The sequence below is a fragment of the Clostridium uliginosum genome, assembly GCF_900112485.1.
GTDB lineage: Bacteria > Bacillota > Clostridia > Clostridiales > Clostridiaceae > Clostridium > Clostridium uliginosum.
Genome location: NZ_FOMG01000005.1, coordinates 57,672 through 115,342 on the forward strand (window position 1 = coordinate 57,672; position 57,671 = coordinate 115,342).

The window sequence follows — 57,671 nt, forward strand, 5'->3', positions numbered from 1 at the left end:
CTTAGGTTTTTCTCCTATGTGTTTTTCAATAATTTCATCAGTTTTTTTTAATTCTTCTTCTATTCTTGTTTCGCTTATTTGTGAAAAGTTTGGATGAATATAACTATGGCTACCTATTTCATTTCCTCCCTCCTTTATAGCCTTTAATTTATCAACATTTTCATCACTATAGTTAACCCAACCTCCCATTATAAAAAATGTTCCTTTTACATTGTATTTATTTAATATTTCTAATATGCTTTTAAGATTATCATTTTCTGCCCAATTTACATCAAATGTCAAACTAACAGCTTTATCTTTAGAATCTACAGAATATATAGGATGCTCCTCTTCTATATTTGCAGATATAACTTGATTATTTTTATTAATACCTACTGACATAAATATTAAACAAGAGATCAATAATAAATCTAAAAATATCCTACATTTTTTCCATTTCAATACTCATCGCTCCCCCTATAAGGCACGTTCTCATAATAGATAAGCTATAAGTCAAAAATACCTCCTTGCTTGACGCCAAAAATATGCATCGCATCTTTAACTCTCTATTTTCTTTTATATGCCTAATTTTTTAAACGCATTAATTATTATTAATTCTAAATATATTCACTAAACAATATTTTATGATATAATAGAAGTATTATTTCAATAATTATGGGGGTAGTTTATGTACGAAAGTTCATCAGAATTAGCAGAAAATAAGTTATTAATGTTATATGTATTAAAGTCAATAAAAGATCCAATATCTAACACTCAACTTACCGAAATAGTTCTTGAAAATAACTTCATTAATTACTTCACGCTTCAACAATATCTGTGTGAGTTAGAGGGTTCAGATTTCGTTAAATACAAAGAAATTAATGATAAAAATTTATTGTATTTAACAAAAAAAGGAGATACTGTCCTATCATTATTTAAAGATAGAATATCCCCTTCAAAAATTTCTATTATTGATAAATATCTAAAAGATAAATTAGAACTTATAAAAAAAGAACTTACTATACATAGTGATTATACATTAGATGGTGATGATACTTTTATAGTAGATTTAAAAGCTTTAGAAAATCAAAGCTTACTTATGGAACTTAAATTAACAGTCCCATCAAAAAAGCAAGCTGTTCTCCTTTGTAATAAATGGAAAGAGAACCCATCAGATATATATACTAATATTATAAATATGTTATTTAGTGAGAATCTTTAATCAGGATCATGGCATTAGGCTCAATTCCTATTGCTATGGTCTTTATATTTTTTTCTTTTAAATTTACTACCTTTAATTGTCCATTTAAATAATCTCCAACAAAAACACTCTCGTCAACTTTAATTATTCCACGAGGCATGCCACCAACAAAAATCTTACTTTCCTCTTTTAGTTTATTTAAATTAACAATACTTATACATCCTTCTACTAAATTAGACACATAAAGGTACTCACTATCTTCCCATAAATCTACAGGTGAAATACCTACATTAATTTTTCCTTGTAAAGTTAGATTTTCTAATGAAATTATAGATATACTTCCATTTACATCATGTCCTACATAACTTTCACAAACATATAAATATTTTTTATTTTGGGAAACAATTATTTTAGTAGGATATTCTTCACATCTAATTCTTTTTATTTCTTTATTATCTATACAATCAATTACCGATATGCTATTCTCACACATGTTACTTATAAATGCATTATTACCTTCATTAAATATTGCAATGCTATGCGGAAACGCTCCTGTTGGCAACTCAAAATTAACCTTCCTATTAAGTAAATCATATATAATTAATGAATTAGATTCTCCACATAAAACATATGCTTTATCATTATAAACTGCTAAATCATTAGGATGTGCTCCAATATAAAAACTATTTTCTTCTTTAAAAGTTTCTATATTTATTGAAGATATCGTGTTGTTGTAATTATTTGCCACCAAAAGTTTTTCTCCATATAGGGATAATCCATGAGGACCAAATGCTGATTCTCCAAGAGATAAACTCAAAGTTTTAATATTTAAAGTTTTAACATCCATTTTATTTAAAGTATCTGATCCAGTATTACATAAAATAATTGACTTCATTTGACCTCTTCCCCCTTGGATAATCATCTTTGTATTTATAATATATTCTAAAAACATATTATTGCGACAACTTATTTTCTCTAATATCTTTATTTATTGACAAATTACTACTATAATTAAATATACTAATATATTATTTAGGTATTTAAAATTTAGGCTCTGTTTTAATATAGTGTTGATATTGTTACTTTTTTGTTCAATGAGCATTAGAATTTGACTTTTAGAACTCTTAATGAGTCTTGTCACATTAATTGCTTGTCCGAAGCTTGTCTTTGGAGCAAGCTGAAATGGTACTATACCTCATTTAGATGTTCTTAAGTCCAATTCTTTAGCGCACTGAACAATATATAACAATATCAACACGGTTTTAAAATAGAGCCAAAATTTAATAATGCCTTATAGATAGGGGGAAACTTAGAATATGTTTTCATATAAAACTCACGGTGTATGCTCATCTTCTATTAACATTGAAATTGAAAATAATAAAATATTATCAGTTGATTTTGTAGGTGGATGTCCTGGAAATCTTCTCGGTATTGGGGAATTAGTAAAAGGAATGGACATTGATTTAGCAATCAGTAAACTGCAAGGTATTAAATGCAAGAGCAAAGATACATCTTGCCCAGATCAATTAGCTAATGCCTTAATTGAGTGGAAATCAAAGTAATTACTATATTAGATATCTCATTGCAAATAAAATATCTTCAAAAAAAGAGTGGCTTGAATATAGAACTTAGGTATTTTCAAAGTTCTATATTCAAGCTACTCTTTTATTAAGGCACATTCAAAAAAATAATAGATCAATATTTTTGTCTATTTTAATCATACTGCGTCATCAAATTCAGCTAATAGCTCGCTATTAACTGAACTTGCCTCCTTGTTTGAAACCAAATATACGACACATCTTTGATCTATTATTTCCTTTCATATGCATAAATTATTGTATATAGTTGTCTTCTTTTCCTGTCAATAATGATAATGTTGTTGTTATTTCATTTATTACATCTTTATAGCTTAAATAAATCATAATTACAATATATTCATAGTCATCACTTATTTTCTCTATTATTCCATAAAAATATTTTCCTTTATCCATCAAATTTTTCAGAATCAAATTGTTTGTTCTTGGTATATATCCTAATATATAGCCTGTTTCAAATACTATTTGAATTGCATTTTCATCATACGGATTATTATATTCTCTGTTTAAGTACAATATTTCTCCTTCTGCTAAAAGATCATCTACCTCAGACATATCTACATATTGTGTACCAGCAACTTCAGTAGACATTATATAAATATCTTTAACATGTGGAATTACTTCTATATCTTTTACATCTACATACTCTTTTTTCTTAGCATTAGATTTACTTAATAAAGATGTTAATGAAACTTTCACACTTGCTACTTTCTCTGTTTTAATTGCAGATTCTATAACCTTCGTATCTGTTAAATCAAACTTATCTTTAATTTTATTTAAATTTTTAATAGCTTGAATACGAGTTTCTACCAATTTAGCTTTCAGTGCACTTAAATTTGTTTCTTTATATTCATCGGGGAAATCCTCATATTTCATGCCTTTAATTAAGAAATAAAAACAAACATGTTCTAAATCTTCTATATCTAAATCTTCTATCTTAATATCATCTTGGCCTTTTAAAATATCAACAATTGACAATTTCTCTAATACAGTTTTAAACACAACTTTTTTTATTGCCCTACTTCCATACTCAAATGCGTATCTATATAATGCTGGATTAGTAAAATCTCTTCTTATAATAAGTTCAAATTCACTTTTTTTAAGTTTAAATGAAGTTTTCTCCACTGAACTTATTATTATCTCAGTATCAATTTCTATATTACCAAGTTCCGTTAAAATAATATCCTGCCAAATATCCTTTTTATATATTTTTTCTGAAAGACTTATTATTTTACTATATTCTGTTTCTAGATATGATAGTTTATTAGTATTTTCTAAATTACTCTCTTCTACTATTAATGCTTCGATTGAATATATCATTGATATTACTCCATATAAAGAGTATATATCTTTTCCATATTTATCAACTAAATTTAAGAACTCAAAACACACTTTTAATCCATCATCAATATCATCTATTGTATACTCAGAAAATAATATGCTAAATGACTTTGATGTAGCTTTAATATTTTCGTTATTAAATTTTTTAGTTTTTAAGTAACTTAAAATATCTAAAGGTAGAATAGTATAAGATAAGCATTCTATATCACCTAAGTTGTCTTCCATTCCTTCCTCTATCAACCATTCTTTTATCTCATAACTTATAGGTTGTAGTGCTTGTATACACAGTGCCTTACCATATCCTTTTGATTTTTTAGCTAAATTAAATATTTTATTGTTAGCATTTTTCATAGACTCATATACTTTAATAACATAAAAAATATATTCGTTGCTAATAGATAGTGTTTCTAAAATAGATTCTATTTCATCAGGCTTAATAACGCATGACATCATTAGTGCAAGCTTAATTTCCTCACTTGAATTTCCTTGATGAAGTAATATGTTAACCATATTACTTAAATCTACAATGTATTCAGGATATTCCTCAATAATTGCTTTAAAGATCTTTAAAAATACCTCATAATAATCAATTATTGGATTTAATGTTATATGTCCTCTAAGATCACTTAAAACATCTTTTGTATTATTATAATTTAATAAAATTTTTATAAGCTTATTAGCTAATTTAATCTTCTCACAAATTTCTAAAGGCTTTATTTTTTCAAAAATCACTTTAAACTCTCTTATCCCTGTTACTCCAAAGTCCTGATAGCTATAGGGTACGCCTAATTTTTTATCACAAAACTCTTTTAATTCTTGATATATTGATTTTTTCCCACCTGTCAATATATCATCTTTTACTTTACTCATATAACTCTCACTCCCTCCTGTATTATTTTACCATATTTTTTATTATTTTTCTCATATCCCCTATCATATATAGTGAACCACTTATTAAAATCAAGTCATCTTTTGTAGCTTCATTTAACGCTAATTGAAATACTTCTTCATAATCTTCTAATGCTATTGTATTAGTATTATATTTTATAATTTCATTTTTAAGTTCTTCACTTATTTCTGCTCTTTCACTATGCGGTGTTAATGCATAAACCTTATGTGCTATTGGAGTTATCTCTTGAACCATTTCCTTAACTTGTTTATCCGCTAAAATTCCTAAAAGCAGATAAATCTTATTATACTTATAGTATTTCTCTACATTTTTTCTAAGCATCTTTATTCCATCTATATTGTGAGCTCCATCTATTACCACTAAAGGATTTGTCATCAATGTTTCAAGTCTACCTATCCATTTTACTTTTTTAAGAGATTCCTCTATTAAATTTTTATCTAATATAATTCTCTCTCTTTCGCATAATACTTCTACTGTAGTTAATGCTACACATAAATTTAAAATTTGATGCTCTCCTATAAGTGGTAATTCAACTTCATATATGTTCATAATGCCTTTTACTTCTACTTTTTGATACACCCTTAAACCAGAATTTATATTAATGAGTTTTCCACATTCTTTATGTACTTCATATACTTTTGCTTTTTCCTTATTTGCTTTTTCTAATATTGCCTTTGTTGCTTCTTCCTTTTGAGGATATAATACAAGTGGAACTCCTTCTTTAATTATTCCAGCCTTTTGAAGTGCAATTTCAGTTAGTGTATCACCTAAAATATTCATATGATCTAAGCTAATTGATGTAATTACACTCACTACTGGAATTATTACATTAGTTGAATCCAATTCTCCTCCAAGGCCAACCTCAATAACTGCATAATCTACCTTTTCATTATAATAATATAAATACATTAATGAAGTTAAGATTTCAAATTCAGTAGGATGCTCATAACCTTCTTCAATTACCCTGTCCACAGCCTTCTTTACTTCATTTATTAATTCTGCTAATACAACTTTTGATATATTTAAACCATTTATTTGAATCCTCTCCTCAAATTCCTCTAAATAAGGAGATGTGTACATTCCCACTTTATACCCCAATCCAATTAACATTGTAGAAATCATTGCTGTAGTTGATCCTTTTCCATTAGTTCCTGCTACATGTACTAACTTAAGCTTCTTTTGAGGATCCCCTAGTAATTCTAATATCCTATATGTCCTCTTAAGACCATAATTGGATCCAAATCTTCCTACACTATTTATATAGTCCATTGCTTCTTTATAATTCATGCTCATTTGCTTTACCTCTTTGCTTTCGATTCGTTATCTATATATAATATTATAAATCTTTAAATAATAAAAGCTCATACTACATTAAATTGTTAATAAAGCAGATGAAAGAAAATGATAGACAAGAATACTAGTCTATTATTTTTTGGAATGTGCCTAATATTGTAAGGAGCTATTTCAATATATATAATACCAAAATAGAGATATAATTGCTTAAGATGCGTGTTAGGCTCACATCTTAAGTCAATCATATCTCTATTTTTTATATGCATTATTTTTTGTGTGATCTATATTCTTAATTTAAAATATTAATTCTAACTTTAACAGCTTCAAGCATTTCTAAATATTTTGTTCTCTTTTCTTTTTCTGCATCTACAACTGCTACTGGAGCTTTAGCTACGAATCCTTGATTTCCTAGTTTCTTATCTATTCTTTCAACTTCACCTTCTAATTTTTTAACTTCTTTATTTAATCTCTCAAGTTCCTTATCTTTATCTACTAAGTCAAGTAATGGCATAAATAATTCTCCACCCTTAACTACTAGTGATACTGCATTTGCTGGAACATTAGCTTTATCTTGTATAAATTCAACTTCTGAAGCCGAAGCAAGTTTTTCAATATAAGCTGCACCTAAGTTAAATGCTTCTTTAGCATCTCCTGAAATGTAACATAGAACTTTAGCCTTTCTTGAAGGTGGTACATTCATTTCAGCTCTTACATTTCTTAATCCTTTAATTGCTTCAATTACATATTCCATATCATGTTCAGCTTTTGTGTTTACTAAAGCTTCATCAAATTCTGGCCAAGCAGAAGTTGTTATTGTTTCTTCATCACTTAAGTGAGTAAATATTTCTTCTGTTATAAATGGCATTGCTGGATGTAATAATTTTAATCCTGTAATTAAAACAGTATTTAATACATTGTAAACTATCCCCTTAGCTTTTTCATCTTCTCCATAGAATACTGGTTTAACAAGTTCTATATACCAGTCACAGAATTCAGTCCACATAAAGTCATAAACTTTTTGCATTGCAATTCCAAGTTCAAATTTATCCATGTTATCAGTAACTTCTTTAACTACTGTATTCATTTGTGATAAAATCCACTTATCAGCTAAAGAATAATCAGTACAATCTTTGTACTTGTTCATTATTTCTTTATCAAGATTCATCATAACAAATCTTGAAGCATTCCAAATCTTATTAGCAAAGTTTCTTGAAGCTTCAACTCTTTCAGGATAATATCTCATATCATTTCCTGGTGCATTACCAGTTGCAATCATAAATCTTAAAGCATCTGCTCCATATTGGTCTATAACTTCTAATGGATTAACACCATTTCCTAAAGATTTACTCATCTTTCTTCCTTCAGAATCTCTTATAAGGCCATGAATTAATACAGTATCAAAAGGAACTTCTCCCATATTATGCATTCCTGAGAATATCATTCTCGCAACCCAGAAGAATATAATATCATGTCCAGTAACTAATGTACTTGTTGGATAGAAATATTCTAAATCATCTGTCTTGTTTGGCCAACCAAGTGTTGAGAAAGGCCATAATGCTGATGAAAACCATGTGTCTAATACATCATTATCTTGTTCTATATTCGTAGATCCGCACTTAGTACATGCCTTTGGTGCTTCTTCTAATACCATCATTTCTCCACAATCTTTACAATAGAAAACTGGTATTCTGTGTCCCCACCATAATTGTCTTGAAATACACCAATCTTGAATGTTTTCCATCCAGTTAAAGTATGTCTTTTCAAATCTTTCTGGTACAAACTTAGTTTTCTTTTCTTTAACTACATCTATAGATGGTTTTGCTAAAGATTTCATTTTAACATACCATTGCTTAGATATTATAGGTTCTACTGTAGTACCACATCTATCATGAGTACCAACATTGTGAGCATGATCTTTAATATTAACTAAAAGTCCTTGACTTTCTAAGTCTTTAACTATAGCCTTTCTAGCTTCATATCTGTCTAATCCTTGATATTTTCCGCCTTTTTCATTAATAACACCCTTATCATCCATAACTCTTATTATTTCTAAGTTATGTCTCTTTCCTACTTCAAAGTCATTAGGATCATGAGCTGGAGTCATCTTAACAGCACCAGTTCCAAATTCTAAATCAACATAATCGTCTGCAACTATAGGAATTTCTCTATTTACTAATGGTAACATTACAGTCTTACCAATAAGATGCTTATATCTTTCATCATTTGGATTAACAGCAACACCACTATCTCCAAGTAACGTTTCAGGTCTAGTTGTTGCAATTTCAAGAACTCCTGAACCATCAGCTAATGGGTAGTTGATATGCCAGAAATGACCTGCTTGTTCTTCATATTCAATTTCAGCATCAGATAATGCAGTTTGACAATGAGTACACCAATTAGTTATTCTGTTTCCTTGATATATTAATCCTTCATTATAAAGTTTAACAAATACATGTTTTACAGCAGCACTAAGATTTTCATCCATTGTAAAAGCTTCTCTTGTAAAGTCAGCTGATACACCAAGTTTCTTTACTTGATTTCTTATTCTTGCTCTGTATTCATCACTCCATTCCCAAACTTTTTCAAGGAATGCTTCTCTTCCCATTTCCTTCTTATCTAAACCTTGCTTAGCTAATTCATTTGCAACCTTAACTTCTGTTGCAATAGATGCATGGTCTTCTCCTGGTAACCATAATGTACAATATCCTTGCATTCTCTTAAATCTAATAAGCATATCTTGAAGAGTATCATCAAATGCATGACCTAAATGAAGCTCACCAGTTATATTTGGTGGTGGCATAATTATTGTATAAGGCTTTTTCTTCTTATCAATTACAGGTGTAAAATACTTTTTCTCTTCCCACTTCTTATAGATTCTGTCTTCAAATTCTTTGGGATCATATGTTGTTGATATATTTTTAATCTCTGACATTTTAATTCCTCCCTTTATTTCAATTAGCACTAAAAATATTATGTACTGCTAATTAATTATCATTTTTTAGTATTCATTTTAAATAAAAATATATTTTCACAGAAGCATTGTTCTTTTAATATAAAACACTTAGAATACTTACTCTAAAGTCTTAGCAAATATATATTTATCTAGACAAAAAAAGAGCCTTCATCACAAAAAGGACGAAGACTCGCGGTACCACCTTTATTTCCACATTAGCATATATGCCATAATGGACTCTTAATTCAATAACGATTTAGACAAACCGTCTCTAGTTACTATTATTTCACTAAAGAAGCTCAAAAGCTACCTTCAAAACTTTCAGTATAAGGGCTTTCAGCGTGCACCCTCTCTCTTGCTAGTTCTTTCTAAATCTATAATTTAGCTAAAAGAACTGTACTCCTCAACTCATCTGAGTGAGTTTCCTTATAATACTTTCAGTTTTTACTCCTCTTTTTCATAGCTAATAAAATATTAATTTATTTTATAATATATTAATATAAATTTTTTGTCAATTATCATTGTTACTTCTATGATATCATACATTTACATGTTACTTAATTTTATTGGCACTCAATCCTAATTATAAACATAATCAAGTTTATAATTAATCTTTAGTTATAAAAAAAATAACAAGTCAAAGATTCAACGTATATAATTTAAATTTATTTAGCTATTTATCATTTATAATTATAAATCTTGCAATCTTATACTTTTAAAGATATAATTCTTAAGAAAAAAATAAAGGAGTTATTGGTATGAAAAAGAAAACATGGATAATTATCGTAGATGGGATATCTTATAACATTGAATTAAAACAAAAATTATTCTCGAAAAAACTTTTCGTAAACAATGAAGAAGTTCCATTTGAAAAATCAAAATACCTTGGTATGGCTAATGAAACTCATTTTATGTTGGGAATTAAGGAGGCAGTACTTGTTAGTTTAGGTAATAAAATTGATGTAGCAATTGATGGAAAATATTTAAACTCTGGTAGAGAGTATGTTGCATTAGAAAGAATGCCAGCTTGGACTTGGATATTTATAGTGTTAAACGGACTAGTTATAATAGGTGGTGGTGCACTTCCATTTTTATTAGCATTTATGGGTATGACTTTATCAATTAGAATTAGTTTATCTCAAAGAATAAATACATTTTTAAAAGTTCTCTTATCTTTTTTACTTACTAGTATAAATTACATACTATTTATAAGCCTTGCCATGTTAGCATCATCAATACGCTAACATCCCCTTTGGGGATGTTATTTTATCTATTTTCATTAATATTGTTCTATATTTTTCAGTAAAATTATATTGCTTAAACATATATATTCATTCAACATTATATTAAAAAAGAGCCAAAAATAGAAATCTTATTTTTTACATAACAATATCATAAATTAAAAGCTATATTTACATTTTGCAGATTATGGATTATAATGAAGTTTGTATTTTTTAGCTTTAAATAAGCTAGGATACGGATATTATTTATATGATTTTATCATTATGTGATTGTAGCATTATATAATATTATATTAATAACAACTAGGAGGTAACATATATGAATGATTGCCTATATTTGGTGATTCCTTGTTATAATGAACAAGAGGTTTTGCATGAAACCGCTAAAAGATTATTAAAAAAAATTAATAGTATGATTGAACAAAAACTTATTTCTGATGATAGTAAAATACTTTTTGTTAATGATGGTTCAAAGGACAGGACCTGGGATATAATTCAAGAACTACATTCTCAAAACCCTATATTTAGTGGAGTTAATCTTTCAAGAAATAAAGGTCATCAAAATGCTTTACTTGCAGGTCTTATGACTGCTAAGGAATATGCAGATATGACCATATCATTAGATGCAGACCTCCAAGATGATATAGAAGTTATAGATAAATTTGTAGAAGAATATTACAGTGGAAGTGATGTCGTTTATGGGGTGCGATGTTCAAGAAAGACAGATACTTTCTTTAAAAGAACAACTGCATTAGCTTTTTATAAACTTATGAACATGCTCGGTGTTGATGTAATGTATAATCATGCGGATTATCGTCTTATGAGTCGACGCGCCTTAGAGGGTTTAAGTGAATTTAAAGAAGTTAATCTCTTTCTTAGAGGAATTGTTCCTTTAATAGGCTATAAATTTTCAATAGTTGAATATGAACGTCATGAAAGATTTGCTGGAGAATCTAAGTACCCATTGAAAAAAATGCTTGCTTTTGCCTTAGATGGTATAACATCTTTTAGTATAAAACCAATAAGAATAATAACTGGACTGGGATTCCTTATATTTTTCATTAGTTTTATTGCTTTAATTTATACACTTATAGTAAAAGTTCTTGGAAAAACAGTAACTGGTTGGACTTCTTTAACGCTTTCCATTTGGATGCTTGGTGGAATACAACTCTTATCGCTTGGAGTCATAGGTGAATATATTGGTAAAATATATAATGAAACTAAGCATAGACCAAGATTTATTATTGCTGACAAATTAATTAGCAATGATAAAAAAGATATATAAGGATTTAGCTTATGAATAGTTTTATAGAAAAATTTCAAAATACTTTTTTTTCAAGACAATTTATTATGTTTGTTATAATAGGGATTATTAATACTTTTAATGGTGTTGTTTTTTCTTACATATACTCAAGCTTTTTAAACGAAAACTTAGCATTTATATTTGGTTATATTTCAGGCTTATTCATATCCTATATATTAAATAGCATTATAACATTTAAAGAAAAACTTGATTTTCAGAAGTTTATAAAATTTGCAATATCATATATACCAAATTTTATTATTCAAAATATAGTAGTATTAATAGTATTTAATATCATGGGAATCCATAAACTTATTGCTTATGGACTAGCTGCTATAATTGGTATTCCTGTTACATTTATATTAATGAAATTTTTTGCTTTCAAGAAAAAAGAAAGTTAAGGCACATAAAAGGAAATAATAGACCAAAGATGCGTCGCATCTTTGGTCTATTATTTTTTTGAATGTGCCTAATATTTAAAAAAGCTGACTCAAAGTGTTTAAATGTAAAACATACTTTAAATCAGCTTTTTTTACATAATTAATAATATTAATAATATAGATAGTTATTTATTTGAAAATGCCTTATTCATTCCTTAATTGAAGAACCTCGTCTCCCGTAAGATTACGCCATTTGCCAATCTCTATCCCATCAATTTTTATGTTCATAATTCGAATGCGTTCTAATATCTCAACTGTATATCCAAAAGCTTTGCTCATTCTTCTAATTTGTTTATTAAGTCCTTGTGTTAAAATAATTGTAAATGTATCCTCTGAAATTCTATTTAGTTTACATGGTCTTGTTTTAATTCCAGAAATCTCTACTCCTTTAGACATACCTTCCATAAAAGAATCATCAAAAGATTTATTAAGTGTTACCATATATTCCTTTTCATGTTCATTTTCTGATTCTAAAATTTTATTTGACAATTCTCCATCATTTGTCATAAGTATTAATCCTTGAGATGCTTTGTCTAATCTCCCAACTGGGAAAATATATTCTGGATAATTCATAAAATTTATTATATTATCTTCCACTTCTTTAGCTGCAGTGCAAGTAACTCCTACTGGCTTATTTAATGCAATATAAACTTTATCTTTTATAGGAATTGATTTATTGTCAATAAGAATAATATCATCTTCTTCTACCCATTGTCCACATTTACAAAGTACTCCATTTACTGTTATTCTATTTTCCTCAATAAGTCTATTAGTTTCTCTTCTTGAACAATAGCCAAGATTGCTAAGAAGTTTATTTATTCTCATTTTTAGCTCCTCTACTTAACATTTTTAACTGGTAATATTATAATAAATTCTGCTCCCTTTCCTACTTCACTCTTAACATAAATTTCACCATTATGTATATCTATAATCTGCTTAGTTATTGTTAATCCTAATCCACTTCCCCCATGTTCTTCTGAATTAGCATCTACAATCTGATTAAATCTATCAAAAATAGCATTGTGATACTTTTTATCTATTCCAATTCCATCATCCTTAACCTTTATTATAATTTTATCATTTAAATCTTTTAATATAACTTCTATTTTACCACCTTCAGGTGTAAATTTTGCAGCATTACTAACTAAATTTACAATACACCTTTCTATCTCGCACCTATCACACTCTATAATCTTTTCCTCAACCTCTGGATCTATAATTAAATGTACACCCTTATTTTCAATATAATCTTTTAAGCTTAATGCTGTTTCTTCAACTAAATACACTATATCATTTTCTCTAATATCGGTCTCATATCTTCCACTTTCAATCTTATTAGTATCTATTATATTATTTATTAATCGTAATAAACGGCTTGAATTTCTTTTTATAATTTTCATATAATAATTTAGTTTAGTTTTATCTATTCCTTCTTGTTGTTTATTAAGCTCTGAAATAAGCTGTTCTGTAGAAGAAATAACATTTAAAGGAGTTCTAAGTTCATGAGAAAGATTTACAAAATAATTATTTTTCCTTCTCTCTAAATCAATCACTTTATTTAATAGTTTATTACTTTTTTCCATTTCTTCTCTTAATTGTTTTGTTCTTTTTTCAACCATTTTGTCAAGTCTCTTCATTTTATTATAATTTAAGTAAATAATTAATATAATAATTGCAGAATAAACTAACATAGCTTCCTTAGTTCTCCAAATTGGTGGTTTTATAACAAAGCTAACTTCATTTTCTCCACTTATAGATCCATCCTCATTTTTTACCTTAACTTTTAATGTATGTTTACCAGATTTTATATTATTGTACACCAATTCATTATCTTTACTAACATTCCATGTATCATCTACATCTGTTAGCTTATAATAATATTTTATATTATTATTTCCATAATACGGAATAAATATTTTAAATTTCATCATATTTTCATCCCAATTAAATTCTAATCCATCTATATTATTATATTTTTTACCTTTTACCTCAAATCCATCAAATATAATCTTTGTAGAAGACTTAGATTTAGAAGTCTTAATTTCATTAAATATATTTGATTCTTCTGTATCAGTTCCTATACAAAAGAGTCCATTATCATCCTCATAAATTCCTTGTATAAAATTATCTCTTAAAGCATTTTTAATAACTGGATTATTTTTATAATTATGATCTGTGTTATCTGGATCAAAAGTACTAATTCCTGTATATGTACCAACCCACATTAATTTACTTTTATCTTCCATTATACAAATGGCATTCTTATCAATTAAGCTGTGTTTATTACATTTTTTATTTATATAAGTACTAAAATTATCCTCCTCTTGATTATATTTAGATAATCCATTATTAGTACATATCCATATGTCACCTCTACTATCTTTTAAGATATCCCTAATTATCCCTCCTTGCAGCTCACTACTGTTTGATCCAGGGTTTGGTTTGTACTTTTCTATTTCATTAGTTTTTATTTTTATCTTTAATAATCCTTCTCCAAATGTACCAGCCCAAACATATCCATTATGATCACAATACACTTTATATATTGAGTTTTTAAATCCATTACTTTCATCATATGAATACTCTATTTTTTTATTTTTAATATCTACTTTATTTAATCCACCTCCAGTCCCCATCCATATATGTCCAAATTCATCTTGATCTAAGCTATATATTGACTGATTAGGAAGTATTTTTTTATCTTCTTTATATAATATTCTTTCAAACTTATCATTTTCTTCATTATAAATATTTAAGCCATCAGCTGTTCCAACTAATACTTGTCCTTCATTTGTAATTAATATGTTACAAATATTATAATTAGATAAATCTCCTTTATCTGCATGATCATAATAGTTTTTTACTGTATCATCATAAATATTAATCTTACTTAATCCATCTGCAGTCCCTACCCATAAATTCCCTTTTTTATCTTCCCTAATTGATGTTATAGTATTATTAGCAATACTTTTAGTTGAATTTTCTTCATACTTATAAACCTTAACGTCGTTACCATTATATTTCTTTAATCCATCATAAGTTCCTATCCATATATATCCCCTACTATCCTGAAAGATAGTTTGTACCATAGATTGAGATAATTGATCATCTATGCTAATACTATTAAATTTAATATTATTATACGCCTTAACATTAATTTTAGGATTAAGTAGTATAACATTAACAACTACAATCAAAAATAATATTCCTTTTACTATTGCTTTTTTTATCATATTTTCTCCTTTTTCGACATTTTTTACTTGTTTAATTGTACTACATAATTATTTTTAAATACAATTATTTATATAAAATATTTTAATTTTATACTATTCAAGGCATATATAAAGAAAATTTAAAGAGATATATACTTATTTTATGAATTAAAAACAAGTATATATCTCTTTAAAAGTATATAATACACTTTAATTGTTTGATAATTAATATTAAATATTTTTACTAAACTTCAAAGGTTGTATTATCAATCCATTTATATTCAGGTTTTATATATTTAATATCTTCTACTAATTTAAATAGTGCTCTATCTTTTTCCTTACATTCAAGCATTATGTCAAAATCTCTTTTAAGATTTTTAGTCTTTTGAATAAATTCAATAAAATCTTTTGGATTTATGAAATCTGAATGTTTCCTATCATTTTCATATTCTCTTGGAGTTGAAAAATGTATTTTAGGAGGAAACACTTCATTATTCCAAGTATTAAAAATTTCTTTTAATAAATCTCCTATATCTTCACCATTATTATTACAATTGTGATGGTGAACATCCAAAACCATAGGTGTATTTAATTTATTACATATATTAAGAATTTCTTTAGCAGTATATGTTTTGTCATCATTTTCTATAATTATTCTTGAGGTTATCTCTTTTGGAAATTTTCTGAAATTATTAATGAATCTGTCAATTCCAGCTTCCTTTCCTCCAGTTGCTCCTCCAATATGTATTACCATCTTACCTTCCGGATAATTAAAATCTTCAAACCATTCTGCTTGATGCATCAAATTTATTTTAGTATTTTCTACAACTTTAGTATTAATACTATTTATTACATTAAATTGATCTGGATGTGTATCTACTCTCATATCAGCTTTTCTAATTAATTTACCTATATATTGAAAGTCATTTCTAAATGTTTTTCTATGTCCCCAATACCCTACCTCTGGATGTGTTACTAAAGGTATAAGTGCCGAAGTTATTCTATAAAAATGTATATTATTATCTATATTGTATTTAAGTAATGTTTCTAAATCATTTAAATTTGATAATGTAACCATCTTTAATTTTTCAAGTCTTTTTTCTTCTCCAATAATTTTATTATAATTACTAAACGTAACATTGCTAGAGCTAGTAACTTTCTTTCCTAAATTCATAGAAATTGCAACATAACCAAGTCTTATTATCATAAAATTTTTCTCCTAACTTCAAACTCCAATGTATTTTTAGGCTTGTTTTAAAACCGTGTTGATATTGTTACATATTGTTCAGCGTGCTAAAGAATTAGACTTAAGAACATCTAATTTAGATTATGTTTTACAGTTTTCTTTTATTTCTTGCTTTCATTTTAGGCACATTTACATTGCTTCAGGATTAGAATATACAAGTAAACCTTATTTTATACTTAGTTTCTTTCTATTACATTAATTAATTTAAAGTAATACTTCTATATTAATTAATGCAATAAAAGCTCAGCCCTTATCCAAGTAAAACAGTTTTAAATATAGATCCTAACTAAGGCACATTCAAAAAAAATAAGAAAAGTGTAGATTTTTAAGTAGAATCTAAAAAGACTCTGCCTTTTTAAACTCCACTTAAAAATGTACACCTTCCTTATGTGCTATAATTACTAATTAAAAGAACTAAGCTAATACATTTTATTCTCCCTTGTGTAGTAGCTTTTTATTAATAGGCTCTGTTTTAATGTAGTGTTTATATTGTTAGATAACTTTATGCTTAAGCCATTTTTCTCCTTTAAGTCTAAAACAATACATTGTTCCACGAATAGCCCAATCTGCATACATTCCAATCCAAACTCCTAATACTCCAAATCCAAATACAACTCCTAAAATATAACCCGTAAATATTCTAAAAATCCACATTCCAATAAATGCAGTTAACATTGTATATCTAGTATCTCCGGCACCCTTTAATCCTGCCGAAAGAATAAATGAAATAGGCCAAATTAACAGTGCAATACTATTACTCCTAATTAAGGTTGCTGAAATACTTATTACTTCAGGACTATCTGTATAAAGTGATGATACCCATCCTGCAATTGGTATAAATAACAATCCTATTGATACTAAGCATACAGTTCCAAATTTGGTTAAATAAATCAAAGTACTCTTTGCTCCTTTAATATCATCTCTTCCAATATACTGACCAACTAAAGTTGTTGCAGCTAATGTTAGTGCACACCCTGGAACATTAATAATTGAAGCAATTGACATTCCAATTGCATTAGCTGCAATTGATGCTGTGCCCATAGTTACTATAAATATTTGTACTATTAGCTTTCCAGTATTAAAAAGTACTTGTTCAATTCCTGCTGGTATACCTATATTAAATATACTTTTTTGTATTTTTATATCAAACTTGAATGGAAATACTTTTCTAATTTTAATAACCTTACTTCCTCTAAATAAAACAATACCAATAATTGCTGTACCAACCAATCTAGCTATTGCTATTGATATAGCAGCTCCTGCTATTCCAAATGATGGAGTGTTTATATGAAACCATAAAAATTCAACATCATTTATCCCATATATTAATATAAATCCTAATATTATATTTACTAAATTCATAAACATTGTTATATACATTGGTGTCTTAGTATCTCCACATCCTCTTAATACTCCATTTGCAATTTGTTCTACTGCAATAAATGGATAAGTTAAAAGCGTAAATTCCAAATATAGCTTGGCATTTACTTTTACTAATTCCTCTGCTGAACCATAAAGTGTATTAATCATAGGAATCCGAAAAATCCATATTAACAAAGTTATTAATGTAGATAAAATTAAGCCTGATACCAAGGCTTGTCTAGCTGTTTCATTCGCCTTTTTAGGATTTTCTCTTCCAATTTGTTGGGCTACAACCACAGTAGCTCCAACAGATAAAGCAGCAAAAAAAGATATAAACATATTATTTATAGAATCAACCATACCAATAGCTGAAACAGCTTCTTCTCCAATATATCCAGCCATCATTGTATTACATACCCCTAAAAGCATAACAAAAGTCTGCTCTACCATTATTGGTATAGCTAATTTCAAAACATTCTTTCTTATAAACATCAAATTGCCTCTTTCCACCACCTAGTAATTATATTATAAAGCCCCATATAATTATTAGTTTTTACGTTAATGTTAAATATTTTATAATATAATTATACCATATTTTATTATAACTTAATGCTATCTTATCACCTTGCTCATCTGAATATGATTAATTCAGTTTTAAAAATAAAAAATACCTAATAGATTTTATCTCTATTTGGTACTTTTACATTAATTTATTGCATTTTTTTATCATCTATTTATTCTATGCTTATATAAATCTATTTTTTTATTTTTATCAGTTATAATATCTTGTATATGTTTTTTTTCATTTTCTAATTTTAACTTCACTGTTTTTTGCTCTACTTTTAATGTAATCCATTTAATTGCATTAAAATAATCATCATCATCAATCATTCCCTCTTTCCATAATGAAGTTACTGTTTTTTCTAAATCATTTAAATCATTAGATGATACATTATTTCCATATTTACGTATGATTTCAGTAATGTTTATTTTTTTATTTTTTTTATAATATTCATCTGGATTTTTAGACATGTTAATATTAAATATTTTCTCCATATCTTCTATTGCCTTTGATACAATTTCTTTATGTTTTTCAGTTAATTCCTCTTTATCACTTTTTTCTGTTTGTCCTATTTCACTTTGTGATTTATTTATATCTTTACCGTTTAAGTCTTTATCTTTAATTGATGTTTGGACATTATTGCAACTTGTTATTGCCTTGTTAAGTTGTTCTTTAAAAGTAGTATTAGTATCTCTTGTCGTTTTTATTGAACTATATTCATAGTCACTTATTTTTTTATTACCTATTTTAATTTCCATACTTATCATCCTTTAAATTAATATTTTGTTTAAGCATGTGAAAAAAAATAATAAGTCAAATAGACTAGCATACTAACTTATTATTTTTTCGCTGTACCTTACATATAATTATCGTTTTTGTAATTTATTTCTTTAATTATATTTTATATCATAAATTAGTTTATAATTACATTACATTAATATATTGGATGACATTTGAAAACTATTCAAATTAGGTATATAAAATAAAAATCATCTAAAATTTTATTAATATCAAATTGCTATATTGATATGGATTAACAAAAAAAATAACCATATCTTATAATAAGAAATAGTTACTTAATTAAATTACTTATTTAATTTTTTAATCTTAAACTTATCTTTTACATTTACAACATTAATATTTAAAACATTGAGTAGCTTTTCTAAACTCTTAACCTGATTTATGTATTTTATATTATTTTTTTCTACTAACTTTTCTACCATTTTAGTTATATCAGCTTTTTCTTCACTATTTAATTTAATAATCTTTTTTAAACATTCCCTATTAATATAAATTAAAGTAGTCCAAATTTGTTCCTCTGTAATTTTATTATTATCCATTAACACCCAGGTAAAATCTTTTCTTCTAGAATTTGCTGGATATGCTTCTTTAAAGAACTTTATAAAATTATCTTCTTCTTTTGGATCCTTTATACTAATATACTTTCCAAGTTGAGCCTTTAGTTGATTTTTCAAATACATCATTGTATTCGGTTTTATTTGATTTGCCATTTTTTCAATACTATTATAAATTAAATTATAAGTTTGTTCGATTTGCTCAATATTAGCATTTTCCTTTTTCAGTATTCTTGTAATGTCTATGTATTCTAATATGTTTTTCTTACAATTCAACTCTTTATTATACAATTTTTCCCATATTTCATCTCCACTTAAATTTTCTAAAATTATATTTTCTTCCATATATTTTCTTCATCCTTTGCCTATCATTTATTTTTATCATTTGTTTCTATTATAACGTAATTGTAGATTGAATTAAAAGAAAAAAGGAATGTCTATTAAAATTATTTTAAAATTTTTTAGACATTCCTTTTCCTAAATATAAATTTTTTGATGTTTATTACAAAAACAATTTAGACACATTAAAGAAAATAGACTGGCTGACTTACTTGTTATTTCTTTTAATATGCCTTACCCATCTAAATTATAAGTTTAAATCTTAAAGTCTTTAGGATCATGTTCTTTTGCTTTTGGTTCTCCAAAAACAGCTTTAATACTTTCTGCTTGAGGATTGTGATTTACATGTTTTTTCTTTCTTTTGTTTGTTGCTTTCATTTGTTTTCCCATTTCTATCACCTCAATATTATAATGTCCAACCTCCTTATTTTTTACCCTTTATAATACTTAGATTTATATCAAGTAAAATACTATATTTTAATTTATTATATATAGTTGAATTATTATCCTTTTTGCAAAACATTTATTACAAATTAAAAATAACAAGTCAGTATGCTAATCTATTTATGTAAACACACAAAAACACTAACGATAATATTAATCGTTAGTGTTTCTTTTTTATAAATGGTCCTTTTCTTTATGTGAAGGTGCACCTATCTTCTTCCCTTCAATAATTCCTAAATCAGAATTATCCTTTGGATCCATTTTTCTAAGTTCAGCATTGGATTTAGGTCTATCTTTTAATCTACTTTTATTATTGTCCATAGTGTTTCACCTCACTCATTGATATGATGTGCTTATATCAATATTTTATACCATGAACTTTAGGCACGCCTTATTCTATAATCTTTACTACGTCATCCGCGCTTGCTTTTATTGTAAATATAATATTTTCATCTATTCTTAATTTGCATTCATTTATATTTACCTTTATTTGATTTATATTTAAGCTATTTTTAGATAATTCTCTATATCTTGTTGATGATATATCTACATTAAACTTCTTATCTTTAGTTCCTGTAAGTTTAATCATCGATCCATCTTTACTATTATCATTAACTTTTATGTTTATAATATTATTACCTTTATTACTACAACCTAAACCCAATTCAGTAGGAACTTTATTAATAGTAGCCTGACCTATCATAGTCATCCATCCACCACTTAACTTACTCTTAACTAATAAATCTAATTTATAATTTTCTTCTATTTTTTTTAAAACTTTTCCTAGCTCAATTACTGTTAATTCTAATTTCATATTCTTAAACTTCCCTCTTTTTCTAAGTAAGACTAATTTCATTATGAAATTGTTCTTGTTCTACTTTCTCCTGAGATTCGCTATAAGGTACTGTTTCTTCTTCTAACTTCTTAAATGCTACTGAAAGCATTAATTTAATTCTATTTAATTGATTTACATTTGATGCTCCCGGATCATAATCTATAGCAACTATATTTGACTGTGGATATTTTTCCTTTAATGCTTTTATCATTCCTTTTCCTGTAACATGATTAGGCAAGCACGCAAAAGGTTGCATACATATTATATTTTCAGCACCGCTTTGAATCAATTCAATCATCTCTGCAGTTAAAAACCATCCTTCTCCTGTTTGATTTCCTAATGAGATTATTGGTGATGCTAATTTTCCTAATTCTACTATATGTTTAGGTGGAGTAAATCTTTCACTCTTCTCTAAGCACTTTTTCATAGTTTTTCTGTATGTTTCCATATATCTAATAGCTATAGTATCTATATTTTTATCCTTCTTACTTCCCGCAAGATACTTATATTTAAAGTTGGAATCTAATGCTGAATAAAAGAAAAAGTCTAAAAGGTCTGGAACTACAGCCTCCGCTCCTTCTCTTTCTAAAATACCTACTATATTATTATTAGCTGTTGGATGGAACTTAACTAAAATTTCTCCTACAACTCCAACTCTTGGTTTTTTAATATCTAATAAAGGTAAATTATCAAATTCTTCTATTATAATTTTTATATTTTTTTTGAATTCTTTTATGCTTCCTACTCTTACATTTTCTTTTGCTTTTTTATTAAATTTTTCATATAAAGCATTTGCAGAACCCTCTACCTCTTCATAAGGTCTTGTTCTATATAAAGTTCTCATTAATAGATCTCCATATACTAAAGCCATAAGAGCTCTCTTTACAAGTTTTAATGTAATTTTAAATCCTGGTTGTTTTTCAAGTCCTACTGCATTTAAAGAAATCACAGGTATATTTTCAAATCCAGCATGTTTTAATGCCATCTTTAAAAATCCAATATAATTAGTAGCTCGGCATCCTCCACCTGTTTGACTTATTATTACAGAAGTATTATTCAAATCATATTTATTAGACTTTAATGCATTAATAATCTGTCCAATTACTATTATTGATGGATAACATGCATCATTATTAACATACTTTAGCCCCTCATCAATAGCTTTTGTATCTATTGATGGTAATACTTCTAAATTATATCCACTAGCTCTTGTAGCTTCTTGTATAAGCCCAAAATGTATTGGTGACATTTGTGGTGCTAAAATTGTATGTGTCTTTCGCATATCTTTTGTAAACACAGGATTTTTATATTCAATTTTCTCTTTAATAGGCTTATAATTCTTCCTAGTTCTTTCCTCAATTGCTGCCTTTAAAGATCTAATTCTTATTTTAGCAGCTCCTAAATTATTACCTTCATCTATTTTAAGTAATGTATATATCTTTCCTGTTGAGCTAATAATTTCTGAAACTTGATCTGTAGTAACTGCATCTAATCCGCATCCAAAAGAATTCAACTGAATTATTTCAAGATTACTATTTTCTGATACAATTTGTGCTGCTCTATATAATCTTGAATGATATGTCCATTGATCTACAACTCTTAATTTATCTTTTAACTGTGCTAAGTGAGATACACTATCTTCTGTTAATACCGCCATTCCAAATGAAGCTATAACATCTGGAATTCCATGATTTATTTCTGGATCTATATGATATGGTCTTCCACACAAAACAATACCACATTTATTATTTTCTTTTAAATATCTTAAAACTTCTTCACCTTTTTTTTGAATATCAGCCTTATAAGCTTGTCTTTCTTTAGTAGCTACTGCTACTGCATTTTCTGCTTCCTTTAATGTAACATTGTAACTCTTAAATTCTGCTACTATTCTTTTTGCTAACACCTTATCATTATCTAAAGATAAAAATGGTGCTATATATTTAATTCCTTTATCTTTTAATTCATCTACATTATTTTTAATCACCTCTGGATATGAGGTTACCATTGGACAATTATAGTTATTATCTGCATCTGCAAATTCATTCTTTTCATATGGTATACAAGGATAAAATATAGTTTTTACTCCTTGATTTATAAGTGACATTATATGACCATGAACTAATTTTGCTGGATAACAAGCTGATTCAGATGGAATAGTATCTATTCCCATTTCATATATTTTTTTACTTGATGGTGCTGATAATTTTACACTAAATCCTAACGTTGTTAAAAGCATAAACCAAAATGGATAATTTTCATAAATGTTAAGTACTCTTGGAATTCCAATCGCACCACGCTTAGCTTCACTTTCCTTAAGTGGAACATACTTAAAAGTTCTTTTATATTTATATTTATATAAATTAGGTGCATCATTTTTTGATTTATCTACTCCAAGTGCCCTATCACACCTATTTCCTGAAATAAATTCTTCATCAGTTGAAAATTTATTAACAGTTAAAAGACAATTGTTACCACATTTACCACATCTCTTAAAAGAAGTTGTCATATCAAATTTATCAACATTCTCCTTTGAAAGTATATTTGATTTTTCGCCTTCAACATATCTTTCTTTTGAGATTATGGCACATCCAAAAGCACCCATAATTCCAGAAATATCAGGTCTTATAGCTTCTCTTTCAGAAATTAATTCAAAACTTCTAAGTACTGCTTCATTATAAAAAGTTCCACCTTGTACTATAACTTTACTTCCCATATCCTTTTCATCTCTTAATTTAATTACCTTAAATAAAGCATTTTTTATTACTGAATATGAAAGTCCAGCAGATATATCTGAAACTTCTGCGCCTTCTTTTTGAGATTGCTTAACTCTTGAATTCATAAACACAGTACATCTAGATCCTAAATCAACAGGTGCTTTTGAAATTAATGCTTCTTTTGCAAAATCTTCTATTTTCATGTTTAAAGATTTAGCAAATGTTTCTATAAATGAACCACACCCTGAAGAACAAGCTTCATTTAACAAAATACTATCTACCGTTCCATTTTTTATCTTTAAGCATTTCATATCTTGTCCACCTATGTCTAATATGAAATCAACTCCTGGCAAGAAATATTCAGCTGCTTTATAATGAGCAATTGTTTCTATCTCTCCAATATCTATATGCAGAGCTGACTTAATTAAAGCTTCTCCATATCCAGTTACAGTAGCATTTACAATTTCAACTTCTTTAGGAAGTTTTGAATATAAGTCTTTTAACATTTCAACTACTTTTTTTAATGGATTTCCTTCATTGCTTTGATATAAGGAATATATAAGTTCTCCATCTTCATTTATTAATGCTGCTTTAGTTGTTGTAGATCCAGCATCTATTCCTAAGAATGCATTTCCTTTATATGATTTAAGATCTCCTCTTTTTACCTTATCTTTATCATGTCTTTCTTTAAATTCTTGATACTCTTCTTTATTTTTAAATAATGGTTCTAATCTCTCTACATTATCATCTTTTATTTCTGATAGATTTTTTACCTTATCTACTATATGTTTAAGAGAAATCATTTCATTGTTTTTAGATAAAAGTGCTGCTCCTTGAGCAACAAAAAGCTGTGAATTTTCCGGAAAAATAACTTCATCTTCTGTTAAATTCAATGTTTCTATAAATCTCTTTCTAAGTTCTGATAAGAAAGATAGTGGTCCTCCTAAAAATGCTACATTTCCTTTAATTGGCTTACCACATGCGAGTCCTCCTATGGTTTGATTAACAACTGCTTGAAAAATTGATGCCGCAATATCTTCTTTATTTGCCCCTTCATTTATAAGTGGTTGTACATCTGTTTTTGCAAAAACACCACATCTTGAAGCAATTGGATATAACACTTTAAAATCTTTAGCATATTCATTTAATCCTGTGGCATCTGTATTAAGTAGCACTGCCATTTGATCAATAAATGCACCTGTTCCTCCAGCACAACTTCCATTCATTCTTTGCTCTAGTCCACCTCTAAAATATGTTATTTTAGCATCTTCCCCACCTAATTCTATTACAACATCAGTTTTAGGAATAAGTGTTTCGACGGTCTTTGAACAAGCAATTACTTCTTGTACAAATTCTATATTAATCCATTTAGAAACAGAAAGGCCTCCTGATCCAGTTACACTTAATGTGCACTTTATATCTCCCATTTCATTATAACTTTCTTCTATTAATCCTATAATAGTACTTTTAATATCTGAAAAATGCCTAGTATATCTACTATATACTACTGTATCTTTATCATTAAGAATCACTAACTTTACTGTTGTTGATCCTATGTCCAAACCAATTTTATAGTTATTCATTTAAAAATTCACCTACTCTAATTAAATACAAATTTGATATAAATATTGTTATGTGTACATAAAAATTATCATGTATTTTTATGATGTTTATGTATAGTCGTTGTTATACGTGTCTATAATTAAAAAGTAATTTAAATGTATTTAAGACTTTTTATTATTTTTTGATAATTTCTTAAGTAATATATAATTTTGTGGAGGTTAAAATGAATTACTTTAATGAAGGAAATAAATTATACAATACTCAAGATTACCTTAGTGCTATTGACTGCTATAAAAAATCTGCAGTACAAAAGCAAAATGAAGCTTGTTCATATTATAATGCTGGTGTTTGTTTTATTAAACTAAAAGATTTTAATAAAGCAATACTTATGCTTAAAAATGCTATTGCAATTCAACATGAAAGCAAATATTTTTTCAACTTAGGTTATTGCTATAGCATGAAAGAAGATTTAAATAAAGCTTTGCAACTTTTTAATATAGCTTGGTCTCTTAATAATACTGATAAAGATTCTGAAAAAGCAATTAACTTAATAATATCAAAAATTAGCAAAAATTCAATTTAAGGATTTGAAAAAATAATGCCTTAGGCACATGAAATAAATAACTAGTCAGTCTTCTTGTCTTTTTTGTACTATACTACGTCAGCAAACGTAGCTAATAACAGCAGTATTAACTGCCTTCATTTCTTTGTCTAGTTCAAAAAAGCCTAAGAATCTTTGACTAGTTATTTATTTTACAATGCCTAATTATAAAAATTTACAAGAGGTATCTTAACATACCTCTTTTTTATCTTTCACTAAGATATAATGACACTACTATTTTATTGTATTTATTCTACCATTCTCCAGCAGTGTTATTTTTATTATGTATATCATCAAAATCATCTGAATCAAAATAGTTACCTGCATTATAAAATGTTGGATCAACCTTAACCCACTTGTTTTCACTTTTCAAATAAACTTCATTCCAAGCATGACTTATATATTCTTTACCATTATAAGCTTCTCCAGTTATCAACCTTACATTAAGACCTACCGCTCTTGACATTGCTACATAAAGACATGCGTAATCAAAACATATTCCATTTTTTTCTTCATAAGCAGATATAGCTCCACTATTACTTACATTTTCAGAATTTAATACTTTAGCTGCTTTGTTATAATCATAAGTTATATTAGCGCCAATCCAAGAATATAATTTTTTTGCTTTTTCTCTATCAGTATTAGCTCCAGCAACTATCTTTTTAGCTTTTTGGTCAATATTGTCATTAGATTTTACTCCTTGTTCTAATGTCACTCCATTATAATATATAATTTTATTTGATGCTATATCTTTAATTAACCCATTATTTATAATTTCTAGTTTATTATTATCTATGATACTTTCCATCTTATTGAATGCACTAATATTATTAAACGCATCAATTTTAAATGGATTATTAGGAATTGAATTAAACATTATAATAGGAACAAACATTATTAAAATAAAAATACTTGCTCTAATAGTACCAAATACAATTGCAAAAATAATTAAAAGAGGTTTGCTTTCATTTATAAGTTTTTTACCTCCACTAAAGACTGTAGATTGTATTAATAAAAATACATTTCTTATAATTAATCTAATAAGCAAAAATACAATTACAAGTGCACCTATCTTAATTATTCCATTAGTCAAATGTGCTTTACTTAAAATATTATTAATAAAATATGATAGCATACCGTTTATTTTATCATATTTGAATAAAATTATCATAAAAGTTATTATACTAGATATAGTATCTATTATAGGAATAATTACATAATCAATATTAGAATTCTTTAAAACTTTTTTTATACTAAGTAGTATTGATATACCTATTATACCAAAAAATATGCTTTTGTATAAAAGAATCTTATCCATTTATTTTTCTCCTTTAATCAAAACACGAAACTTCCATAGCTTTTTTAACCACTTCTTTAACTACATCATATCCATATCCTTTTGAGATTAAAAATCTATATAACTTACTAGATATTTTATAGTTATCGCTTTCTGACTTTTTAATAATTAATAATTTCTTTTGGGCTAAATTCATAGCAGTGCTTATTTCGTGCTCTTTATCTATGTTATTCAGTTCCTCTTCTATAAGTTCTTTACATACTCCCTTTTGCATTAAAGAATACTTAATCTTATTACTTCCTTGAGATTTTAGCTTATCCTTAACAAAAAGTTTTGTATAATTTACATCATCCAATAAATTATATTGTTTTAAAAATTCCATTGCTTTCAATATTGCATCATTGTCATAACCTTTTAAAACTAATTTGTCCTTAACTTGCTTTTCAGTTTTATAGCTCTTTTCTATCATCCTTATTGCGGAATCTTTGCATCTAACTAGTTCATCCTTAGATGCTAAGTCTCTAAGGGTTTCACCTTCAACATCGTCATTTATTTTAAGCCCTTCTTTATAAACCAATTCTGCCGATATTGAAAATGCGTATTCTTCATCTAAAAACACATTAACTCTTTCTTTATTTCTCTTTTGGATTTCTAGTTTTGTTATTTTTGCCATTTAAATTTATCACCTTTTTCTTTATCACATAATTAACATAATAAGTAAGTTTGAGTACCCAAATACAAGATGCCCACTGGGAAAGTTCTGCCCACCAAATATAAAATTTGGAGCATCACTTTTGGACTCTATTTTTACATGAAACCCGACTCACATTCGCTTTAGCTGGGTAAGTTCGAGTACCCAAATACAAGATTTGGACTCTATTTTTTAATGAAACCCGACTCACATTCGTTCGCTGGGTAAGTTCGAGTACCCAAATACAAGATTTGGACTCTTACTTATGATGATGTTAGTACGTGAATAGTTGGATTTTTTAGTACTTTTTTTGATACTTCATTAATTTTAACTTTATCTACATTATTTAATCTATCCATATCTTTTACGAACTCAAATATATCTTCGTCTTCAAGTGCTTGATGAAGTACATAATTACACAATTCTGATGAATCTTCTAAAGTTGATATTACTGCGGTTTTATGAACTTTTTTCATGATTTCTAAGTCTCTATCTCCAATTTCAATTTTTCCTTGAATTACATTATTTAATGTTTCATCTATGGCACATTTTGCTTCTTCTACATTATCTTCACCAACAGATGTGTATATATAAAGAGTTTTTATATTATTTGTTATTTCTAAATGAGTATAAATATCATAAGCTAATCCTCTATTTTCTCTAACTTCCCTAAAAAGCAACGAATTAGCACTTTCCCCTAATCTATGATTTAATATTCTAAGCGGAAGTTCATCATCCTTTTCAAGTTCATTAAAAGTATATAAATATACTATTGTACTTTGCTCTATATCTTTTTTATATGTTGTTTTTGTTATTTCTTTATTTTTTTCTTTAATACAATTTAAAGGTTTAGGTTTATCTCCACTCCATGATTTAAATTCATTATTTATTAAATTTATTGCTTCATCATGACTTAGGGCTGAAACCATGGTAATCAATGCATTTTTAGGCGTATAGTACTCATTATAATAATCTATGATTTCCTTTTGAGTAAACCTCTTAATATTTTCTTCAAGTCCTATAACATCATATTTAAGAGCACTTTTGGTAAATGCAATATTATTAACATTTTTAAAACTATAATCTTCTAAGTCATCCTTGCCTGTTCTTATCTCAGCTAAAATTACTCCACGCTCTTTTTCAATTTCAGCTTCTTCAAATTTGGAATTTATAATCATGTCACCTAATATAGAAACACCATTTCTTAATTCTTCCATTAAGCAGCTTATTGTATACACTGTTGCATCATAATCTGTATATGCATTATATTCCCCCCCTAGTGCTTCTAATTCATCATTCAGTTCTTCATCGCTTCTGCTATGAGTTCCCTTAAATAAAGAATGCTCAACAAAATGACTTATACCCTTTTGATTTAGAGATTCATATAAAGCTCCAACTTTAAGACCTATATTTATAGATGCTATTTGTGTATCCTTATTTATTGTTATAACTTCTAACCCATTGTCTAATTTATGTCTTTTTACATTAAAATTAAATTTTATCATTAATTATTCTCCTAATATTCTTCTTAAAATCTTATAAGTACTTTGTAAAGAAAGTAACAAAACTAATATACAAACATACTGGTCTATTATTTTTTTGAATGTGCCTTAGTTTATTATTTATTTATAATGCCTAATATTATTATAATACTTTAAGTACCTAAAATAAGATTATAACATATAATTTTAACTTCATTAATATGTATAGTTTATTATATGTGGATATATTCTTAAAGTAATGCTAAAATATAGTGAAAAGTAATAGATATTCTTTAAAAAATTTTAAAAATATAAATTAGATATACAACAATTCTCATTTACTATTTTTTTATCCGATTGCTACCATTGCTAACATCCCATATTTTATCAAAGTGGAGGATAAGCATTGCTATGAACCTAGATAAGTTCTTTTAAGGCTCAAATGGAGATAGTATTTCTAATAAACAAACTCCCTCTGAACCTAAGAATCACTTGATAAGGAGATGAAAATTAAATGAAAAAATCTATTTTGATTGTAGAAGATGAGGTTAGAATTAGATTCTTACTTAGAGATTATTTATTGAAAGATAATTTTAATATATTTGAAGCATCAAATGGTGAGGAAGGATTACTAACTTTCAGCAAAGAAAAGATTGATTTAATAATTTTAGATATAATGATGCCAAAAATGGATGGATTAACTATGCTTGAAAAGCTTAGAGAAGTCTCAAGCGTTCCTGTTATTTTACTCACTGCTAAAGGAGAAGAAGACGATAAGCTTCAAGGATATGATTATGGTGCAGATGATTATATAACTAAACCATTTAGTCCAAAAGTTCTTATAGCCAAGGTTAAAGTTCTACTCAAAAGGACTAGAGAAGATATAGATTCTAGTATTCAAAACTTTAATGGTCTTAGTATTAATAAGCTCTCTCATGAAGTTAGAGTTAATGGAGTAGATATACTTTTATCACCAAAGGAGTATGAACTTTTAATTTATTTAGTAACTAATATGGGGATTTCTTTAAGTCGTGATAACATCTTAGATAATGTATGGGGAATTGATTATTATGGTGATATTCGTACCGTAGATACAAATATTAAAAGACTTCGAGAAAAGCTATTAGATAAATCAAATTGTATAGTAACTGTTCGTGGTAGTGGATATAAATTTGAGGTGAAATAATGAAACATAGTTTATCCAAAAGATTATTTAGTATAACTCTTTGTCTTATATCAGCATTAATGATATTAATTTATATTTTGCAATCCTTTTGGTTTGAGAAGTTTTATTCCTATAGAAAAACTTCCCTTTTAGTTAAGGAGATTAGTAAATTTCAAGCATTATATTCTTATCAAATTAATGATGATTATTCTTTATACCAAGCTCTTGAAAAATTCGAAAATGATAACAACTCTAAAGTTGCAATCTTTTCTTTAAATGGTGATCTCATGTATCTACCTAGTAAACTTGAAAATAAAGATAATGTTGATATCTTAACTAAATTTTGTGCTGAGTTAATTAATGATAAAACTCTTATATTAGATGTAGTTAACTCTTCAAAAATTAAGGTTACTGATTTTTATAATAAAGATAATGATAGTAAAAAAATTGGGATAATTGCTCCTATATCTTTAAAATCTACTAATGATAGTGTAATAATCTCTGTTTCATCAATTCAACCAATAGAAGAAGCTTCTAAAGTCATCAATGAATTTTTAATATACTTATTTTTAGGTTTGATGATAATTGCTATTATACTTTCATCAATTTACTCTAATTTGATTTCTAAGCCATTAATAACTTTAAATACTGTAGCTAATAAAATGTCTAATATGGATTTTACCGTTTCGTGTCCTATAGATAGAGAAGATGAAATAGGAAGCTTAGCTAGATCTTTAAATTTCTTATCAAAAAATCTTCAGTCAGCTTTATTAGATTTACAAAAAAAGAATAAAAAGTTAGAAAAGGATATTCAGAAAGAAAGAAAATTAGAAAATATGAGAAAAGAGTTTGTAGCAGATGTAAGCCATGAATTAAAAACTCCTATTGGAATAATTGAAGGATATGCTGAAGGCATTAAAGATGGTATAGTTTCAGGTAATGATGCTATGATTTACTTAGACACTATTATAAGTGAATCTAAAAAAATGAGTGTTCTAGTTACTAATATGTTAGAACTTTCAAAGCTAGAATCTGGTACTATAAAACCAAATCCAGAATCATTTAATATTAATAGATTAATTAATAAAATACTTAAAAATCATAGTTTATATTTTGAAGAAAATAATCTTAAGGTTAATTTTACTTCTTCAAATCCATATAGTTATGTCTACGCTGATACTTTCCAAATGGAACAAGTTTTAACTAACCTTATAACAAATGCAATTAAATACACTCCATCTGGAAACTCTATTAATGTAAGTATTTATGAAGAAAATGATAAGTTTAAAATATCTATTCAAAATACAGGTATAAATATTCCTGAAGAAGAAATTGACAAGTTATTTGATAAATTTTATAGAATTGATAAATCTAGAGAACGACATCAAAATAGTACTGGTCTTGGATTATCAATAGTTAAAAATATATTAAATCTTCACAACAGTGACTTTAGCCTTCAAAATATACCTAATGGTGTAGAGTTTTATTTCTATTTAAATAAAATAATTTCCACAGATTCTGATTTAGAAGTATAGTAATAATTCGCTATGTTTTAGAAGAGTGTTGATATTGTTATATAATAGCGAACTGGCATTGAAATTTGCTTTGTAGAACTCTTAAGTGAAAATCAAAATTTTATATTTTGTTCCTCGAACTTACTCAGCGAATGCATATGAGTCGAGTTTCCTATATGAATTCTACTGTCCATGAGCTTTATATAACAATATCAACACGGTTTTAAAACATAGCCAAATATATCACCTTTTTTATCTCATTTCTTTTATTAATCCTTTTCTGTAAATGGAAAGTAATGATTTTAAATCTTTAATTTGATTTTTTAACTCCATTCCCATATCAGTATCGCCCACTCGCTTTCTTTTTACCTTTTGTTCCACAATCATTGTAGTTGATAAAATATCTTTCTCTTTAACTATTGATTCCTCTGTGGATGAAAAGTGTTCATGGGACACTAACTGTAATCCATATGAGTTATATATAAGGGTATATCCTGCTATTCCTGTTTGTTTTTGATACGCTTTAGAAAATCCCCCATCTATTACTATAAGTTTTCCTTTAGCTTTTATAGGACTTTCTCCTTCTTTCTTTTTAACCGGTACATGTCCATTTATTATTCTAGATTCTTTAGGATCTAATCCAAATTCTTCTAAAATCATATCACACATTTTTTCACTGTCTCTTAAATCATAATATGAAATCTTTTTTTCTATATGAGTGGATTCATCATCTATAAAATACCTTTCAAAAGTACTCATTTGTTCCTTACCAAACAAAGGAGAGACAGATCCTGTCCATAAATACCACATTATATCCATACCATAAAGTTTCTCTTTGCTATCAACTTCCTCAAAGTACCCTTCTCTTGATAATGAATCAAATTTTTCCAAAAGTTTTTTTCCTTTATACTCTTGTCCATATATTTTCATAGTTTTAAAATTTGAATTCTCATCTAATGGAATACATCCATGAAATAAAAGATTAGAATTACATTTTAGAAACATATTTCCTTTTGAAAAAAGAAATCTAATATGCTTTTGCAATTTCTCGCTATTTACAAAAGAAGATACTAGTTTATCTATAAGGATGTTTTCTTCTTGAGTAAGTTCATAAGGATTATCTACATTTATTGTTGGGAAATTATTATCATTTAATTTATACTCTATTCCTTTTAATGTTATTGTTCCTTTTTTATAGTCTATTTTATTTAATAATAATCTTTCCTCTAATTCAAATTCAGGGTGTCTATCTATTATTTCTTTTTCAAGTTTAAATTGAAGTATAGTTATAGCCTTATGCATCTTAGAAACTAAATCTAATTCTTGATTTGCACCTGCATTGTCTTCTTTTACCTTAGGAATAAAAGCTTCACATGGATCATTTTTATAATATTTCAAAGCAAATGTAGCTAATGGCAAAAGATTTATTCCATAAATTTCTTCTATTAAATCTAAATTTGCATATCTAGTAGATATTCTTAAAACATTTGCTATGCAAGTTCTTACTCCTGCTGCTGCTCCCATCCAAAGTATATCATGATTTCCCCATTGAATATCAACAGAATGATATTCCATAAGTGTATCTATTATTATATCTGGTCTTGGTCCTCTGTCATATATGTCACCTATTATATGGAGCCTATCAATAACTAACCTTTGTATTAATTTTGATAAAGCAATAATAAATTCCTTAGCTCTTCCTATATCTATAATTGTAGTTATTATTCTATCATAATATTCTTGCTTATCTATTTCATTAAACTGTTCATGTAAAAGTTCTTCTATTATATAAGCAAAATCAACAGGTAATGCCTTTCTAACTTTTGATCTAGTATATTTAGATGATGAATATCTACAAAGTTCTATAAGTCTGTTTAACGTTATTTTATACCAATCATCTATATTTTTTTCTTCTTTTAATACTATCTCTAACTTTTGTTCCGGATAATATATTAGAGTTGATAAACTCTTTTTGTCACTCTCTAATAATGAATTTCCAAATACATCTTCTATTTTCCTTTTTACTACTCCTGATGCATTCCTTAACACATGTACAAAAGGCTCATATTCACCATGAACATCGCTTAAAAAATGTTCAGTCCCCTTAGGTAAGTTTAATATAGCTTCTAAATTAATAATTTCTGTAGATGCTGCAGCAATTGTAGGATATTGTTTTGCTAACAATTTAAAATACTTTAATTCTTTAATATCTTCCTTCTCATTATTATTCATTTTACCCTCCCTAAATTCATATAATATATTTAATTCTTTAGCTATGTTTTAGCAGAGTGTTGATATTGTTATATAATAGCGAACTGGCATTGAAATTTACTTTGTAGAACTCTTAATGAATATTTGTACTAATAATTGCTTGTCATAATCTTTGATTGGGAGCATGCATTAATAGGACTAATATTCATTTTAGAGTTTTCAAAGTAAATTTCACTGTCCATGAACTTTATATAACAATATCAAAACGGTTTTAAAACAAAGCCAATTCTTTTAATATGCTTATATGAATAAATTTTAAATACCCTTTATAAACTATTAAATCATCATATATAATTTTTGTCTATTAATTATGTGTTTTTTTTGTAAAGATTTACTAATCTATTTCGATATTTATAATATACAGTAATTTAAAGGAGGTAGGTATGATGGAAAGAGATAATTGTTGTAATAATAATTCTTATTTGATAACTGCAGTAAATTGTGATAATACAATATTAAAAAGGAGCTTTTTTAAATCTTCATCCTATAATAAAAAGAAAAAAGCTAATAATAAATCCTTTAAAGATGCTTTAAATAATGTTAATTCATCCTCTATAAATAATGAGTTAAATATAAAAGATTTAACTCAAGAAGATGATAAATCTTTTATAAATCAACTTAATTTTAAAAATAAAAGCTTAACTAATTTCAAAAAATTTTCTTCAAATAATTCTCCTGACTTGAAAAACAAAGCTGAATATTATAAAAATTATGAAGATAATTATAGTTTAGAAATTATTAAGCCAAATATAGAATCTCTTTATAAAAAAATTAAAGCAATAAGATGTTTGAAAAATAAATGAGGTACATGAAATTAAATAATTACTACTAATGGTTAAAATATTGGGCTATGTTTTAAAAGCTGTATTTAACAAAATCAATGCTAAATACAGCTTTTTATAATTTACTTTAATGAATCTAAATATTCTACAGCACTAAGAGATGCAATATTTCCTTCTCCTGCTGCTTTAATATATTGATATGGCTTTCCTGTGCAATCACCAGCTGCAAAGCAACCTTTGATATTTGTTTTCATGCTTCTATCAACATCAACATGTCCATCTGTTATTTTAAGTCCTGGAACCAACTGTTTAGGCGAAATTGAATCTTTAAGCAAAAAAATGCCTTCTGTTTCTAATTCTTTTCCTTTTAAAACTAATTTTTCTACTTTTTCATTTCCTAAAATCTTTATTGGCTTATCTTCTATAATTGTAACCCTATCATTTATATTATATTCTCCTCTATACATAGGTATATAATATACAGATTTGGCTAATTCACTAACATAAGACGCATCCTTTTCTCCTTCTTTATTGTAAGCTATTATAGAAACAACCTTATCTTTATATAAAGGTGCATCACAAGTTGCGCAATAGCCTACTCCTTTCCCCAGGAATTCTTCTTCTCCTTCAAGAGCTTTTGTATACTCTACTCCAGTAGATAAGATTACAGTTTTAGCTTCATATATCTTTTCATTAACCATTAGGGCAAAGTATTCTCCCATAGCATAAATATTATTTATGCGTTCTTCTTGAATCTTTATTTGCATTCCCTCTATATGAGATAAGAACTTATCTTTTAATTCTTCTCCAGACACTCCATAAAATCCTAAATAATTGTTAACTTTAGGTGCTTTTTGTAATTTAGAACTTAAATTCTTACTTCCAAAGATAATAAAACTCTTATTTCGTATTTTGGCATTTAACGCAGCTGAAAGCCCTGCAGGTCCACTCCCTACTATAGCTATATCATATCTTGTTTGCATAATTAATCACCTTACTTTACAGGTTATTTTTAATTAAACTTGCTATCGCTTCTTTTGGCATAAATCCAGTTGATGTGTCCACTTGTTTGCCATCTTTAAACAATTTAATAGTTGGTATACTTTGAATTCCATATTGCATAGATACTAATGGATTTTGATCAACATCTACTTTTGCAAATTTAACATTTTTAAATTCTATTGCTAATTCTTCTACCAATGGAGCTAACATCTTGCAAGGTCCACACCAAGTAGCCCAAAAATCTACTAAAACTAGTTCATTTGATTTTAAAACTTCATTTTCAAATTCTGAATCATTAATATGCTTAATCATAGTCGCTCCTCCTAAATACCCCTATCGGGTATATGTTTTATTTAATTTTATCTTAATACAATTTCAAAGTCAATAAATAAAATATACTTATATTTTATACTTCCTCTATCAAAATATTCACTTATATTAATTATTGTTCTAACAAAAAATTAAATAGATGCTATACTTTGTAAATTGCTATACTCACCACCTATTTCCATTAACTTATGATGTGTTCCTCTTTCAATTATTCCTTTATTCCCAACCACAACTATCTCATCCGCATTTTGAATTGTTGACAATCTATGTGCCACTACTATAGTAGTTCTTCCCTTGCATAACTTTTTAAGTGATTCTTGTATTATATGTTCAGTAGCATTATCCAATGCAGAAGTAGCTTCATCCAGTATTAAGATAGCAGGATTTTTTAAGAACACTCTGGCAATAGAAATACGTTGTTTTTGTCCCCCTGATAATTTTACTCCACGTTCACCAATATATGTATCATATCCTTCTGGAAGATCTTCAATAAATTCATGAATATTAGCCATTTTAGCAGCAACCAATACTTCTTCTTCAGTGGCATCGCTCTTTCCATACAATATGTTATCTCTTATGGTTCCAGTAAATAAAAATACTTCTTGTTGTACTATACCTATATTAGCTCTTAGAGAATCTAAACTTACATCATATATACTTCTACCATCTATTAATATGTCCCCTTGGTTTACATCATAAAATCTTGGAATAAGATTACAAATAGTTGTCTTTCCACCACCAGAATGACCAACTAAAGCTAACATTTCCCCTTTATTAATTTTAATTGAAAGATCTTTTAGCACTTTTTCTCCTTCATAACTAAAACTAACATTTTTAAATTCTATCTCACCTTTTACATTTGACATATTAACAGCATTCTTCTTGTCTTGTTCTTGTTCTTGGTTAATGATTTCCATATATCTTTGAAATCCAGTTATACCATTTTGGAATTGTTCCATAAAATTAATTAATTTTTTAATTGGATCTGTAAATAGTCTTATGTATAGCATATATGCAATAAAATCTCCAACATTTATAATTCCATTAAATGTGAATAATCCTCCACATATTAATCCAACATAATTTAATATATCAATTCCAAATCCAGCACCTGCAAAATACTCTGCCATCACCTTATAAGCTTTTTCTCTTGCAATTATAAACTTCTTATTTCCATCCTCAAATTTTTTTTCTTCACTATTATGACTTACAAATGCTTTAGAAATGCTTATTCCTGAAATACTATTTTGTAAATTAGCATTTACAGCTCCTGTTTCTACCTTTGTATTCATAAATGCTTTATTCATTCTTTTTCTTTGATACATTGTGAAGATTACAATTGGAGGTATAAATGCAAATACTATTAATGTAAGTGGTATATTTATAGTATACAATATACAAAATGACCCTATAAGCATGATAATTGATATAAATAAATCTTCTGGCCCATGATGGGCAAGTTCTGAAATATCCATTAAATCATTGATAATTCTAGACATTATGTCCCCTGTTTTATTATTATCAAAATACTTATTAGGAAGTCTTTGAAGGTGTTTAAAAACATCTCTTCTCATATCTGCTTGCATTCTTACCCCTACAACATGTCCCCAATATTGCATGAAATATCCGCACAAGGCTTTTACTATAAATATAATTAATAATGCCAATGCAAATATACCTATTAATCTAATATTTTTATTTGGAATAGAGTCATTTACAAGTGTTCTTGTCATCATTGGGTACACCAAATCACATAATGCTGCTACAAATGCTGTTATTAAATCCAAAATAAATAATTTTTTATATGGTTTATAAAATTCCGTAAATTTTTTTATCATCTAATCTTCCTCTCTTTAACCTCTCGTGTATTATACTATTAAACTTATTATTTCATCTTTTGATTTTTTTAAGTTTTCACTAAAGAATCCTTTTATCTTAACAGGTCTATCTCCTAACACTATTATATTTCCTTCAAAATATATAGCCTCATCAACATCATGCGTAACTAGTATTACCATTCTATTTTCTTTTAAGATTACATCCTTGAATTCATCTATAATATTATATTTAAGTGTATAATCCAATGATTTAAAAGGTTCATCCATCAAAATAACCTTTGAAGGTTTTAAAAATGCTCTTGCTATATTTACTCTTTGTTTCATCCCACCACTTAGTTCACTTGGATACTTATTTTTTACGTTTTCAATACCAAGTGATGATAACATATTGCATATTTCACCTTTTCTCTCTAATATATTATAATATTTTTTAAGAGTAAGATTTAAATTTTGTTCAACTGTAAGCCATTCTATTAATCTATCTTCTTGAAAAATATAGCTTGTATCTTCCCTACAAACGCCTAAAATTTCTCCATCATCAATAGATATTAACTGCGCTAAAATATTTAGTAAAGTACTTTTACCACATCCAGATCCCCCTATTATACAATTTACCTTTTGGTCATAAAGTTTTAAATTAAAATTTTCAAAAATTTTTTCATCATCATAGGATTTTTTTAAGTTTTTAATTTCTATATTCATTGTTTTTCCACCTATACGCACTATTCTTTAAAAATTTATTTATTAATTCAAAAACTAATGATATGATTGCGATAATAACTATCCAAGAAAATATTCCACTTGTATTAAAATTAACTTTTTCTAACTGTATTGCTGATCCAATACCATATTTAGGTTGTCCATGTACTTCCCCTGCAATTACCACCTTAAATGCCAAAGAAAATGTAGATACAAATATACTGATAAAATAAAACCTCATAACAGGCCAATATATATTTTTTATTTTGTCAATTAAAGAAACTTCATATATATTTAACATTTCTATTATTTTTCCATCTATTCCCTCAAGGCTACTTACTATCCCTTCATATAAAATAGGTAATGTAATAGCAAAACCAACTACAAATGGAGCTTTATCTTTATTAAACCAAACTAATGCTAAAACAACTAACACCATTGTTGGGATAGTCTTTGCAAAAGCATTAATAGGTATCATTAAATACCTGAAAAAGGGGTACATAAATGTTAGTACCCCTAAAATCATAGCCAATATTATAGCTAAAGTATAACATAAGGATGTTCTATAGAAAGTGCTTAGAACTATTTTTAAAAAATCCTTATTGCTAAAAATTTCTCTAGTACCATTAACCACTTGTTCTACTCTTGGAAGATATATATCATTATTAATTATTATTGAAAAAACTTGCCATAATGTTAGAAAAAATAAACACGATCCTAGAATGCTTATTCTACTTTTCCATGTATATCCCTTCATCTGGTACTTTTCCCCCTATTGTTTTGCTATCAAACTCATTTAATTTATTAAAATAAGTTTGATATTCTTTGTAAGAATCTTTAATGTTTATATATTTTATATTTGCTCTGTCCAAAGCTGAAACTATTATCTGTTTTTTAGCTGAAACTCCTATTTTTTCGCAATAATCTCCTAATGTTTCCTTATCCTCATATGCCCATACTGTACTATTTTTAATTTCTTTTAAAAGATTTTCTACAAACTTTTTATCATTTTCTATTAAATCTTTTTTAACTATAACTGTTGCTTGTGGAAATCCATATTCTGAGTTATTATCTTTCTTCCATTCTTCATTAAGATCTGCAATTATATTCAAATCTTCTTTTTTACTTAAAACAGTAGATAATGCTGGTTCAGGTAATACTGCATAATTTGCTTTACCTGATAAAACTATTGGTGCAAGTTCAGTTACTCCACCTACATAACTAAAGTTAATATCCTTATCTGCATCTATTCCTTTATCCTTTAAAACAGATTTTGTTATAATATCAGGAGTTAATCCCTTTCCTATATTATAAACTTCCTTCCCTTTTAAACCATCAATAGTTTGATTACTTTCAGTTGAAACTATAAAGAAAGATCCCCAGCCTACAGTTGCACCTATCTTATAATCTCCATTTTTATTAAAAGATGTAGCCGCTAAATTTGAAGGTACTATTGCAACATCTGCTTCTCCCTTCATAACAGATGTAACTACATTATCAGATGTTTGTTCTATATTATAATTAATCTTATAACCTTTTTGAATTTCTGGCCTTTCTTTTATAATCTTAGCTACTGATATAGCTGGAAGCCCATCTGGAACTATAAAATTAATTTCTTTAGTTTCTTTCATTATATTGGTTGTTCCACATCCTACAAACATTAAAATTGACATAATTGACACTAAAAATATTGATATTTTTTTCATTTTTTTCACCGTCCCTAAGATCTATTTAATAATGACTATCATACCACAATTATATTAAAATCCAAAATTAAGTATATCCAATATTTAATAATTAAATACATAGTATTATATTAATATCATTTTAGTATCTCTTTATTTAAAATTTATGGGGCTGTCTCAGAATTAGCAAGTGAAGTAATAACAAAGAAATAGAAATAACATTTATTAAAGAAGACTAGAAAAGTTTTGCTAAGATTTTCTAACATTTAAAGTTGTACCCATAAAAGATTGCTCCTAATATGCATTAGGACAATCATTTATGGAACAACTTCAAATGAAGAAACTCTAAGCTTATTTTTCAATGCTTCTTACACAAATGTTATTTCTATTTCTTTTTTTGAATATACATCATATCATTAAATGATTTGGATTATGAGACAGCCCCATATGTATTCTTAAGTTCAAATAATTCATATGATCTTCAACTTTTTTATGTTATTTTTACTTTTTTCTATTATAAAATCATATTTATGTAATTCAATAATATTCATTATTCCTTTATATTTATCTATATATGTCTACAATTAAACCTTGAATTTCATCTATAGTTGAAGCAATACTTATATTTTCTTTTTCTTCTGCAATTAACATATTAGTCAATTCTTCAAGCTTTCCATCAATAGTATCTACGGTAACAAAGTATTGAGTTTGCCAAAAACTAATATCTTTTTTTGTATCGTACATGAATTTCAAAATGGATTCTAAATATTCTTTTATCATCTTCTTATACATAACAACATCAACATATGTTTTTGTTAATACAAGTTTATTTCCTCTTTTCTTAATATCATCCATCAATTTACGAAGTTGTTCTGATGATTTTCTATCTCTAGCATGATTAAAGCTTTGTGAAAAATCTTTTTTTTCTGAAACAATTTTTTTTTCTGCTGTTACACTTCCACTTCGTACTCTACCTATCTCCATAATTACTCAACCCTTTCCTAACTTTAATTATATCAAATAAATCAGTATTTCTCCAGATTAATTGTTGTATTGTAAAACAAAGTTTATATAATTTAACATATATTTATAATAGGTATTAAATAAAATTTATAACTATGAGATTTTACTATTTTTAATTGAAAATTTTATGATATTTACTAATATGAATTCCATGAATTTTATAATACTATTTATGTATAATAACTCATTGTGCTAGTTAAATTTATCGATCTCATTATAAGCATATAAGACACATGAAAGAAAATATCATATATAATTGCGAAGTAGGCATTGAAAATTTGTGCTTACTGTTTCATTGTTTTAAGTTGTTCCACTTTTGATTGTCCAAAGCTCTGTCTTTGGATCAATCGATAATGGATGCAACTTAAAACAATAGAAACTGTTAGTGCAATTTTTCTAGTCCTAGGGAGTAATCATATATGATATTTTCAATTTTATAACATCATTAAAAAATAGACTTATTTTAACTAGCACAGCACGTTATAATAATATTATATAGGAGGCATTTAATATGATAGTTAAATGTATAGATAACAACTTATGTTCAACTTTAACTTTAAGCAAAGAGTATTTGGTTATTGAAGAAGCTATAGAATATTTTGTTATTATTGATGATAAGAATCAAGAAACCACATGTAAAAAATCAAGATTTAAAATAATAGAAGATGGTGATTTAGCTAAAAAATCTAAAGCTACTATAACAGAATTATCTCATCAACTGAATAATGATTTTCAAGATATAAAACACTTTAACATCAGAAAAAATTCTAAGGGTGAAATTAAAGAAATCTCTATAAAATTCAAATATCAATAAACTAAGCTGTCTCAAAATTATAGGAATCATTTGAGGCAGCTTCTTTTTCATGTTTTAAAAGGCTATGTTTTAAAACCGTGTTGATATTTTTATATATTGTAAAGTGGGCTAAGAAATTGAACTTAAGAACGTCTAAATGAGTATAGTCCCCTTTTAGCTTGCTCCAAAGACAAGCTTTGGACAAGCAGGAAAGATGACAATACTCAAGGAAACTCGACTCATATTCATTCGCTAAGTAAGTTTGAGGTACCAAATATAAAATTTGGACTCTCACTTAAGAGTTCTAAAAGTCCAATTTCAATGTCCACTTTACAAAAATATAACAATATCAACACTCTGCTAAAACATAGCCTTTTAAATTAATATATTAATATTATATTCTTCAAGCCAAATATTAACTTGAACTAAATAAGCAATTAATTGAGGCCCTGTCATTAATTGTCCATACCATGGGCTCTTATATGATGTACCCTTACTATTAACTATTTCTTTAACTGTTTTATCATCAATAATCTCATGGATTGGTGATGATTTCTTATCTAATATATCATTCATCATTTTACACACTATATCAGTATATACAGGATTATGTGTCTTTGGATAAGGACTCTTTTTTCTATAAATAATATCTTTTGGTAGTATTCCTTCTAATGCAGCTCTTAATAAACCTTTTTCTCTACCTTTATATAACTTCACATCTGCTGGTAAGTTAAATGCATATTCTACTAACCTAACATCTGCAAACGGGACCCTTACCTCTAAGCTGTTATACATACTGACTCTATCTTTTCTAGTTAAAAGATTTACCATAAACCATTTTAAGTTCATATAAGATACTTCTCGCATCCTATAATCCCGTATGCTTTCACCATCAAGATGTGGCACCTCACTTAATGTCTTTTCATATTGATACTTTATCAATTCTTCTATTGGTAAGCCCTTTAAATTTTCATTAATTATTGCCTTTCTATCTGTCGCAAAGCGTGACCATGGAAAAGTATCTAAATAAAACATTTCATCATTTGTAAACCAAGGATATCCTGCAAATATTTCATCTGCACATTCTCCTGAAAGTCCAACTATAAAATCCTTACGGATTTCTTTACAAAATAGTAATAATGATGAATCAATATCTGCCATTCCTGGTAAATCTCTTGCAATTACTGAATCTTTTAAAGCATCTGCTAAATCAGAATGGTTTAAAAGGATCCTTTTATGATTACTTTCTATAAATTTTGCCATTACTTCTGCCCAATACTCATCTGATGTAGGCTGAAACAAAGAAGATTTAAAGTATTTATCATTATCTTCATAATCTATAGAATAAGTTGTAAGAATCTTTCCTTGATTTTTAAATTCATTTGCTGCTATAGCTGAAATGGCTGAAGAATCTAATCCACCTGATAAAAATGTGCAAAGTGGTACATCTCCTATTAGCTGTCTTTTTATTGCATCCACTAACAACTCTCTAACATGCAATATAGCTTCTTCTGGAGTTTCTTTAAACTCTTTTGCCTCCACCTTCCAGTATTCCCATAGATTAATATTACCTTTTGATATTAATAAACAATTTGCAGGTGCAACTTCTTTTATATTTTTATATACAGCACTTCCTGGTATTACAGCAGGTCCTAATGCAAAAAGTTCAGTCAATCCTTCTTTATCAATTTCCCTTTTAATTTTGGGATTTGCTAATATTGTTTTTATTTCTGATCCAAATACTATTGTACCATCACATATTGCATAAAACAGTGGCTTTACACCCATTTGATCTCTTGCTAAAAAAACTTCATTCTTATTTTCATCATAAATTCCAAAAGCAAATATTCCATTTAACTTATTAACGCATTCTTTACCCCAACATATATATGCAGTAATTAATACTTCGGTATCTGAATACGAATCAAATTCAAATCCCTCTTTCTTTAATTTTTTTCTTAAATCCTCTGTATTATAAAGTTCTCCATTATATACTATTGTAAATTTTTTACCTTGAAACATCTTAGTCATAGGCTGAACTCCGCCCTCAGGATCTACTACTATTAGTCTTCTATGACCTAATAAAACATTTGTACTAACATAATAGCCTAAACTATCTGGACCTCTTCTTTGCAATGTGCTTACCATTTTTTCTAATATTACTTTATCTTCTACTATATTTTGATTAAAGTTTACTAACCCAGCAATACCACACATATCTTTCTCCTTCTATAAGTATTTAGGCATATTAAAATAAATAACAAGTAAGTCAGCTAGTCTATTTTGTGTCATACTACGTCAATAAAATCAGCCCATAGCTTGCTATGCGTTAATTTCATCTCCTTGCCCTTGCACAAAATATACGTCGCATCTTTGACTTGTTATTTTCTTTAATATGCCTTAGGCATTTTAAAAAATAATGAGTCAAAGATTTCTAGTTTATTATTCTCTTTATAATCCCTTGTCTTACAAAATATGATTAGTAAAAAAATGTTGTGCAAAATTTTTTAAAAGAAAAAGACAATATGTATTTAAAAATATTAATCAAATACATATTATCTTCTTATTATGTGATATTTAAAAATTCTAATACTGAATTTATAATAATCTAGTACCTTCTTTATCTTGAGTAATTAACTTTTGTCTCATTAATCCTCCAAGAGCAATTTTAAAATAATTTTTACTAGTACTAAATGTTTTCTTTATATCTTCTGGAGAAGACTTATCATTAAAAGCCATAAATCCTCCATTTTCTCTTAAATGTTGAAGAATCTTTTCAGTTAAAACATCCTTCTCATCTAATCTCTTTTTTCTTGTAGTAACTCCAAGTGTACCATCGTCATAAATCTTTTTAACTCTTACCTTTACCTCTTCACCTGGATGTATATATTCAAAATGTTCATTTCCTAAGATTAGGCCTCTATATTTTTTATCTATAGCTACATTTAATGTTCCATTTGTACAAGTATCATATATTATAGCATCAACTTCATCTGAAACTTTAAATTTATCAGGTTCTGGTGTCTCTAAATATTTATCAAGTCTAGTAGTAAGAGCTAATCTATCAGTTTTATCTAAATACATATAAAACAAGTATTTTTTTCCTACTTTTAATTTAAACGCTTGTTCCTTAATTGGTATAAATGCATCTCTTTCAAGACCAAAATTTGCAAAAGCACCAATTGGACTTTGACCGACTACTTCTAAATGTCCTATATTTCCTACAGTTAATTCTGGAGTTTTTAGAGTTGAAATGATTCTATCCTTTGAGTCTCTATAAACAAAAACTTTTAGTTTATCACCTTCTTCAACGCTCTTATCATTTAAAGCTGAATTTGGTAATAACACTTCTTCTCCGAATTCATCTTCTAAATAATATCCAAAATCAACCTTTTTACTTACTTTTAAGTTATTATATTCACCTATTAATATCATATGTCCTCCATATATTACTTTATTTTTTGTTTAGCTATGGTATTGATATTGTTATATAACAATATCAACACGTTCTTAAAACAAAACTAATAAACCAAATATATAAGGCTCTTGGTTTATTAGTTTTTTAAGATGCCTTTTAAAATCTACTTATTTCCTTGCATTTCTTTACTTAATTTTATGTAATTTAAATAAGATTCTTTATTACCTTCTATCTCTTCTTCACTTAATTTCCTTATAGCCTTTGCTGGATTTCCAAGTATTAAAACTCCATCTCCAAATTCTTTATTTTGTGTAACTAAACTTCCTGCACCTACCATGGAATTTTTACCAATCTTAGCTCCATTTAATATTATAGCACCCATGCCAACTAATACGTTATCTCCTATTGTAGATCCATGGACTATAGCTCCATGTCCTATAGTAACTCCATCGCCAACAAGCACCTTGTGAGTTGCATCTCCATGAAGAACTGCATTTTCTTGTACATTACTTCCTGCACCTATTGATATTGACTCCTCATCGCCTCTAATAACTGCTCCAAACCATATGTTAGAATCTTCTTTTATTGTAACATCTCCAATAACAACTGAAGTTTCTGAAATATAAACGTCTTTATCTATTTTAGGACTCTTCCCTTTAAAACCTCTTATCATTATATTTTTCCACCTTCTTCTTTTCTTTAAAACATCTGTTTAGGCATATTCAAAAAAATAACAAGTCAGTATACTATTATATTTTTTGCAATATCTAAACTTATTTTATCATTACATTTACTTATTGTCATTATTTTAGTTAAGAAGATATACTATATATTATAAACAATTTTTAGAGGTTGTATTATTTGGATAAAAAACAAGCAAAAATAAAAAGAGATTTTAATTTCAAAAGCTTAAAATTCTATTATGGTATTCCTCATGCACATTGTGCCTTTTCCACTGGACGTGGCACTCCAACTGAAGCCTTTGATTATGCCCGCCATAACGGACTTGATTTTTTAATTTTAACAGATCATAACAATTATCTTACAAAGACTGTTAGAGTAAATGGTAGTGAAATAACAAAATGGGAAGCTTTAAAATATCTACGTACAAGATATAGAAAAAAACATGATAATTTTTTACCTTTAATTGGATTTGAAGGTAAGACGAATATTTTAGGAGATATTAACATTATAAATTCTAATAGGTTTTTTACTGGTGTAGTTAACAATATGCAATTATTAATACTTTGGATGTTTAATAATCCAAACTCTTTTATAAGCATAAATCATCCTCATAAAAACATAAAATATTTAGAACATAATCCAATGTTAAATAAAGTTATAACCTCAATAGAAGTTGGTAATGGTTCTTCTCCTAATAAATATACTAGGTATGATAAATATTATTATTATCTATTAGATAAGGGATGGAAACTAGGCGCAATAAATTCTCAAGATAATCATAGAATGAATTTTGGAGATGATGAAAATTTAACTTGTATTATTTCAAATGAGCTTACTACTGATTCATTAATAACTGCATTTAGAAGTAGACATACTTATTCAACAGAATCGAAATCTTTAATTATGTATTTTACTATAAATAACTGTTTTATGGGAGAAATTCTTCCTATAGATAAAGATGAGCTACAATTTTCTATATTTGTTGAGGATCCTAACTATAAAATCAAAGAAATTAATATTATTTCTTTTGGAGGAAATACTATAAAAAAAATATCCAATCTAAATTTAAATAGAATCAAATATATTTATAATCATAATCCTAAAGAAAATGAAAAATGGTATATTATTAAAGTAGTTTATTTTAATGATAAAGTAGCAATAAGTTCTCCCATATTTAGAGTATAAAAAAAGTGTATTGCAAAGATTCAAAAAAATTATCTTGCAATACATCTTTTTACATGTTTTAATTAAAACCAATTTTTATTTATTACTTTACAAATTTAAAATTTATATTTCATTTTTGTTTTATATAATATAATAAACAGATTTCTAATAATTTCTTCTAGCAAAATCTACAAACCTAAACTTATCTGGTCTATGTCTTGATTCAGTATATTGAAATAAAGTTGCATCTTCTAAATATACATAACTCTTAACTACTACTATCATGTCATAATTTTTTATATCCAAATAATTTTTATCTTCATCATTTATATTTTGAACAGTTATTTCTTTTTTAGCAAAACTTATTTTTAGACCAAGTTCTTTTTCAATATAGTCATAAATAGATTCTTTGCATATTTGTTCTGTTAATTCTGGAACAAACTCTCTATTTAGATAGTCTTTATCTAATATTACTCTTTCATCATCAATTTCTCTAACTCTTATTAATCTCCAAACCTCATCTTCTTCAGAAATTTTAAGCTTATTCATCAATCTTTTATTATTTTTTACAATATCAAGTTCCTCTACATGAGTTTCATATTTCCAATTAGCTTTTTTAGCTATTTCTTTAAAACTAGTTATCCCTGATATAGGAAATGCAACCTTATTAATATCTAGTACAAAAGCTACTTTTCCCTTTGATTTTTGTATATATCCATTTTGCTCTAATAAATTTAAAGATTTTCTAACAGTATCTCTGGAAACTTTATATTCACCCATTAAAGCACTTTCTGATGGCAATTTATCATAAGGCTTTAAATTTTCATTTTCTATTTTATTTAATATGCTATTATAAATAATTAAATATTTGCTATCCACATTCATCACCATAATAATTTTAACATCAATATATACATTCTACAAGAAGTGTTTAGATTACAATAAATTTATTATTAGGCACATGAAAGAAAGTAACTAATCAATATTATAAAGATTAATTACTTCCATTAAATTATTTATTTAAGTTTAATAGCAAATGACTCATACGGTTTTAATTTAATATTTTCAAATTTATCATAATTACACTTATAATTTGATATTAAAAGTTCTACTTTCTTTCCATCAAAATCTATCTCTTCTTTTAAATTTATAGTACATTCTTTATCATAAAAATTATTTACAATTATTATACTTTCATCATTTAACTTTCTTTCATATGCATAAACTTGTTTATGATTCTGTAATAACATTCTAAAATCTCCATATGCTATTGTGTTCTCCACTTTCCTTATACTAATAAGTTTTTTATAATAATAAAAAATAGATTCTTTATTATTTAATGAATTTTTCGCATTAATTTTCTTATAATTTTCAGGTGCATAAATCCATGGGGTACCTGTTGTAAACCCTGCATTCTTACTATCATCCCATTGAACTGGTGTTCTTGAATTATCTCTTGATTTACTCTTTAATATATTCATAATATTTTCTTCATCTACGCCTTTGGATTTTAATATATTATAGTAATTTATAGATTCAACATCCCTATACTCTTCTATTGTATTAAATTCAGGATTTGTCATTCCAAATTCTTCACCCTGATAAATATATGGTGTTCCATTCATTAAATGAATTGCTGTAGCAAGCATTGTTGATGATTCTTTATGAAATTTTTTCACATCTCCAAATCTTGAATTTACTCTAGGTTGATCATGATTGCACCAAAATAGTGCATTCCATCCATTACCATCAATCATTCCTCTTTGCCAATTATTAAATATATTCTTTAATTTCTTAAAATCAAAATCCATTAAAGACCATTTTTCACCATCTTTATAATCTACTTTTAAATGATGAAAATTAAATACCATAGATAATTCTTTTTCATATGGATTAGAATATTTAATACAATTCTCTATTGATGTAGATGACATTTCTCCAACTGTTATAATATCATCATATTTTCCAAATGTATTCTCATTAAGTTCCTTTAAGTATTCATGTATCTTATGTCCATCAGTATAGAATCGTCTTCCATCTCCAATATTATCATCTTCAAATGTACTTGGTTTAGATATTAAATTTATAACATCTAACCTAAATCCTTTAACCCCTTTTTTTATCCAAAAATTAACTACATCATATATTTCTTCTCTTAACTCTTTATTGTCCCAATTTAAATCAGCTTGAGTTACATCAAATAAGTGTAAGTAATACTCGTCCAATGCTTCAACATATTCCCACGCATTTCCACCAAATTTTGATTTCCAGTTTGTTATAGGAATATCCTTTTTTCCTTTTCTAAAAATATAATAATCTTTGTATTTTTTCTCACCAGCTAATGCTTTTTTAAACCATTCATGTCCTGTTGATGTATGGTTAAACACCATATCTAATATTATATCTATATTTCTACTCTTACTTTCTTTAACTAAAAGTTCAAAATCTTCCATAGTTCCATATCTACAATCAACATTATAATAATCTTCAATATCATAACCATTATCTCTTTGTGGAGATATATAAAAAGGAGTAAGCCATATATAATCTATTCCTAATTCTTTTAAATAATCTAACTTTTCTATAACTCCTTTTAAATCACCAAATCCATCTCCATTAGAATCTTTAAATGACTTTGGATATATTTGATATACTACACTTTTCTTAAAATCTTTCATATATAATCACGCTCCATCTAATCTTGTACATATAAGTTAATATTATCTTGATTGTATTAATAAGTGCAAAGTAATGGAGATTCCTTACCTTGCACTTATTCTAATTAAATTAATTATTTAGTTCCAACTTTAGCTAATTTACTCTTAGATAATATTATTGTTAATATAAACGGTACTACTATTGCTATTGCCATACATATTAAATATGGTAACATACTTTTTCCTTGCATTGAAAGGATTGCTGGTAAACCACCAACTCCAACTGAGTTTGCTGTTGCACCAGTTATCATTGAAACTATACCTGCTATTCCTGAACCTATTATAGCTGCTACAAATGGATAGAAACGTTTTAAATTAACACCAAAGATAGCTGGTTCTGTAACACCCAAGTAAGCTGATATACACGCTGGAACTGCTACTTGCTTTTCTTCTACATTCTTTTTGTTTAAATATATGTATCCTAATACTGCTGAACCTTGTGCTATATTAGCTAATGCAACTATTGGCCACATATATGTGCCACCAGTTGTTGCTATAAGTTGTAAATCTATTGGTAATAATGTGTGGTGTAATCCCGTTATAACTAATATAGGATAAACAAATCCATATACTCCACCAAATAACCAACCGAAAGAAGAATGAAATCCTGCTTGAACTACTGTTGCAATTCCATTACCAATTGCCCAACCTATTGGTCCTAAAACTGTATGTGCTAACAATACTGCTGGTACTAAAGAGCAAAATGGTACTATTATCATCTGAATTGAATCTGGAGATACCTTTTTCCAAAATCTTTCTAAGTATACATATGCAAAGCCTACTAAAATTGCTGGTATTACTTGTGCTTGATATCCTATCATATTAATTTTAGCAAATCCAAAATCCCATACTGGAATAGTTTTAGCGCCACTAACTGCATAAGCATTTAATAATTGTGGAGAAACTAAAGTAATTCCAAGAACTATACCAAGCATTTGATTAGCTCCCATTTTCTTAGTTACAGACCACACAACCCCTACAGGTAAGAAGTGGAATATAGCTTCACATATTAACCATAGAAAACTATTAGTACCATTCCAAAACTGTGATATTTCTGTTAATGTCTTTGTGCCGTCTTGAAATAATTTCATGTCACCAATTATATTTCTAAATCCTAGTAACAATCCTCCTACAATTATTGCTGGTATTAATGGTGCAAATATTTCTGCTAAATTAGCAACTCCTCTTTGTAAAACACTCATGTTCTTTTTTGCAGCTTGTTTTACAGCATCTTTATTTTCACCTTGTATTCCTGTTTCACTTATAAATTCATTATAAAATGTTGAAACTTCATTTCCAATAATTACTTGAAATTGTCCTGCTTGAGTAAATGTACCTTTTACAGACGCTAATTTTTCAATACTGTTAACATCTGCCTTTTTAGTATCATTTAAAACAAACCTTAATCTTGTAACGCAATGTGTTAATGTTGCAATATTCTCTTTACCACCCAAATAATTAATAAGCGATTTGACATCATTAGTGAATTTTCCCATAATATAATCTCCTCTCTTTTTAACTTATACGTATAACTTGTAATTGAATAATAACATATACGTATACGCAGTGTCAATGTTTTCATTAAGCGTTTTCATTAGAACAATATTCCAATTGTTAAAGTAACTTATTAAAGCTAGTTAGAGTGTTTCTAACTAGCTTTAATTCTTATATTTTATACATTATTGCCTCATATGGTTTCAGTATTAGTTCTTTAATATTTGTACTTGAATCTTTATAATTACTTAACAGTATCTCTGCTTCCTTTTCTATATTACCCTCATATTTAAATATAGCAGTTGTTTCATAAAAGTTACAAACTACTAAAATTCTCTCTTCATTTAACTTCCTTATATAGGCAAATACATTTTTATCATTTGCATTTAATAACTTATAATCCCCATATACTATATTATTACTATTTTTTCTTATCTCTATAAGCTTTTTATAATGGTAAAATATAGAGTCTTTATCTTTTAAACATTGTTTTGCATTTATATTATTATAATTAGGATTTATTCCTATCCATGGTTTTACATCAGAGAACCCTGCATTTTGTGAATCATCCCATTGCATTGGGGTACGAGCATTATCCCTTCCTTTTGCATATATAGACTTCATTAATTCTTCATGACTATATCCTAATTTTCTTCTTTCTTTATACATATTTTGTATTTCTATATCATCATATTCTTCAATAGTCTCAAATTTTACATTAGTCATTCCAAGTTCTTCTCCCTGATAAATATAAGGAGTACCTTTCATTCCGTGAAGCAAAGTGGCTAGCATTTTTGCACTTTTCACTCTATATTCTTTGTCATTTCCCCATCTCGAAACTATTCTTGGTAGATCATGGTTATTCCAAAACAAACTATTCCATCCATCTACACCTAACTGAGTTTGCCATTTTGACAAAACTCTCTTTAAATCAGTTAAATCTAATTTTTTTAAATCCCACTTATTCTTACCTGGTATTTTATCTAAGCTAATATGTTCAAATTGAAATACCATACTAAGCTCATTTCTATTTGGGTTAGAGTATAATTTTGCTATCTCAGGAGTCGCTCCCCATGTTTCACCAACAGTCAACAAATCATGTTTTCCAAATGAATTTCGGCTCATTTCTTGAATATATTCATGCAATTTAGGTCCATTTTCTTTAATCATTTCATCAGGCATCTTTCCTACTAGATCAATTACATCCATTCTAAAACCGCCTATACCCTTTTCAATCCAAAAGTTCATCATCTTCCAAACTTCTTTACGTACTTCTTTATTTTCCCAATTTAAATCAGGTTGTTTTTTACTAAATAAATGTAAATAGTATTGTTCCGATATTTCATCGTATTCCCAAGCACTACCACTAAATGTTGATTTTAATTCATTTGGCTCACATCCATTAACGGTATCTCTCCATATATAATAATCTCTATATAAATTATCCTTTGACTTTTTAGATTCAATAAACCATTTATGCTCATCAGATGTATGATTTACGACTAGATCCATAAGGATTTTTATTTTTCTCTTTTTACCTTCTTCAATCAATTTTTCCATGTCTTTCATAGTTCCAAATTCGTTCATTATATCACAGTAGTCACTTATATCATAACCATTATCATCATTAGGCGATTTATAAACTGGACTTAGCCATATAACATCTATTCCAAGTTCTTTTAAGTAATCTAATTTTTCTATAATGCCTCTGATATCTCCAATCCCATCTCCATTGCTATCATTAAAGCTTCTAGGATATATTTGATAAACAACTGAACTATGCCACCATTTTTTCTCCATAAATGTCACCTCTTAATCATTTAAAACATATACGTATATGTTCTTTGAAGTCTATACTATATTCTTATAAAGATTATGTCAACGTTTTTATTTGAAATTTAATGCATGAATTACTAAGATCAATTAATAATATAAAAGGCTCTGTTTTAAAATAATGTTTATATTAAAACAGAGCCTAATATAAAAAAGAGCTGCTGGAAATAGAAATTTTCATTAGTTCCTATTTCCAGTAGCTCTTTTTTATTTATTTTTATTTTTTACTCTATTAGGTTTAGCTTTAGGTTTAATAACTATCTTTTTTTCTGTTTTTTTAAGTCCACCAGTTTGTTGAATATCCATAAACCATAAGAAAAATAATACAACTACTATTGATAATATAATTTTAACAATAGGGGTTTCATTTAAAATAGGTAAAAATATTTGAATTATAAACAATACTATCGATATCCCAAGTGGTATCCATTTGTTTATTTTTATTTTTCTAAATACAAATTTTTTACAAACCCAATAAAGCCCAATTACAATAGCTAATGTTGCAATAAAACTAAGAATCATCATGAAAATGCCCATATGTCATCCCTCCTTAAATGTATCTACTATTTAGTTTATTAGATATTATCTATATTATCAAGCATTACATATATTTTTTTATTTTTTATAACTAAGTATATAATAACAAAAATTATTATTTTAATAAAATTTAATATTTTTTTTAATAAAGTTGTCCATTTTAGCTTTAATAATCATTAAATATTTGATAAAATTAAAATTGGATTTGATAATTAATTAAGAGGTGATAATATGACACTAGTTACAAATACTCATTTAGATGAGTTAGACTTACAAATTTTGGATTTATTGATAAAAGATTGTAGAACTCCTTATTTAGAAATTGCAAGAATATGTCATGTCAGCGGTGGAACCATTCATGTTAGAATGAAAAAAATGGAGGACTTAGGTATAATTAGAGGTACTAGAATTCTTCTAAACCTAGCTAAATTAGGATATGACGTTTGTTGTTTTGTTGGAATATATGTAGATAAAGCATCTTCTTTTTCTTGTGTATTTGAAGAAATGTCTAAAATAAATGAAGTTGTAGAATTACATTTAACAACTGGAAATTACTCTATGTTTTCTAAGGTAGTTTGTAGTAACATTTCTGATTTACAGGATCTTCTACTTAATAAAATAAATAATATAGATGGTATACAAAGAACAGATACATTTATTTCTTTATCTCAACCGATAGACAGAAATATATCTTTATAAAGAAGTTTATATTAGTGGGAATAAAATCACATTTAAAGTACATACTATTAATATACTTTATAAGTAAGAAGTGTGTTTTTATTCAAGCATTAGATTATATAAACAATTAATTGGGGATTAAGTAGATTTTTTAAATTTAATTGAAATGTTATTTTTATTAATTATAATTTTAACTAGACTAATTATGCTTTAAGTTGTACAGCTGATTTATGTTCTATTTCTTTTTTCATAAAAGAAAAATCTATCAGCTCTTTATGAGTACATAAAAATTTATTAAACATCACTTTTAATTATAAGTGATGTTTAATTTCATCTTATTTTTTTAATAATCACCCAAATTAAAAAAATTAAAAATAATTAAGATAAAATTAATCCTATATTAATTATTTTTATTATATAATATAATTCTTATGTAAAAAAAAATAATTAGTATCTTTAGGAGGAAATATGGAATTATTTAAAATAATAAATTTTAATTTATATGATCTAGTATATTTTTTTATGATATACTCGTTCTTAGGATGGTGTGTAGAGGTACTTTATGCATATAAAAATAACAGATATTTTGTAAATAGAGGATTTTTATATGGTCCTTTTTGTCCTATTTATGGTGGTGGTATAGTTTCTATAATAATATTATTAGACAGATTTAGATCTAATATTTTATTATTATTTATTTTAGCAACTATTTTAACTTCAATTATAGAATACTTTACTGGTTTTATATTAGAAAAGATTTTTAAATCTAAGTGGTGGGATTATAGTGAAGATCCTTTAAATCTTCATGGAAGAATATGTTTTCATTTTTCTTTAATGTGGGGAGCAGCTTCAGTTATTGTCGTAAAGGTAATACATCCTTTAATTGAAAACATTATTTATAAAATACCAAAATCTATTGGAAATCACATTTTTTATGCAATTGCAATTTATTTTATACTAGATTTCTCATTTACTATAATTTCTTTAATTAAGTTTAAAAAATTATTATCATTACTTCAAGTAGATACTGGTGATTTATTTGAAAGATGTACATCTTTTATATCATTAACAAAAGAAAAGGCTAATGGTAAATCAAAAGCAATTGAAAATAAATTCGAGAAATTTAAATTAAATTTAAATCATGTACGACTAGTAAGATCTTTTCCAACAGTTTCATCAAAATCTTTTGATTCAATACTTAAATCTCTAAAAGAAAAGATATTAAAAAAGGATTAAGGTTTTTACCTTAATCCTTTTTATTATACTTAAACTTATTATTTTAATATACCTTAGATACATAAAATAATAGACTAGGAAACTGGTCTATTATTTTTTTGAATGAGTCTTAGTTATTTTCTTTCATATACCTTAATAAATATATTAAAACATTTTTTTTATTTCATCAAATAATTCTAAAGCAGCATTTCTAGGTCCGTTCTTTTCTTGTCCCTTTACTCCTAAGCAAGTTTTAATTTGACCAACTTTAACTTGTTTTGTTTCAAACATAGTATTGAAATATTTTTCAATAAGGATGTTAGTTTCATCTTCTTTTTGAGCTGGTCCAAATGGATTAGCAAAGAATGATTCAACTAAGCCTGTTTCAGTAGTAGTACCTTTAGCCATTCTAGCACCTGCTGTAAATACTTTTATTGCTTCTTCTGATGAATTAAAGTATTCTAAATGCTTACCATCTTCCCCTACTGCCTCATAATTATTCGCATAGAAAAAGAAATCTATTTTATGTCCTTTAATTATCTCTTTATAAGGTGCTACTGGCATAACTAATCTAGCATTAACCTTATCTGGATTCATAAATATACTTCTGTCCATTTCTTTAAATGCATATCCTTGATCTAAGTCATCTAATCTAACAAAAGCTCCTATTTCAGTACCATATCCTGAAACAACTCCATCTTTTAATTTAAATGTACCCATATCATCAAATATTATAGTCATATCAGAAATATAGTCTTCACTTAAACTTCTGAAAGCCTCTAAACTTTCAGACTTTCCTGCTCCACTATCTCCCATAATAACAACATTTGCTGTATTACCATCTTTAAGAATGATGTTTACCATAGCTCCA

48 protein-coding genes and 1 other annotated feature (2 of these 49 cut by a window edge) are annotated in these 57,671 nt (G+C 26.9%); of the genes, 13 read left to right on the top strand and 35 right to left on the bottom strand.

Features of this window, described 5'->3' with window-relative positions:
- Positions 1-441 carry the 5' portion of a polysaccharide deacetylase family protein gene (locus BM027_RS05010; protein WP_090089394.1) on the bottom strand. 333 nt of this gene lie to the left of the window's left edge, so 441 of the gene's 774 nt are visible here — the first part of the coding sequence; the start codon lies at positions 439-441; the stop codon falls past the left edge of the window.
- Positions 442-667: 226 nt separating this feature from the next.
- Between BM027_RS05010 and BM027_RS05015 the strand changes: the two genes are divergently transcribed.
- The gene (locus tag BM027_RS05015; protein ID WP_090089395.1) at positions 668-1,201 is read left to right on the top strand and encodes a DUF4364 family protein; all 534 of its coding nucleotides are present in this window, start codon (positions 668-670) and stop codon (positions 1,199-1,201) included.
- Here the strand turns inward: BM027_RS05015 and BM027_RS05020 are convergent.
- Positions 1,185-2,075, bottom strand: coding sequence for a YncE family protein (locus BM027_RS05020; protein WP_090089396.1), 891 nt, complete (start codon positions 2,073-2,075; stop codon positions 1,185-1,187). The two genes, BM027_RS05015 and BM027_RS05020, sit on opposite strands and share 17 nt — an antisense overlap.
- A 421-nt stretch (positions 2,076-2,496) precedes the next feature.
- Between BM027_RS05020 and BM027_RS05025 the strand changes: the two genes are divergently transcribed.
- Entirely contained in the window at positions 2,497-2,742 is a 246-nt protein-coding gene (locus tag BM027_RS05025) for a TIGR03905 family TSCPD domain-containing protein (RefSeq protein ID WP_090089397.1), read from the top strand.
- Between the two features lie 270 nt (positions 2,743-3,012).
- Here BM027_RS05025 and BM027_RS05030 read toward each other — a convergent pair whose 3' ends face one another.
- The 3 genes from BM027_RS05030 to BM027_RS05040 form a co-directional block, all read right to left on the bottom strand.
- A complete protein-coding gene (locus BM027_RS05030; protein ID WP_090089398.1) occupies positions 3,013-4,986 on the bottom strand; it encodes an HIRAN domain-containing protein in 1,974 nt (657 codons plus the stop codon).
- Positions 4,987-5,008: 22 nt separating this feature from the next.
- Positions 5,009-6,319 carry a bifunctional folylpolyglutamate synthase/dihydrofolate synthase gene (locus BM027_RS05035; protein ID WP_090089399.1) on the bottom strand — a complete coding sequence of 437 codons (1,311 nt, stop codon included), beginning with the start codon at positions 6,317-6,319 and terminating at the stop codon, positions 5,009-5,011.
- Positions 6,320-6,608: 289 nt separating this feature from the next.
- The gene (locus BM027_RS05040) at positions 6,609-9,251 is read right to left on the bottom strand and encodes a valine--tRNA ligase (RefSeq protein ID WP_090089400.1); all 2,643 of its coding nucleotides are present in this window, start codon (positions 9,249-9,251) and stop codon (positions 6,609-6,611) included.
- A 196-nt stretch (positions 9,252-9,447) separates the two neighbouring features.
- Positions 9,448-9,742 (bottom strand) — a binding site (T-box leader).
- 288 nt (positions 9,743-10,030) lie between these two features.
- Here BM027_RS05040 and BM027_RS05045 point away from each other — a divergent pair.
- From BM027_RS05045 to BM027_RS05055, 3 genes are all read left to right on the top strand, one after another.
- On the top strand, positions 10,031-10,516 hold the full coding sequence (locus BM027_RS05045; protein ID WP_090089401.1) for a hypothetical protein: 486 nt from the start codon (positions 10,031-10,033) through the stop codon (positions 10,514-10,516).
- 316 nt (positions 10,517-10,832) lie between these two features.
- Positions 10,833-11,798, top strand: coding sequence for a glycosyltransferase family 2 protein (locus tag BM027_RS05050; RefSeq protein WP_090089402.1), 966 nt, complete (start codon positions 10,833-10,835; stop codon positions 11,796-11,798).
- 11 nt (positions 11,799-11,809) lie between these two features.
- Positions 11,810-12,217: a GtrA family protein gene (locus BM027_RS05055; protein WP_090089403.1), complete on the top strand. Its 408-nt coding sequence runs from the start codon at positions 11,810-11,812 to the stop codon at positions 12,215-12,217.
- Positions 12,218-12,400: 183 nt separating this feature from the next.
- Here the strand turns inward: BM027_RS05055 and BM027_RS05060 are convergent, their stop codons facing one another.
- The 10 genes from BM027_RS05060 to BM027_RS05095 form a co-directional block, all read right to left on the bottom strand.
- Positions 12,401-13,081 (bottom strand): pseudouridine synthase, encoded by a 681-nt coding sequence (locus BM027_RS05060; protein ID WP_090089404.1) that lies wholly within the window; start codon positions 13,079-13,081, stop codon positions 12,401-12,403.
- Positions 13,082-13,092: 11 nt separating this feature from the next.
- Positions 13,093-15,489, bottom strand: a complete 2,397-nt coding sequence (locus BM027_RS05065) for a ligand-binding sensor domain-containing protein (RefSeq protein WP_090089405.1) — start codon at positions 15,487-15,489, stop codon at positions 13,093-13,095.
- A gap of 223 nt (positions 15,490-15,712) precedes the next feature.
- On the bottom strand, positions 15,713-16,675 hold the full coding sequence (uvsE, locus tag BM027_RS05070) for a UV DNA damage repair endonuclease UvsE (RefSeq protein ID WP_090089406.1): 963 nt from the start codon (positions 16,673-16,675) through the stop codon (positions 15,713-15,715).
- Positions 16,676-17,206: 531 nt separating this feature from the next.
- Entirely contained in the window at positions 17,207-18,568 is a 1,362-nt protein-coding gene (locus tag BM027_RS05075) for an MATE family efflux transporter (protein WP_090089407.1), read from the bottom strand.
- A 234-nt stretch (positions 18,569-18,802) separates the two neighbouring features.
- Positions 18,803-19,396, bottom strand: coding sequence for a hypothetical protein (locus BM027_RS05080; protein ID WP_090089408.1), 594 nt, complete (start codon positions 19,394-19,396; stop codon positions 18,803-18,805).
- Positions 19,397-19,723: 327 nt separating this feature from the next.
- A complete protein-coding gene (locus BM027_RS05085; RefSeq protein WP_090089409.1) occupies positions 19,724-20,338 on the bottom strand; it encodes a hypothetical protein in 615 nt (204 codons plus the stop codon).
- Between the two features lie 249 nt (positions 20,339-20,587).
- The gene (locus BM027_RS18680) at positions 20,588-20,710 is read right to left on the bottom strand and encodes a CPC_1213 family protein (protein ID WP_423230317.1); all 123 of its coding nucleotides are present in this window, start codon (positions 20,708-20,710) and stop codon (positions 20,588-20,590) included.
- Between the two features lie 240 nt (positions 20,711-20,950).
- Positions 20,951-21,097 (bottom strand): hypothetical protein, encoded by a 147-nt coding sequence (locus tag BM027_RS18190; protein WP_175559944.1) that lies wholly within the window; start codon positions 21,095-21,097, stop codon positions 20,951-20,953.
- A 70-nt stretch (positions 21,098-21,167) separates the two neighbouring features.
- Positions 21,168-21,590, bottom strand: a complete 423-nt coding sequence (locus BM027_RS05090) for a UDP-N-acetylglucosamine pyrophosphorylase (protein ID WP_090089484.1) — start codon at positions 21,588-21,590, stop codon at positions 21,168-21,170.
- Positions 21,591-21,612: 22 nt separating this feature from the next.
- A complete protein-coding gene (locus tag BM027_RS05095; RefSeq protein ID WP_090089410.1) occupies positions 21,613-25,908 on the bottom strand; it encodes a 2-hydroxyacyl-CoA dehydratase in 4,296 nt (1,431 codons plus the stop codon).
- Between the two features lie 203 nt (positions 25,909-26,111).
- Between BM027_RS05095 and BM027_RS05100 the strand changes: the two genes are divergently transcribed.
- Positions 26,112-26,471, top strand: a complete 360-nt coding sequence (locus BM027_RS05100; RefSeq protein WP_090089411.1) for a tetratricopeptide repeat protein — start codon at positions 26,112-26,114, stop codon at positions 26,469-26,471.
- A gap of 271 nt (positions 26,472-26,742) precedes the next feature.
- On the opposite strand, the gene BM027_RS05105 is transcribed toward BM027_RS05100, so the two are convergent.
- The 3 genes from BM027_RS05105 to BM027_RS05115 form a co-directional block, all read right to left on the bottom strand.
- Positions 26,743-27,807, bottom strand: a complete 1,065-nt coding sequence (locus tag BM027_RS05105) for a transglutaminase-like domain-containing protein (RefSeq protein WP_090089412.1) — start codon at positions 27,805-27,807, stop codon at positions 26,743-26,745.
- Positions 27,808-27,820: 13 nt separating this feature from the next.
- On the bottom strand, positions 27,821-28,459 hold the full coding sequence (gene recX, locus BM027_RS05110; RefSeq protein WP_090089413.1) for a recombination regulator RecX: 639 nt from the start codon (positions 28,457-28,459) through the stop codon (positions 27,821-27,823).
- 281 nt (positions 28,460-28,740) lie between these two features.
- Positions 28,741-29,982: a M16 family metallopeptidase gene (locus BM027_RS05115; RefSeq protein ID WP_090089414.1), complete on the bottom strand. Its 1,242-nt coding sequence runs from the start codon at positions 29,980-29,982 to the stop codon at positions 28,741-28,743.
- A 490-nt stretch (positions 29,983-30,472) separates the two neighbouring features.
- Between BM027_RS05115 and BM027_RS05120 the strand changes: the two genes are divergently transcribed.
- Both BM027_RS05120 and BM027_RS05125 read left to right on the top strand, forming a co-directional pair.
- Positions 30,473-31,144, top strand: coding sequence for a response regulator transcription factor (locus tag BM027_RS05120; RefSeq protein ID WP_090089415.1), 672 nt, complete (start codon positions 30,473-30,475; stop codon positions 31,142-31,144).
- Positions 31,144-32,658 (top strand): sensor histidine kinase, encoded by a 1,515-nt coding sequence (locus BM027_RS05125; RefSeq protein ID WP_090089416.1) that lies wholly within the window; start codon positions 31,144-31,146, stop codon positions 32,656-32,658. The genes BM027_RS05120 and BM027_RS05125 overlap by 1 nt, the downstream gene beginning before the upstream one ends.
- Positions 32,659-32,889: 231 nt before the next feature.
- On the opposite strand, the gene BM027_RS05130 is transcribed toward BM027_RS05125, so the two are convergent.
- On the bottom strand, positions 32,890-34,869 hold the full coding sequence (locus tag BM027_RS05130; protein ID WP_090089417.1) for a fructose-1,6-bisphosphatase: 1,980 nt from the start codon (positions 34,867-34,869) through the stop codon (positions 32,890-32,892).
- Between the two features lie 422 nt (positions 34,870-35,291).
- On the opposite strand from BM027_RS05130, the gene BM027_RS05135 reads away from it, so the two are divergent.
- Positions 35,292-35,711 carry a hypothetical protein gene (locus BM027_RS05135; RefSeq protein ID WP_139209535.1) on the top strand — a complete coding sequence of 140 codons (420 nt, stop codon included), beginning with the start codon at positions 35,292-35,294 and terminating at the stop codon, positions 35,709-35,711.
- A gap of 101 nt (positions 35,712-35,812) precedes the next feature.
- On the opposite strand, the gene BM027_RS05140 is transcribed toward BM027_RS05135, so the two are convergent.
- The 7 genes from BM027_RS05140 to BM027_RS05170 all read right to left on the bottom strand — a co-directional run bounded on the left by BM027_RS05140 (position 35,813) and on the right by BM027_RS05170 (position 42,228).
- The gene (locus BM027_RS05140) at positions 35,813-36,673 is read right to left on the bottom strand and encodes an NAD(P)/FAD-dependent oxidoreductase (protein WP_090089419.1); all 861 of its coding nucleotides are present in this window, start codon (positions 36,671-36,673) and stop codon (positions 35,813-35,815) included.
- A 16-nt stretch (positions 36,674-36,689) separates the two neighbouring features.
- Complete coding sequence (gene trxA / locus BM027_RS05145; protein ID WP_090089420.1) at positions 36,690-37,004, bottom strand: thioredoxin; 315 nt, start codon at positions 37,002-37,004, stop codon at positions 36,690-36,692.
- Between the two features lie 149 nt (positions 37,005-37,153).
- Complete coding sequence (locus BM027_RS05150; RefSeq protein ID WP_090089421.1) at positions 37,154-38,860, bottom strand: ABC transporter ATP-binding protein; 1,707 nt, start codon at positions 38,858-38,860, stop codon at positions 37,154-37,156.
- Positions 38,861-38,890: 30 nt separating this feature from the next.
- The gene (locus BM027_RS05155) at positions 38,891-39,562 is read right to left on the bottom strand and encodes an ABC transporter ATP-binding protein (RefSeq protein ID WP_090089422.1); all 672 of its coding nucleotides are present in this window, start codon (positions 39,560-39,562) and stop codon (positions 38,891-38,893) included.
- Positions 39,546-40,316, bottom strand: coding sequence for an ABC transporter permease (locus BM027_RS05160; RefSeq protein WP_090089423.1), 771 nt, complete (start codon positions 40,314-40,316; stop codon positions 39,546-39,548). Before BM027_RS05160 ends, BM027_RS05155 begins: the two co-directional genes overlap by 17 nt.
- Positions 40,291-41,265 carry an ABC transporter substrate-binding protein gene (locus BM027_RS05165; RefSeq protein WP_090089424.1) on the bottom strand — a complete coding sequence of 325 codons (975 nt, stop codon included), beginning with the start codon at positions 41,263-41,265 and terminating at the stop codon, positions 40,291-40,293. Before BM027_RS05165 ends, BM027_RS05160 begins: the two co-directional genes overlap by 26 nt.
- Before the next feature lie 543 nt (positions 41,266-41,808).
- Complete coding sequence (locus tag BM027_RS05170; RefSeq protein WP_090089425.1) at positions 41,809-42,228, bottom strand: YaaR family protein; 420 nt, start codon at positions 42,226-42,228, stop codon at positions 41,809-41,811.
- Positions 42,229-42,778: 550 nt separating this feature from the next.
- Between BM027_RS05170 and BM027_RS05175 the strand changes: the two genes are divergently transcribed.
- The gene (locus BM027_RS05175; protein WP_090089426.1) at positions 42,779-43,081 is read left to right on the top strand and encodes a hypothetical protein; all 303 of its coding nucleotides are present in this window, start codon (positions 42,779-42,781) and stop codon (positions 43,079-43,081) included.
- A 354-nt stretch (positions 43,082-43,435) separates the two neighbouring features.
- Here BM027_RS05175 and asnB read toward each other — a convergent pair whose 3' ends face one another.
- The 3 genes from asnB to BM027_RS05190 form a co-directional block, all read right to left on the bottom strand.
- A complete protein-coding gene (asnB, locus tag BM027_RS05180) occupies positions 43,436-45,277 on the bottom strand; it encodes an asparagine synthase (glutamine-hydrolyzing) (protein WP_090089427.1) in 1,842 nt (613 codons plus the stop codon).
- Positions 45,278-45,658: 381 nt separating this feature from the next.
- Entirely contained in the window at positions 45,659-46,495 is an 837-nt protein-coding gene (locus tag BM027_RS05185; protein WP_090089428.1) for a CvfB family protein, read from the bottom strand.
- A 146-nt stretch (positions 46,496-46,641) separates the two neighbouring features.
- A complete protein-coding gene (locus BM027_RS05190) occupies positions 46,642-47,151 on the bottom strand; it encodes a gamma carbonic anhydrase family protein (RefSeq protein ID WP_090089429.1) in 510 nt (169 codons plus the stop codon).
- Positions 47,152-47,339: 188 nt separating this feature from the next.
- On the opposite strand from BM027_RS05190, the gene BM027_RS05195 reads away from it, so the two are divergent.
- A complete protein-coding gene (locus BM027_RS05195; RefSeq protein ID WP_090089430.1) occupies positions 47,340-48,347 on the top strand; it encodes a CehA/McbA family metallohydrolase domain-containing protein in 1,008 nt (335 codons plus the stop codon).
- Between the two features lie 144 nt (positions 48,348-48,491).
- On the opposite strand, the gene treR is transcribed toward BM027_RS05195, so the two are convergent.
- From treR to BM027_RS05220, 5 genes are all read right to left on the bottom strand, one after another.
- On the bottom strand, positions 48,492-49,205 hold the full coding sequence (gene treR / locus BM027_RS05200) for a trehalose operon repressor (RefSeq protein WP_090089431.1): 714 nt from the start codon (positions 49,203-49,205) through the stop codon (positions 48,492-48,494).
- A gap of 137 nt (positions 49,206-49,342) precedes the next feature.
- Positions 49,343-51,004, bottom strand: coding sequence for an alpha,alpha-phosphotrehalase (gene treC, locus BM027_RS05205; protein WP_090089432.1), 1,662 nt, complete (start codon positions 51,002-51,004; stop codon positions 49,343-49,345).
- Positions 51,005-51,117: 113 nt separating this feature from the next.
- A complete protein-coding gene (treP, locus tag BM027_RS05210; protein ID WP_090089433.1) occupies positions 51,118-52,539 on the bottom strand; it encodes a PTS system trehalose-specific EIIBC component in 1,422 nt (473 codons plus the stop codon).
- 169 nt (positions 52,540-52,708) lie between these two features.
- Positions 52,709-54,337: a glycoside hydrolase family 13 protein gene (locus BM027_RS05215; RefSeq protein ID WP_090089434.1), complete on the bottom strand. Its 1,629-nt coding sequence runs from the start codon at positions 54,335-54,337 to the stop codon at positions 52,709-52,711.
- A 240-nt stretch (positions 54,338-54,577) separates the two neighbouring features.
- Positions 54,578-54,907 carry a hypothetical protein gene (locus BM027_RS05220; protein WP_090089435.1) on the bottom strand — a complete coding sequence of 110 codons (330 nt, stop codon included), beginning with the start codon at positions 54,905-54,907 and terminating at the stop codon, positions 54,578-54,580.
- 231 nt (positions 54,908-55,138) lie between these two features.
- On the opposite strand from BM027_RS05220, the gene BM027_RS05225 reads away from it, so the two are divergent.
- Both BM027_RS05225 and BM027_RS05230 read left to right on the top strand, forming a co-directional pair.
- Positions 55,139-55,606, top strand: coding sequence for an Lrp/AsnC ligand binding domain-containing protein (locus BM027_RS05225; RefSeq protein ID WP_090089436.1), 468 nt, complete (start codon positions 55,139-55,141; stop codon positions 55,604-55,606).
- A 447-nt stretch (positions 55,607-56,053) separates the two neighbouring features.
- On the top strand, positions 56,054-56,821 hold the full coding sequence (locus BM027_RS05230) for a putative ABC transporter permease (protein ID WP_090089437.1): 768 nt from the start codon (positions 56,054-56,056) through the stop codon (positions 56,819-56,821).
- A 144-nt stretch (positions 56,822-56,965) separates the two neighbouring features.
- Here BM027_RS05230 and BM027_RS05235 read toward each other — a convergent pair whose 3' ends face one another.
- On the bottom strand, positions 56,966-57,671 hold the final stretch of the coding sequence (locus BM027_RS05235) for a phosphoenolpyruvate carboxykinase (protein WP_090089438.1). It continues 1,049 nt past the right edge of the window; the window shows 706 of its 1,755 coding nt (coding positions 1,050-1,755); the start codon falls outside the window, past its right edge — the gene reads right to left on this strand; its stop codon occupies positions 56,966-56,968.

What these genes read in the sequence shown, in the direction of transcription:
- BM027_RS05015 (WP_090089395.1), top strand. Translation starts at nt 668, where the DNA reads ATGTACGAAAGTTCATCAGAATTAGCAGAAAATAAGTTATTAATGTTA.
- BM027_RS05020 (WP_090089396.1), bottom strand. Translation starts at nt 2,075, where the DNA reads ATGAAGTCAATTATTTTATGTAATACTGGATCAGATACTTTAAATAAA.
- BM027_RS05025 (WP_090089397.1), top strand. Translation starts at nt 2,497, where the DNA reads ATGTTTTCATATAAAACTCACGGTGTATGCTCATCTTCTATTAACATT.
- BM027_RS05030 (WP_090089398.1), bottom strand. Translation starts at nt 4,986, where the DNA reads ATGAGTAAAGTAAAAGATGATATATTGACAGGTGGGAAAAAATCAATA.
- BM027_RS05035 (WP_090089399.1), bottom strand. Translation starts at nt 6,319, where the DNA reads ATGAGCATGAATTATAAAGAAGCAATGGACTATATAAATAGTGTAGGA.
- BM027_RS05040 (WP_090089400.1), bottom strand. Translation starts at nt 9,251, where the DNA reads ATGTCAGAGATTAAAAATATATCAACAACATATGATCCCAAAGAATTT.
- BM027_RS05045 (WP_090089401.1), top strand. Translation starts at nt 10,031, where the DNA reads ATGAAAAAGAAAACATGGATAATTATCGTAGATGGGATATCTTATAAC.
- BM027_RS05050 (WP_090089402.1), top strand. Translation starts at nt 10,833, where the DNA reads ATGAATGATTGCCTATATTTGGTGATTCCTTGTTATAATGAACAAGAG.
- BM027_RS05055 (WP_090089403.1), top strand. Translation starts at nt 11,810, where the DNA reads ATGAATAGTTTTATAGAAAAATTTCAAAATACTTTTTTTTCAAGACAA.
- BM027_RS05060 (WP_090089404.1), bottom strand. Translation starts at nt 13,081, where the DNA reads ATGAGAATAAATAAACTTCTTAGCAATCTTGGCTATTGTTCAAGAAGA.
- BM027_RS05065 (WP_090089405.1), bottom strand. Translation starts at nt 15,489, where the DNA reads ATGATAAAAAAAGCAATAGTAAAAGGAATATTATTTTTGATTGTAGTT.
- uvsE (WP_090089406.1), bottom strand. Translation starts at nt 16,675, where the DNA reads ATGATAATAAGACTTGGTTATGTTGCAATTTCTATGAATTTAGGAAAG.
- BM027_RS05075 (WP_090089407.1), bottom strand. Translation starts at nt 18,568, where the DNA reads ATGTTTATAAGAAAGAATGTTTTGAAATTAGCTATACCAATAATGGTA.
- BM027_RS05080 (WP_090089408.1), bottom strand. Translation starts at nt 19,396, where the DNA reads ATGGAAATTAAAATAGGTAATAAAAAAATAAGTGACTATGAATATAGT.
- BM027_RS05085 (WP_090089409.1), bottom strand. Translation starts at nt 20,338, where the DNA reads ATGGAAGAAAATATAATTTTAGAAAATTTAAGTGGAGATGAAATATGG.
- BM027_RS18680 (WP_423230317.1), bottom strand. Translation starts at nt 20,710, where the DNA reads ATGAAAGCAACAAACAAAAGAAAGAAAAAACATGTAAATCACAATCCT.
- BM027_RS18190 (WP_175559944.1), bottom strand. Translation starts at nt 21,097, where the DNA reads ATGGACAATAATAAAAGTAGATTAAAAGATAGACCTAAATCCAATGCT.
- BM027_RS05090 (WP_090089484.1), bottom strand. Translation starts at nt 21,590, where the DNA reads ATGAAATTAGAATTAACAGTAATTGAGCTAGGAAAAGTTTTAAAAAAA.
- BM027_RS05095 (WP_090089410.1), bottom strand. Translation starts at nt 25,908, where the DNA reads ATGAATAACTATAAAATTGGTTTGGACATAGGATCAACAACAGTAAAG.
- BM027_RS05100 (WP_090089411.1), top strand. Translation starts at nt 26,112, where the DNA reads ATGAATTACTTTAATGAAGGAAATAAATTATACAATACTCAAGATTAC.
- BM027_RS05105 (WP_090089412.1), bottom strand. Translation starts at nt 27,807, where the DNA reads ATGGATAAGATTCTTTTATACAAAAGCATATTTTTTGGTATAATAGGT.
- recX (WP_090089413.1), bottom strand. Translation starts at nt 28,459, where the DNA reads ATGGCAAAAATAACAAAACTAGAAATCCAAAAGAGAAATAAAGAAAGA.
- BM027_RS05115 (WP_090089414.1), bottom strand. Translation starts at nt 29,982, where the DNA reads ATGATAAAATTTAATTTTAATGTAAAAAGACATAAATTAGACAATGGG.
- BM027_RS05120 (WP_090089415.1), top strand. Translation starts at nt 30,473, where the DNA reads ATGAAAAAATCTATTTTGATTGTAGAAGATGAGGTTAGAATTAGATTC.
- BM027_RS05125 (WP_090089416.1), top strand. Translation starts at nt 31,144, where the DNA reads ATGAAACATAGTTTATCCAAAAGATTATTTAGTATAACTCTTTGTCTT.
- BM027_RS05130 (WP_090089417.1), bottom strand. Translation starts at nt 34,869, where the DNA reads ATGAATAATAATGAGAAGGAAGATATTAAAGAATTAAAGTATTTTAAA.
- BM027_RS05135 (WP_139209535.1), top strand. Translation starts at nt 35,292, where the DNA reads ATGATGGAAAGAGATAATTGTTGTAATAATAATTCTTATTTGATAACT.
- BM027_RS05140 (WP_090089419.1), bottom strand. Translation starts at nt 36,673, where the DNA reads ATGCAAACAAGATATGATATAGCTATAGTAGGGAGTGGACCTGCAGGG.
- trxA (WP_090089420.1), bottom strand. Translation starts at nt 37,004, where the DNA reads ATGATTAAGCATATTAATGATTCAGAATTTGAAAATGAAGTTTTAAAA.
- BM027_RS05150 (WP_090089421.1), bottom strand. Translation starts at nt 38,860, where the DNA reads ATGATAAAAAAATTTACGGAATTTTATAAACCATATAAAAAATTATTT.
- BM027_RS05155 (WP_090089422.1), bottom strand. Translation starts at nt 39,562, where the DNA reads ATGAATATAGAAATTAAAAACTTAAAAAAATCCTATGATGATGAAAAA.
- BM027_RS05160 (WP_090089423.1), bottom strand. Translation starts at nt 40,316, where the DNA reads ATGAAGGGATATACATGGAAAAGTAGAATAAGCATTCTAGGATCGTGT.
- BM027_RS05165 (WP_090089424.1), bottom strand. Translation starts at nt 41,265, where the DNA reads ATGAAAAAAATATCAATATTTTTAGTGTCAATTATGTCAATTTTAATG.
- BM027_RS05170 (WP_090089425.1), bottom strand. Translation starts at nt 42,228, where the DNA reads ATGGAGATAGGTAGAGTACGAAGTGGAAGTGTAACAGCAGAAAAAAAA.
- BM027_RS05175 (WP_090089426.1), top strand. Translation starts at nt 42,779, where the DNA reads ATGATAGTTAAATGTATAGATAACAACTTATGTTCAACTTTAACTTTA.
- asnB (WP_090089427.1), bottom strand. Translation starts at nt 45,277, where the DNA reads ATGTGTGGTATTGCTGGGTTAGTAAACTTTAATCAAAATATAGTAGAA.
- BM027_RS05185 (WP_090089428.1), bottom strand. Translation starts at nt 46,495, where the DNA reads ATGATATTAATAGGTGAATATAATAACTTAAAAGTAAGTAAAAAGGTT.
- BM027_RS05190 (WP_090089429.1), bottom strand. Translation starts at nt 47,151, where the DNA reads ATGATAAGAGGTTTTAAAGGGAAGAGTCCTAAAATAGATAAAGACGTT.
- treC (WP_090089432.1), bottom strand. Translation starts at nt 51,004, where the DNA reads ATGAAAGATTTTAAGAAAAGTGTAGTATATCAAATATATCCAAAGTCA.
- treP (WP_090089433.1), bottom strand. Translation starts at nt 52,539, where the DNA reads ATGGGAAAATTCACTAATGATGTCAAATCGCTTATTAATTATTTGGGT.
- BM027_RS05215 (WP_090089434.1), bottom strand. Translation starts at nt 54,337, where the DNA reads ATGGAGAAAAAATGGTGGCATAGTTCAGTTGTTTATCAAATATATCCT.
- BM027_RS05220 (WP_090089435.1), bottom strand. Translation starts at nt 54,907, where the DNA reads ATGGGCATTTTCATGATGATTCTTAGTTTTATTGCAACATTAGCTATT.
- BM027_RS05225 (WP_090089436.1), top strand. Translation starts at nt 55,139, where the DNA reads ATGACACTAGTTACAAATACTCATTTAGATGAGTTAGACTTACAAATT.
- BM027_RS05230 (WP_090089437.1), top strand. Translation starts at nt 56,054, where the DNA reads ATGGAATTATTTAAAATAATAAATTTTAATTTATATGATCTAGTATAT.